At 56.8% G+C, this 53113-nt stretch carries 36 protein-coding genes and 1 pseudogene; 17 read left to right on the top strand and 20 right to left on the bottom strand.

Annotated features, from left to right (window positions below; translation table 11 throughout):
• A partial coding sequence (locus RIFP1SYM_RS02305) for an efflux RND transporter periplasmic adaptor subunit (protein WP_139042038.1) occupies positions 1–1114 on the top strand: 1114 nt, incomplete at its 5' end.
• A 237-nt stretch (positions 1115–1351) separates the two neighbouring features.
• On the top strand, positions 1352–4468 hold the full coding sequence (locus RIFP1SYM_RS02300; RefSeq protein ID WP_005959031.1) for an efflux RND transporter permease subunit: 3117 nt from the start codon (positions 1352–1354) through the stop codon (positions 4466–4468).
• A gap of 26 nt (positions 4469–4494) precedes the next feature.
• Here RIFP1SYM_RS02300 and RIFP1SYM_RS02295 read toward each other — a convergent pair whose 3' ends face one another.
• The 12 genes from RIFP1SYM_RS02295 to htpG all read right to left on the bottom strand — a co-directional run bounded on the left by RIFP1SYM_RS02295 (position 4495) and on the right by htpG (position 17726).
• Positions 4495–5046, bottom strand: coding sequence for a hypothetical protein (locus tag RIFP1SYM_RS02295; protein ID WP_006475372.1), 552 nt, complete (start codon positions 5044–5046; stop codon positions 4495–4497).
• A 2-nt stretch (positions 5047–5048) separates the two neighbouring features.
• Positions 5049–5639, bottom strand: a complete 591-nt coding sequence (gene gspM, locus RIFP1SYM_RS02290) for a type II secretion system protein GspM (RefSeq protein WP_005959029.1) — start codon at positions 5637–5639, stop codon at positions 5049–5051.
• The gene (locus tag RIFP1SYM_RS02285; protein WP_005959028.1) at positions 5636–6727 is read right to left on the bottom strand and encodes a PilN domain-containing protein; all 1092 of its coding nucleotides are present in this window, start codon (positions 6725–6727) and stop codon (positions 5636–5638) included. The genes gspM and RIFP1SYM_RS02285 overlap by 4 nt, the downstream gene beginning before the upstream one ends.
• On the bottom strand, positions 6720–7499 hold the full coding sequence (locus tag RIFP1SYM_RS02280; RefSeq protein ID WP_139042037.1) for a type II secretion system minor pseudopilin: 780 nt from the start codon (positions 7497–7499) through the stop codon (positions 6720–6722). Before RIFP1SYM_RS02280 ends, RIFP1SYM_RS02285 begins: the two co-directional genes overlap by 8 nt.
• 139 nt (positions 7500–7638) lie before the next feature.
• The gene (locus RIFP1SYM_RS02275; protein WP_240991994.1) at positions 7639–8307 is read right to left on the bottom strand and encodes a prepilin-type N-terminal cleavage/methylation domain-containing protein; all 669 of its coding nucleotides are present in this window, start codon (positions 8305–8307) and stop codon (positions 7639–7641) included.
• Positions 8308–8321: 14 nt separating this feature from the next.
• Positions 8322–8741, bottom strand: a complete 420-nt coding sequence (locus RIFP1SYM_RS02270; RefSeq protein ID WP_240991696.1) for a prepilin-type N-terminal cleavage/methylation domain-containing protein — start codon at positions 8739–8741, stop codon at positions 8322–8324.
• Positions 8725–9180 carry a prepilin-type N-terminal cleavage/methylation domain-containing protein gene (locus RIFP1SYM_RS02265; RefSeq protein ID WP_005959024.1) on the bottom strand — a complete coding sequence of 152 codons (456 nt, stop codon included), beginning with the start codon at positions 9178–9180 and terminating at the stop codon, positions 8725–8727. The genes RIFP1SYM_RS02270 and RIFP1SYM_RS02265 overlap by 17 nt, the downstream gene beginning before the upstream one ends.
• Before the next feature lie 10 nt (positions 9181–9190).
• Positions 9191–9628, bottom strand: coding sequence for a type II secretion system major pseudopilin GspG (gene gspG, locus RIFP1SYM_RS02260; protein WP_039959595.1), 438 nt, complete (start codon positions 9626–9628; stop codon positions 9191–9193).
• A 12-nt stretch (positions 9629–9640) separates the two neighbouring features.
• Positions 9641–10858, bottom strand: a complete 1218-nt coding sequence (locus RIFP1SYM_RS02255; protein ID WP_005959022.1) for a type II secretion system F family protein — start codon at positions 10856–10858, stop codon at positions 9641–9643.
• Position 10859: 1 nt separating this feature from the next.
• Positions 10860–12614 carry a GspE/PulE family protein gene (locus RIFP1SYM_RS02250; protein ID WP_005959021.1) on the bottom strand — a complete coding sequence of 585 codons (1755 nt, stop codon included), beginning with the start codon at positions 12612–12614 and terminating at the stop codon, positions 10860–10862.
• 83 nt (positions 12615–12697) lie between these two features.
• Positions 12698–14746, bottom strand: a complete 2049-nt coding sequence (gspD, locus tag RIFP1SYM_RS02245; protein WP_240991695.1) for a type II secretion system secretin GspD — start codon at positions 14744–14746, stop codon at positions 12698–12700.
• 1063 nt (positions 14747–15809) lie between these two features.
• Entirely contained in the window at positions 15810–17726 is a 1917-nt protein-coding gene (gene htpG, locus RIFP1SYM_RS02240; protein ID WP_006475363.1) for a molecular chaperone HtpG, read from the bottom strand.
• Positions 17727–17897: 171 nt separating this feature from the next.
• Here htpG and RIFP1SYM_RS02235 point away from each other — a divergent pair, with 171 nt between their 5' ends.
• The 10 genes from RIFP1SYM_RS02235 to ppsA all read left to right on the top strand — a co-directional run bounded on the left by RIFP1SYM_RS02235 (position 17898) and on the right by ppsA (position 36615).
• Positions 17898–19532 carry an alpha-D-glucose phosphate-specific phosphoglucomutase gene (locus RIFP1SYM_RS02235; protein WP_005959018.1) on the top strand — a complete coding sequence of 545 codons (1635 nt, stop codon included), beginning with the start codon at positions 17898–17900 and terminating at the stop codon, positions 19530–19532.
• A 116-nt stretch (positions 19533–19648) separates the two neighbouring features.
• Positions 19649–21391: a GTPase domain-containing protein gene (locus RIFP1SYM_RS02230; protein WP_039959594.1), complete on the top strand. Its 1743-nt coding sequence runs from the start codon at positions 19649–19651 to the stop codon at positions 21389–21391.
• Entirely contained in the window at positions 21388–23007 is a 1620-nt protein-coding gene (locus tag RIFP1SYM_RS02225) for a GTPase (protein ID WP_005959016.1), read from the top strand. Before RIFP1SYM_RS02230 ends, RIFP1SYM_RS02225 begins: the two co-directional genes overlap by 4 nt.
• Before the next feature lie 106 nt (positions 23008–23113).
• Positions 23114–24199, top strand: coding sequence for an HD-GYP domain-containing protein (locus RIFP1SYM_RS02220; RefSeq protein ID WP_005959015.1), 1086 nt, complete (start codon positions 23114–23116; stop codon positions 24197–24199).
• Between the two features lie 290 nt (positions 24200–24489).
• Positions 24490–27378, top strand: a complete 2889-nt coding sequence (locus RIFP1SYM_RS02210; protein ID WP_005959014.1) for a sensor histidine kinase — start codon at positions 24490–24492, stop codon at positions 27376–27378.
• A gap of 4 nt (positions 27379–27382) precedes the next feature.
• Entirely contained in the window at positions 27383–27778 is a 396-nt protein-coding gene (locus RIFP1SYM_RS02205; protein WP_005959013.1) for a response regulator, read from the top strand.
• Complete coding sequence (locus RIFP1SYM_RS02200) at positions 27775–29376, top strand: GAF domain-containing protein (protein ID WP_005959012.1); 1602 nt, start codon at positions 27775–27777, stop codon at positions 29374–29376. The genes RIFP1SYM_RS02205 and RIFP1SYM_RS02200 overlap by 4 nt, the downstream gene beginning before the upstream one ends.
• A 52-nt stretch (positions 29377–29428) precedes the next feature.
• Positions 29429–29881 (top strand): PhnD/SsuA/transferrin family substrate-binding protein, encoded by a 453-nt coding sequence (locus RIFP1SYM_RS18550; protein ID WP_039959591.1) that lies wholly within the window; start codon positions 29429–29431, stop codon positions 29879–29881.
• The gene (locus tag RIFP1SYM_RS02190) at positions 29845–34125 is read left to right on the top strand and encodes a PAS domain S-box protein (RefSeq protein WP_005959010.1); all 4281 of its coding nucleotides are present in this window, start codon (positions 29845–29847) and stop codon (positions 34123–34125) included. Before RIFP1SYM_RS18550 ends, RIFP1SYM_RS02190 begins: the two co-directional genes overlap by 37 nt.
• A 117-nt stretch (positions 34126–34242) precedes the next feature.
• Positions 34243–36615, top strand: a complete 2373-nt coding sequence (gene ppsA, locus RIFP1SYM_RS02185; RefSeq protein WP_006475352.1) for a phosphoenolpyruvate synthase — start codon at positions 34243–34245, stop codon at positions 36613–36615.
• Here ppsA and ydiJ read toward each other — a convergent pair.
• The 3 genes from ydiJ to RIFP1SYM_RS02170 form a co-directional block, all read right to left on the bottom strand.
• The gene (gene ydiJ / locus RIFP1SYM_RS02180) at positions 36607–39657 is read right to left on the bottom strand and encodes a D-2-hydroxyglutarate dehydrogenase YdiJ (RefSeq protein ID WP_005959008.1); all 3051 of its coding nucleotides are present in this window, start codon (positions 39655–39657) and stop codon (positions 36607–36609) included. The two genes, ppsA and ydiJ, sit on opposite strands and share 9 nt — an antisense overlap.
• Positions 39658–39773: 116 nt before the next feature.
• Complete coding sequence (locus RIFP1SYM_RS02175; RefSeq protein ID WP_005959007.1) at positions 39774–40394, bottom strand: SIS domain-containing protein; 621 nt, start codon at positions 40392–40394, stop codon at positions 39774–39776.
• A gap of 376 nt (positions 40395–40770) precedes the next feature.
• Positions 40771–41562: an HpcH/HpaI aldolase family protein gene (locus RIFP1SYM_RS02170; protein WP_005959006.1), complete on the bottom strand. Its 792-nt coding sequence runs from the start codon at positions 41560–41562 to the stop codon at positions 40771–40773.
• A gap of 476 nt (positions 41563–42038) precedes the next feature.
• On the opposite strand from RIFP1SYM_RS02170, the gene RIFP1SYM_RS02165 reads away from it, so the two are divergent.
• From RIFP1SYM_RS02165 to RIFP1SYM_RS02145, 5 genes are all read left to right on the top strand, one after another.
• Entirely contained in the window at positions 42039–43079 is a 1041-nt protein-coding gene (locus tag RIFP1SYM_RS02165; protein ID WP_039959590.1) for a Gfo/Idh/MocA family protein, read from the top strand.
• A 100-nt stretch (positions 43080–43179) separates the two neighbouring features.
• The gene (locus tag RIFP1SYM_RS02160) at positions 43180–44136 is read left to right on the top strand and encodes a phosphoglycerate dehydrogenase (protein WP_005959004.1); all 957 of its coding nucleotides are present in this window, start codon (positions 43180–43182) and stop codon (positions 44134–44136) included.
• On the top strand, positions 44093–44836 hold the full coding sequence (gene pgl / locus RIFP1SYM_RS02155; protein WP_138921893.1) for a 6-phosphogluconolactonase: 744 nt from the start codon (positions 44093–44095) through the stop codon (positions 44834–44836). The genes RIFP1SYM_RS02160 and pgl overlap by 44 nt, the downstream gene beginning before the upstream one ends.
• A gap of 691 nt (positions 44837–45527) precedes the next feature.
• On the top strand, positions 45528–46721 hold the full coding sequence (locus RIFP1SYM_RS02150) for a carboxylate--amine ligase (protein WP_005959002.1): 1194 nt from the start codon (positions 45528–45530) through the stop codon (positions 46719–46721).
• Between the two features lie 303 nt (positions 46722–47024).
• Positions 47025–47981, top strand: a complete 957-nt coding sequence (locus RIFP1SYM_RS02145; protein ID WP_240991993.1) for a cyanophycin synthetase — start codon at positions 47025–47027, stop codon at positions 47979–47981.
• Positions 47982–48441: 460 nt separating this feature from the next.
• On the opposite strand, the gene RIFP1SYM_RS02140 is transcribed toward RIFP1SYM_RS02145, so the two are convergent.
• The 5 genes and pseudogenes from RIFP1SYM_RS02140 to RIFP1SYM_RS17775 form a co-directional block, all read right to left on the bottom strand.
• Positions 48442–49473 (bottom strand): Ldh family oxidoreductase, encoded by a 1032-nt coding sequence (locus RIFP1SYM_RS02140; RefSeq protein WP_005959000.1) that lies wholly within the window; start codon positions 49471–49473, stop codon positions 48442–48444.
• Between the two features lie 420 nt (positions 49474–49893).
• Complete coding sequence (locus RIFP1SYM_RS18705) at positions 49894–52320, bottom strand: immunoglobulin-like domain-containing protein (RefSeq protein ID WP_338063163.1); 2427 nt, start codon at positions 52318–52320, stop codon at positions 49894–49896.
• 39 nt (positions 52321–52359) lie between these two features.
• Positions 52360–52659: pseudogene (locus RIFP1SYM_RS18700) on the bottom strand (immunoglobulin-like domain-containing protein); the annotation flags it as partial.
• Positions 52602–52916 carry an immunoglobulin-like domain-containing protein gene (locus tag RIFP1SYM_RS17780; protein ID WP_005958998.1) on the bottom strand — a complete coding sequence of 105 codons (315 nt, stop codon included), beginning with the start codon at positions 52914–52916 and terminating at the stop codon, positions 52602–52604. The gene RIFP1SYM_RS17780 and the pseudogene RIFP1SYM_RS18700, both read right to left, overlap by 58 nt.
• The gene (locus RIFP1SYM_RS17775; RefSeq protein WP_476756432.1) at positions 52883–53110 is read right to left on the bottom strand and encodes an immunoglobulin-like domain-containing protein; all 228 of its coding nucleotides are present in this window, start codon (positions 53108–53110) and stop codon (positions 52883–52885) included. The genes RIFP1SYM_RS17780 and RIFP1SYM_RS17775 overlap by 34 nt, the downstream gene beginning before the upstream one ends.
• Between the last annotated feature and the right edge of the window lie 3 nt (positions 53111–53113).

Genomic DNA, 53113 nt, shown 5'->3' with positions numbered 1-53113 from the left:
CGCCCAGAAGATGGCCATGGACCCCGCCATGGGACAGGACCACAGCGGCCATCAGCATAATCCGGCAGAGATGCCGATGGCCATGGGCACACCGAAGCCCGATATGGCCGAGGCCAGCGTTCCACAGCTACGCCAGCAGGGAGCTGGCGGCGATCAAACCGACTATGTCTGCCCCATGCACCCGCAGATTGTGACCAAAGATCCTGGCAATTGCCCGATCTGCGGCATGAACCTGGAACCCGTTAAACAAGAGGATGGGGCGGAGGGTGGAGCTCACGCCAAGGTCTCCGTCAGCCCGGAGATCGTACAGAGCCTCGGCATCCGTGTCGCCCAGCTACAACGCATGACCTTCAGCCGCACGGCGGAGACGATGGGGTACATCGAGTATGACAAGACGCGCCTGCGCCATGTCTACGCCCCGGCAAACGGTAATGTGGAGGGTCTGACTGTTCGTTCTGAAGGCGAACGGGTAGAGAAAGGGCAGTTTCTGTTCAAACTCTTCACCGCTGCCCTCTCCGACTACTACGACGACACCTTTGCCCAACTCGATGGCATCGTCGTCGACCTACCCGTGATCGAGGGGCAGTATGTCATGCCCACCACTAAGGTGATGACGCTGGCCGACCTTTCCAGCATCTGGGTGTTGGCGGATGTGTTCGAATCCCAGGCCGGCTGGATCCGCCGCGGTCAACAGGCCGAGGTGCGCACCCCCAACCATCCGGGACGCGTCTGGAAAGGCCAGGTTGAATATATCTATCCCAGTCTGGACCCTGAGACCCGGACGCTGAAGGTACGCATGCGCTTCGACAACCCTGACGAGGCGCTGCTCCCCAATATGCTGGCCGAGATCACTATCCACGGCCCTCCACAACCCGATATCCTGGCCCTGCCCAAGGAGGCGTTGATCCAGACCGGGCACCAGCAGCGCGTTATCCTGGCGCTGGAGGATGGCCATTTTCTACCGCATCCTGTCAAGACAGGCCAGGAGTTTGGGGATTGGATCGAGGTCACCAACGGGCTCACGGTTAACGATGAGGTGGTCGTATCAGGGCAGTTTCTGATCGACTCCGAAGCCAGCCTCAAGGGCAGCCTCGCCCGCCTGCACAGCCATTAATCAAACTAAAAATCGAGGGCCGTCACGGATATCTGCTGTTTCTTTCGGAAGGACCATGAAGCGCTTCCTGTGGAGCTGGCCGCAGCCTATTAGGCAGGAAGCTATCGATGCCGCGATGTGGAGGCTAAGGATAACCCCACCAGCGGCGGTTTCTCTAGAAACAGTCCATACCGGTGACTCAGTAGCCAATCTGACATTGGGCCATATAACCACCTTAAAAACCAAACTGGGGCTAGCATGATTGCTGCAGTTATTCGTTGGTCCTTAGCGAACCGACCGCTCGTTCTTTTACTCACACTACTGTTGACTGGCTGGGGGCTGGTATCACTCCAAAAGACTCCGATCGATGCCCTGCCCGATCTCTCCGACGCCCAGGTCATCATCAAGACCAGCTACCCTGGCCAGGCCCCCGGGGTGGTGGAGGCGCAGGTCACCTACCCGCTGACCACCGCCATGCTGTCGGTGCCTGGCACCGTAGCGGTACGGGGCTACTCCTACTTCGGCGACTCTTTCGTTTACGTGGTATTCGAAGACGGCACCGATCTCTACTGGGCCCGCTCGCGGGTGCTGGAGTATCTCTCTCAGGTCAGTGCCAGATTACCCGATGGTGCAACACCTGCACTCGGACCCGACGCCTCCGGTGTCGGCTGGATCTATCAGTATGCCCTGGTGGACCGACAGCAGAAACATGACCTGAGCCAACTCCGCTCGATCCAGGACTGGTTCCTCAAGTATGAGTTGCAAACGGTGCCCGGGGTAGCAGAGGTGGCTACCGTGGGTGGCATGGTGCGCCAGTATCAGGTAGTCCTGGAACCCAATCTGCTTCGCCTCTACAACATCCCCCTCTCCAAGGTAAAACAGGCGATCCAGGACGCCAACCGCGAGGTAGGCGGTTCAGTCATTGAACAGGCAGAGGCTGAACACATAGTCTACGCCACCGGCTATCTGCAGGGGGTGAAAGATCTGGCCCAAGTGCCACTGGGACTCAGCTCCAAAGGCACCCCGATCTTGCTGAAAGATGTGGCAAAGATCCGTCTCGGCCCACAGATGCGACGCGGCATCGCCGAACTGGACGGTCAGGGCGAGGTGGTTGGTGGCATCGTGGTGATGCGCTGGCAAGAGAATGCCCGCGCCACCATCGAAGCCGTGAAACACAAGCTGGAGTCGCTCAAGGCGGGGCTGCCGGAAGGCGTGGAGATCGTCGAGACCTACGACCGTTCACGGCTGATCAACCAGTCTGTGGACAACCTGCAACAGCGGTTGGTCGAGGAGTTTATCGTCGTCTCCCTGATCTGCATCCTGTTTCTGTTCCACCTGCGCACCTCACTGATCATCATCACCAGCCTGCCGGTCGGCATACTGGCCGCCTTCGGCATCATGCAGTGGCAGGGGATCAACGCCAATATCATGTCCCTCGGCGGCATCGCCATCGCCATCGGCACGATGGTGGACGCCGCCATCGTGATGCTGGAGAACGCCCATAAACATGCCGAACGTAACCACGGGGAGTGCCGTTGGAAACAGATCGAGGCGGCCGCAATCGAGGTCGGACCTCCGCTCTTCTTCTCACTGGTGATCATTACCCTCAGCTTTCTGCCGGTGTTTGTGTTGCAGGGCCAGGAGGGGCGGCTCTTCTCTCCCCTGGCCTACACCAAGACCTATGCCATGGCCGCCGCGGCTATCCTCTCGATCACCCTGGTGCCTGTGCTGATGGGCTACTTCATCCGCGGCAAACTGCCGCAGGAGGAGAGCAATCCGATCAACCGCTGGACCATCCGCGGCTATCTGCCGGTCATCCGCTTTACCTTGCGCCACCCCATTGCCGTCCTCTTTGTCAGCCTGCTGCTGACCCTCACCGCCGTCTGGCCGATCAGTCAGATCGGCTCGGAGTTCATGCCGGAGTTGGATGAAGGGGATCTGATGTATATGCCCACCACCTTCCCTGGGCTATCGATCGGTAAGGCGCAAGAGCTGTTGCAACAGACCGACCGGTTGATCCGCACCGTACCAGAGGTGGAGCGGGTATTCGGCAAGATCGGGCGCGCCGAGACCGCTACTGATCCAGCCCCCCTGACCATGATCGAGACCACCATCACCCTCAAGCCAAAGTCAGAGTGGCGGGAGGGTATGACCCTGGATAAACTCAAGCAGGAGCTGGACCGGCGGGTCGATATCCCCGGCGTAACCAACGCCTGGGTGATGCCGATCAAGACCCGCATCGACATGCTCTCTACCGGTATCAAGACCCCCGTTGGAATCAAGATCGCCGGCCCTGATCTTGAGGTGATCGAGGATATCGGGGAGGTGATCGAGGAGGCGCTGCGCGGGGTGGAGGGCACCGCCTCGGTATTTTCCGAGCGGGTCGATGGCGGACGCTATCTGAAGATCAAGATCGATCGGCTACGGGCGGCGCGCCTTGGCCTCAATATCAAGGATGTCCAGGAGATCATCAGCACCGCCATCGGCGGCGTGAACGTGACCGAGACCGTTGAAGGCCTCGAACGCTATCCGGTGAATATCCGCTATCCACGCGCCATTCGCGATAGTGAGGAGAAGTTGCGCCATCTTCCCATCGTCACGCCAAACGGCCGCCACATCACCCTCGGCCAGATCACCCAGATCGAGGTGGAGGATGGGCCACCGATGATCAAGAGTGAAAACGCCCGTCCCAACGGCTGGGTCTTTGTCGACATCCGTGGACGGGATCTCGGCTCCTATGTCGCTGAGGCACGGCAGCGGGTTGACGCGGCGATCACCCTACCGCCAAATTACTCAATCACCTGGTCGGGGCAGTATGAACATTACCAACGCGCCAATGCACGACTGATTCAGGTCATCCCGCTGACCTTTATCATCATCCTGGTGCTGCTCTACCTGGCATTCCGCAACCTGACCGAGGTGGGGATCATCATCGCCACCCTGCCGTTCGCCCTGACCGGCGGCGCCTGGATGCTCTATCTACTCGACTTCAATCTCTCGATTGCCGTCGGGATCGGTTTCATCGCCCTGGCCGGCATCGCCGTAGAGACCGCAGTGGTCATGATTGTTTACCTCAATCAGTCCTACCGGGCCGCACTACAGGCGATAGAGCTGCACGATCGCCGGCTGACCAGGGAGGAGTTGAGCGAGTCGGTGATCGAGGGCGCGGTGATGCGGGTCCGCCCCAAGATCATGACCGTGGCCAGCGTTATCTTTGGTCTGCTACCGGTGCTGCTGGCGAGTGGCAGTGGATCAGATGTGATGCGTCCGATCGCAGCGCCGATGGTGGGGGGGATGTTGAGCGCCGCCCTACTCACCCTGGTGGTGGTTCCGGCGGTCTTCTATCTATGGAAGCAGCGCGAGAGTGAGAGGTAATCAAGGCATGTTGTGAGAGGCAGCCTCTACTTCTGATCTGCAGATGGCGGCTCAACACGTCGGATCGCGCTCCTGCCACCTTGATCAGCATCGAGCGCCAATTCGATATGGCTAGCATTCTGTCTCATCACCACCCGATCCCTGGCGACCTCGGCAACCAACCAACCACTATAATTATCCCCCACCTGTAGACGGATCACCGAATTACCCCGCACCTCTCTTACCACTGCGATGCGCCGCTGATTGACGATCACTACCCCCTCCAGCTGTAGACTGGGGCGCGCCTGTACCACCGGCTGAACCTGTCGGATCTCCGGCTGAGGCGCCACACGCCCTTCAATAAACAGAGGGCGTTCAAGCACCTCACGAAAGGCACTGCGGGGAGGGATGGTATAGGCGCCACTGTCTGGCAATTTCAGCGTGTTAGCCACCCCATTCGCCTGGGTGGATACTGGCCGCGAGTCGTCCTGCTTCCGCTCCATATCTTCCCATTGCAGAAGCAGTAGCTTGCCAAGCCCCGCGAGGGCCAACAGCAACAACAGACTGAGGATATTAATACGGCCACTGATGCTATTCACCCTCAGCCCCTGATGTAACCCGACAGAACAAAAGTACAAGCAAGCTCAGTCCCGGCCTTAGCCCACTGATTTCTGCCCGCTGCCCCATGGCGGCGGGATGTGCGTTTTCCTTGCAGCTGCAGATCAGAGATAAGCAGATAGGGCTCTCCCGATTCCAGCGCATAGAGAACACCAAATATCGACTCCATCGCCCCCTTCATGCTAACCCGGATAGAGACCCTGCCGAAACTGCCATCTTGTTCGATCGGTAGCACCCGTGTACTCAAGAGCTTGCCCCGGCTCGAGCGAACTACGCGGGTCAATATACCTTGGAGCTCAGCACCGCCAAGAGACTCACTCTGTGCCCTCAGATAACGCTTGTCCCTCCGGTTAGCCATCTCTAGTTGCTGATACTGTTGTTGTAATGCTTCCGCTACAGCCACCGAACGTTGATAGATCTCAATGCGTTTGCGGACGCTGGCAATCTCATCATCGTAGGATTGCTTGATCGTCAAATACGGGATCAGCAGAGCCGCCGCGCCCCCGACAACAAGCAACAGCAGCAATAGCTGTGCTGCCAGCTTGCGCAGGCTGGGAGATACACCAAGCCTCATCGAGTCGCCTCCGTGACAAATTGCGCGGAGAGATGGAACCGCTCCATATCATTGATTGCGTTCTTGGTAATGGAGGAGCGAAAGCGTGCATCGCTAAAGCTATTCGATGACTCCAGCAGCGAGATTAGCGTCGACGCCGACGCAGAAAAACCATGCACCTGCACATCTCCCGCATCAATCTCGAGTTGATCGAGCCAGGTATTATCCGGCAACAGATGTGTCAGTTCATTGATCACTTCCAACACAGGGGCGTGTTCCATTCTCTTTTCGAGGATAAATCCAGCCTCATTTTTAGCTGTATCGACCCGCTCCCGTAACTCACGCGCCTTCACCACCTGCTGCTTGAGCTGAGCTGCCTTGAGCTGTAAACGCTCCAACTCAACGCTTTTCTCCCAAAGCGGAAAGAGCAGATTGCTCAAACCAAGCAGCAGCACCAGACCTGCGAGCAGATAGTTGAGGCGCCTGGCAAAGGAGTAGCCCCTTCTCCGCTGCTCCCCCGGCATAAGATTCAGCTCGAGCGATTCGCCGGCAATCTCGCCATCCACCGTGACCGCATCTAATCGGATCGCGTGTTTGCTGAGCTGCTCCAAAAGCAGATCGACACGCCCCCTGGGGGCGACATAGAGATCAATCGTCAGGGTCTGACTGCCCCGATTGCGGGCAACGCACAGGGAATCGAAGTAGACTTGCGACAACCTGAACGGCGTCTCCTGCTCCAGCTGAAAGGTGAGCACCTCCCGCAGATTGGATTCCGCAACTCTAGGTAGGATTAGCCGCTTTTTCAGGTAGCCCTCTGGGGGCAGAATCAGCTCCACTCTTCTCGCATCCTGCAACAGGAGTCGCTCTCTACCCAGCCCTGACGGATCGATCAAGCCAACCATCACGGGCTCGACCCCCTTCGCCCCTTTGACCACTCGCCTGATAGCGAGCTCATCACCCTCTACGACAATCTGGTAGACCTGCCCTCCAAACAGAATTCGCTTAACAAACTCTGGCATCATTCCGGTCAGTTCAGCAATCCACCAGTGCCAAAATTGAGCGGCTAGATCCTGCATCCGGGCGAACGACATAGCACTCTGTTCAGCCATCCTTCACCTCTTGGTCTCCCGCCAGCTCCCGCCAGGCAAGGATGCGGTAACGCCGTTGCAGATTGCCGCTGATATCAACGACCGCCCTGATATGAGAGCGGCCACCCTGCCCCGTCACTGCCCGCACATCAAGATGGTAGATCGGGTATGCCGGCAACTGCCGGGGGAGCGAGCCTGGCACCTGTGGCCTGTCTATCTGCCGGCCAGCCGAACCCCGCATCACAGCCGCCTCTTGCTGCTCCAGCTGGCGCAACAACGCAGCCGGGGCTTGTGCGCTGTCGAGGGCCCCACCTTTTGAATGCACGGTGATGAAGGGTACGATTGCACGGTAGGTCTCTGCCGTCATCCCCAGTACCATCTTCAGTTCCTGCACACTCTTGAAGCGGGCGTTGGCAGGACGATAGGCCAGCCCGGCTGTTGCATACTGCCTGGCCTCCGCCCCCTGTAACCGAATCAGGTCGTCAGCATCTCGCCAATCGAGGATGGCATCAACGAGAGAACGGGCCTGCTCCTCCTTCATACCAGTCGAGACAATCAGCGCTTCCAGGGTCGATGGCGTGGCCTGGTTGATATCGATAAGTCCAGTCGCATTGATGATCGAAACGGTGAGCTGTGTTCCCTCAAACTCAACCTGATTCTCCACACCCCGCAACCGGAAACCGCCCTCTCTGGATGACACAAGCAGATCATCGATCGCCATATACAGACCTGCCTCTGCATGTAATCGGGCCTGCAGTGCCTCTCGTTGATTGGCGGCCAGATTTAGCTCCATTCTACCGTTTCTGGCGTGGCTGCCCCCAATCACACTGAGCAGGACAATCAGCCACAACACCAAGAGCAACGCAATACCCCGTTCACCCTTGCCAGCCCTGTGCATTTTTACTTCATACCTCTCTTCCCACACAACGCGACTATCGGCCCCTGCGCCTCGAACGCGATCTCGGCTTGATACTCACTGTGGCCTGCAGATCTGATCTGACCCGAATAATCTTCTCTCGCACTGGCGCCCCATCCTCAATGCTAAAGCTAAAACTGATTAGCTGGGGATAAGCTGGCTCCTCCTGACGCCACTGCTCAACCCAGCCTAGATCTGTTGTCCGATGTTGCCCGTAATAAGCGATACGAAACTCGCTCAGTCCGTGCAACAACACTTGACTGGGGGCCTCCTCATCAATCCTTAAAGGATGATCACCCGGCAGCCGCGGAAGGTAGAAGAGCACCAGTTCCCCCCCACCATCCACGGAGGTGAATCTCAACAGGTACTCATAGTCTGCGAATCGCTCATCATACTCAGGCGCCGGCGCGATAAAGGCGAGCTGATTTGCCTCACCGTCAAACAAGAGATGCTCTTTTCCCCCGTCGCTATAACGCCCCATCCGCAGCTGCCGAATCATCTTTGCCAGCAGGCGCTCCGCAGCACGACCGGCATCACCTGACCCCACGCGCCGGATCCCTGCTTCCCAGCTCCTGCTTGCGTAGTGGACCGAACTGAAGGCTGCGGTCATCAGCAGCGACAGCAGAGCCACGGCAACCAAGATCTCCAGCAGGGTAAACCCCTGTTGTCTATGGCGGTCATTCACCAGCGCCATCCATCTCACTTCACCGATGGTGGCTTTAGCGGATCAAGCCTGAGGCTGCTCATATTCAACTCACGCTGGCGACCCAGCAACGACCAAGAAACCCGGACCTTAATTTGATAGAGCCCGCCCTCCTGAGTTCTGCCACTGGCATCGCTCCTTTCATAGGGCGTCACCGAGCGATTCCAGCGATAGCCACCAACGCTCTCGCCTCTCTCTACCCCCTCCAGCTCCCGCCAGTTCAGGTCCGTCCCTTCCAGCAAGTCCTGCACCAGCATCAGCGCTCCCATATGGCGCTGCGCAATCGAAATATTACTTAAACCACCGGAGAAGATGCGGTAGAGCACCGTCAGCGACATGGCAAGGATTGCGAAAGCAACCAGCACCTCAATCAGGGTAAATCCCCTCTGAGTCCCCCGCTTAATTGGGGATCTCACCCGAACGCTCCTCCACCTCCAGAACCCCACTGATCCAGTTCACCCGCAACAGGAAACGATGCTGTTCACTCCAGATCACTATCTGCCCCCCGCTAACCGTGCCATCTGGATAGGCGCTGAAGAGCACCACCTTATCCAACCCATCTCCTTTATCGAACTCGAGCCTCAGCCCATCCGGGATATCCAAGCTATTACGCCCGGCTTCGCTCAACAGGGCTCGCCTCTGCCGGTCGAAATAGATCTGCTGCTTCCGGTTGGAGACGATAGCCCGGCTGCGTGATTCTCTAACCATCAGCACCACATCGTTCACCAGACTCCTGGCGGAAACACCTGGCAAGGCTCGACTCAACAGCGGTGGAACCAACGCCACCATCATCGCCATCAGAGTCAGAACCAGCAGCAGCTCCAACAGCGTGAAACCGCCCGCGGTACGAGACATCCCCCCAGCCTCACCAACTCACCACATCCTGGTCCTCTCCAGCACCACCTTCCGTGTTGTCCTGACCCAGCGAATAGAGGTCGTAGAGGCCATTCTCTCCAGGAAATTGGTAGTGGTAGTCCCTACCCCAGGGGTCTTTGGGGATGCGCTTCTTTTTCAGGTAGGGGCCATGCCAGCCATCGACACCACCGGGCGCCTCCACCAGCGCCTGTAACCCCTCTGCCGTACTTGGATAACGCCCCACCTCTAAATGATAAAGGTCAAGACCTGCGCCAAACTCCTCAATCTGTAACTTCGCCGTGTCGGATTTGGCCCCGCCAAGATAACGCATCATCTGTGGCCCAACCAACCCCGCCAGCAACCCCAGAATCACCAACACCACCAGCAGCTCAATGAGTGTAAACCCCGTGAAATCAATCGAACGAGCCCCGCTAAAACGTCTTTTCATCACCTCTATCCTTCAGATAACCAGTTGATTAATACCCATGATCGCCACCAGAATGGACATGATCACCCCAGCAACGATCACACCCAGGAACAGAATCAGCATTGGCTCCAGGATCGCCAACGACTGCTTAATCGAACGGTTCACCTCTTTATCGTATATCTCCGCTATATGCAGCAGCATCTGCTCCAGCTCTCCGGATTCTTCACCCACACCGATCATCTGCACCGAAAACTCTGGAAAGCACCCCGCCTTCTTCAGCTGCGTGGTCAATCGCGCCCCCTCTTTGAGCCCGTTGATCACCCCATCCATGCTGTCGGCGATCACCCGATTCTGTAACGTCTCACGCACAATCCCCATTGCCTTCACCATCGGGATACCATTCTGCAGCAAAGTGCCCAAGGTACGGGAGAAGACAGCGACCTCCATCTTGGTAATCAGTTCCCCCAGTAACGGCAGTGAGAGGACGCGCCGATGCCAGCGGTACTGTCCCTTTGGACGCTGCAGCTGATAGCGAATCCACAACACAAACAGGACAATCAGCGAGACAAAGATCCAACCATAGGCCTTTAGCAGATCCCCTGCCTGCAACACGATGGCAGTGGAGAGCGGCAGTGCGGCCCCCATCCCCTCAAACAGCTCCTTGAACTGTGGAATGACATAGGTAAGAAGGATGATGATCGACACGATAGCGACTATCACCAGGATGATCGGGTAGATCATGGCGGACTTCAACGAGCCCTTCAGTTCGCTACTGCGTTCCAGATGATCCGCCAAACGGGCCATGACCGATTCGAGGGTACCACCCAGCTCACCCGCCCTCGCCAGGCTGATGTAGATATCTGGGAAGATCCCCTGTTGCGCTGCCAGGGCATCGGCAAAGGAGTCCCCCCCCTTGATCTTTTCCTGCAGTGCCGACAGCACCTGAGAAAATGCCGGATCACTATTTACCGAGATCAGTAACGCGAGCGAGCGATCGAGCGACAAGCCCGCCTTGAGCAGCGTCGATAGTTCACGGGTAAACAGCAGCAGTTGGTCTTTGTTGCGCCTAAACAGCCCAACAGGCTTCAAAGCCTTGGAGCTGGCACTCAAGGCATGGCTCAGTTCGACCTGAATTGGCACCCGCCCCTGCGCCTGGATCATCTTGACCACAGCCTCTCGGCTCGCACCCTCCGTCGTCCCCTCCGTAACCTCCCCGTCCAGTGATGCGGCCTTGAAAAAGTAGTTCGGCATATCAGTCCAGCCGCGTTACCCGCAATATCTCTTCGATCGTGGTCACACCCTTTGCCGCCTTTGCCATACCATCCTCATACAGTGTGAGCATGTTAGCCGAGCGTGCCTGACGTGCGATGCTGAGTGAATCGGCGCGCGCCATGATCAGATCCCTGATCTTATCGTCGAGCAGGATGATCTCCACGATCGCCGCCCGCCCGATATAACCTGTACCACGGCACTGCTCACAACCGTGGGCGGTGTAGAACTGCGCCGTCTCCATCTCGACGCTCGCCGACAAGCGCAAGCGCTGGGCCAGCTCCTCGCCAACCCGATAGGGCTGCTTGCACGCATCACACAGGCGACGCACCAACCGCTGGGCCAATACCGCCGTCAGCGTCGATTTCAGCAAAAAGTCATCCACCCCCATATCGAGCAAACGCGTGATGCTGCCAGCCGCATCATTGGTGTGCAGTGTAGAAAGCACCAGATGGCCAGTCAGGGCCGACTGTATAGCGATGGCTGCGGTCTCCTGATCACGCATCTCACCGATCATGATGACATCGGGATCCTGCCGCACGATCGAACGCAGGGCGTTGGAGAAGGTCAAGCCGATCTGTGGCTTAACCTGGATCTGGTTGATGCCGTCGATGTTATATTCGACCGGATCCTCCACGGAAAGGATCTTCCGTTCCGGGGTGTTCAGGTGATTCAGCGCCGCATAGAGGGTGGTGGTCTTACCGCTCCCAGTGGGGCCAGTCACCAGGATGATGCCATGCGGGATCGACAGGGCAGCACGCAGCTTCTCCTCCTGCTCACGGGTAAAGCCCAAGCACTTAAAGTCCCCCCCTGCGCCCTCACTGTGCAGCAACCGCAACACCACGCTCTCACCATACACTGTCGGTACGGTCGATACCCGCAGATCGAGCCAGACGCCCTTGACCTTTATCTTAAAGCGACCGTCCTGTGGCAACCGCCGCTCGGCGATATTCAGATTCGCCAATATCTTGACCCGCGAAACAACCGCCGCAGCAACCCCGGCTGGGGCGTCCTCAATCTCACGCATGATGCCATCGATGCGGTATCGAACCTTCAAGCTCTGCTCGAAAGGTTCGATATGGATATCTGACGCCTGTTGGTTTACTGCCTGCTGGATCAGTTGGTTCACCAGCTTGATGACCGGCGCCTCACTGGCCAACTCTTTGAGGTGCTCGATATCATCATCGCCAACCGCGCCAAGACGCCCCACCTCCCCCCTGGCAGCCGCCTCCTCATCGGTTTCGGTGTAGCGCTGCCGGAAGGCGGCCTCGATCTCCGACACCACCCCGACCCGCGGCACCACCTCACAACCCGAGACCATCTTCAGGGCCTCAAGCAGGTAGGGGTTATCCGGATCGGCCATCGCCACCATCAGGCCCGCCTCGTCCTCCTGCACCGGCACGCACAGATTGCGATTCAGAAACGCCAACGAGATACGCGAGCCATAGGGCAATCTCTCCGGGAACTCGCTCTCGTCGATCAGCGGGATCCCATGAAACGCCGATTGAGCCTGTGCCAGTTCCTGGTCGGAGAGCATTCCCATCCGCACCAGCAGCACGGCAAAAGAGCTCTCGCTCTGCTGCTCGGAGAAGATTCTAAGGGCATTTTCTGCCTCCTCCCTGCGCAGCCTGCCGGTCTGCACCAAATAACCACCAATCCCGCTATCGAGCAGACTGGCCTTCTGTTGTGGGCTGGCAGAGGGGGAATGCTGCCCCTTGATACTCACATCGGTGGTCATTCAGGATTTCTCGAAGAGGAGTGAAGAACAGCCAATGCGCCCCATCACTAGCCATCCTGTGCATCTAAGATTCCGCATGGGCGTTAATGTCTGATCGAGCGCTCCAGCGCACTCGCCTCTTTGAGACTCTTGCGCAGCTCGTCGGTCAGCACTTTGGCCTGCATTGGATTGGCCACCACCCGTGGCGTGATGGTGATAATCAGCTCGGTACGCGCAACATCTTTCGTCGTGTTGCTGAACATTTTTCCCACCCCGGGGAGATCCATCAAGATCGGGATCCCGTCCTTGGTGTCGTTACTGGTTTCACTGATAAGCCCACCCAGGATGATCGTCTGACCGCTGTTCACCACCACCGTGCTGTCCACGGTACGCTGCGCAATGGGGACATTCCCACCGCCCCCAACCGCTGGCGCCGAACCCGGTTTGCTCACCTCCTGGCTGATCTCTAAGGTCACCATTCCACCGACATTGACCCGGGGCGTGACGGTAAGCAGCGTACCGGTGTCACGGAACTGGACTTCGGTAACGATCGGGGCGTCGGGATTGGTGGTGCTCTGGGAGGAGCGTGTGATGATCGGGATCTGATCGCCGACCCTAAAGCTGGCCGACTGATTATCGACCACCATGATCTGCGGCGCGGAGAGGAATTTGACCGAGGATTGGGCGTTCAACAGATTAAAGAAGAGCTTCAACTCATCCATACTGTTCAAAATCCCCAGCGAGAACCCGGAGCCCGAGACCCCACTCGGCAGCGGCAGGTTCAGCCCACCCTGCCACTTATCGCTCCCCCCCATATTTCCCTGCAGGAACCAGCGCACGCCATAACTCAGGTTATTGGTCAGAGAGACCTCAGCGATGGTCGCCTCTATCAACACCTGCATCGGCGGCACATCGAGCTTGCGGATGGTCGCCTCCACCGACTTGTAATCCCGCGCCGAAGCCAAAACTAGGATCGCGTTACGATCTTGATCGGCGATGATCTTTACCTCACCTTGGCCAGCAATGCCCGGCGCCGGCTCGCCCGCCGGATCCATCGCCGCCGCCCCCATCTGAACCGCCGGATCGAGTGGCTTATCGGTCAGCTGTGGCGGTGGTGTGATCGCACTCTGGGTCGGCGAACGCACATTGGAACGCTCCGCCGGGGGGGAGGCCTGATCCGAACTGGGGGCGCTTTTCCCTCCCCCGCCACCAAAGATCTCCTGCAGCAACCCAGCGATGCTATCCGCCTTACCATACTTCAGGCGATAGACGTAGAGCCGTTGACCCGGCGATGTTGTACCACCCTGGTCGAACCGCTCCACCAGCTCCTTGATGGTATCGAGATAACCCGGCTGAGGGGTAATCACCATCACCGAATTGAGCCGCGCCACTGGCACCAGGCGAACCATGCCAGACAAGGGCCCCTCATCGGTAGCGACCAGCAGCTTGTTCAACTCATCGACCAAGGTGGCGGCATCCGCATACTCCAATGCGAACAGGCCGAAGGACATCCCCTTCAACCAATCCACGTCGAACAACTTTACCGTCTCAAGGGCCTGATTGATCTGAAAACGCGAGCCACGTATCAGCAGCAGGTTACGCGCATCGTTAGTCGTGAAGGTCAGCTCAGCCGAGGATACCGAGCCGAGGATCTTCTTCATCTCCCTCGCTGCGATGTAGCGCAACGGCACAATCTGGGTACCAAAGCCCGCGATGCCTGCCGCCCCCACCTTGCCGACAACCGGAACACTGGACTGTTTAGCGGCATCCGCAAGGGGGATGATCCGATAGAGCCCTGCGTCGTAGATCATCGCGGCACCATAGCTCTGCAGGAGCGACTCAAGAATCCCCATCACGCTGTCGATCGGTACAGGGTTATAGGTGCGCATGGTAACCACACCCTGCACCCGTGGATCGATGAGGTAGTTTTGTTTCAGGATCTCCTCGAATACGATCCGCACAACCTCATGCAGTTCGATGCCGTCGAAGTGGAGCGTAATCTCACCCGCCGAACCGCTCTCTTCACCCTGACCTGAGAGATTCAGAAACTTTCCACTGCCAACTTTGTAAAAAGGAGCTTTGGCTGATTGAACGGGCTCACTCCCCCGTCCTGAAGGGAGCGTGGTTGGAGCAACCGCGGCAGATTCCGGCATGCTCTCTTCCTGCATCCACTCTTGAGTCGATCCGTGCGCTACAACTGGCTCCTGCCGCGCTGGATCACTTTTTACGCCAGCCGCAGGCGTACACGCCGCCAGCACAGGCAGTAACAGGGACCACATAAATAGGTGGACAACTTTATTGGTCATGATGCTCTTCAAACCGCCGATTCAGGCCCGGCTTTCTCTTATTCTCTCTTTCACCGCTGGCTGCCGCCCCTGAAGCAGATGAAAACTGCGTCAGCATGGCGCAACATCCGACCGACCACCTGCCGGCTCCCTAAGCCGGGAAGGTTCGACTCAAGTCGACTCGAGTGTCTGCGATCCGAATGCAGCTGTTCAGACTAGCTGGCTTGGGCAGGCAATCGCGCATTTAGCCCGGCAGATGCAATTGATGCAAGTCCACCAGACTCCTACTCCCCCTTGATTGGCTTCGCGACGGATGTTCTTAGCCCTCACCATTCGAAGCGCGGCAAAACCTCCCCGTCATGCCCGAAAGGCCAGCAAACACCGACTTCATGGCCAATCCCGCCAAAAAAACATGGTGCCATCAACGCCGACCAATGGGACGATACTGCTTTCGCAGGAGACGGAGGGCGCCGAATAACGTGATATTTCGTCAAGGACTTACGAGTCTTCTTGGTCTCGGATCTCCAAACAATCTGCCAACCGAGGCGATCCTACCACACTTTTATTTCTTGCAGAGCGCAGCCTGCCTGGAGGCAGGCTGCGTAAACGCTACCCGAATAAGCTCCCCGCTCTTAAAACCGGACTAGAGGCAGCGGGGCTAAGGAGCCTCTGATCAGGTCATGAACTCGTATCTTGTGCCCAGAATATTCAGCTTCTGCGTTGCAAATCTCGGCAACGGCTCCATGCGTGACTCTACCTCCTGCATCCATGCAGTCGTTCGCAATCCCCTACAGGGATGTAGGGGAGGAGCGTGAGCAGGGAACGGTAGCTTTACATGCGATTTGCGCCTTGAATCTGAATATTCTGAGTCACAATCAACTTCGTCCAGACTTAATCAGAGGTTCCCTAAACGTCTCGCGCCGGCAGGCGCTCACTCTCCCGAAAGATTCAACATCAATGTATTGAGCCGCCGCACAAAGGCCGCCGGGTCATCCAGCTGACCACCCTCCGCCAGTTGGGCCTGGTCGAACAAAACCCGGGTCAGGTCGGCGAAGCGATCTTCGTCGGGTTCCTGATCGAGACGTTCCAGCAGGGGGTGTTGCATGTTGAGCTCCATGATCGGTGAGGTGCCGGGCGCGTCCTGGCCAACCGACTTCAGCACCCGCGCCAGATTGGCACTCATGTCGTGCTCCTCCACCACCAGGCAGGCGGGGGAGTCGGTGAGCCGGTGGCTGACGCGCACCTCTTTGACCGTCTCGCCGAGCACCTTTTTGACCCGCTCCAGCAGCCCCTGGTGCTCCTCCGCCGACTTCTCCTGGGCCTCTTTCTCCTCCTTGTCTTCCAGCTCACCCAGATCGAGGGCGCCCTTGGCCACCGACTGCAGCGGCTTGCCGTCGAATTCGGTGAGGCTGGAGACCAGCCACTCGTCGACCCGGTCGGAGAGCAGCAGCACCTCGATGCCCTTCTTCTTCAGCAGCTCTAGATGCGGGCTGAAGCGAGCGGCAGCGGCACTGTCGGCGGTGATGTAGTAGATCTTCTCCTGCCCCTCTTTCATACGCCCGATGTAGTCGGCCAGAGAGACATTCTGGGTGTCGTCATCGTTATGGGTGGAGGCGAAGCGCAGCAGCCCGGCGATCCGCTCCTTGTTACCGAACTCCTCCGCCGGCCCCTCTTTCATCACCTTGCCGAACTGGTCCCAGAAGGTTTGGTACTTCTCGGGCTCATTCTTCGCCATCTTCTCCAGCATGCCGAGTACGCGCTTGACGTTGGCCTGGCGGATGGTGTCGATCTTGCGATTGTGCTGCAGGATCTCACGGGAGACATTGAGCGGCAGGTCATCAGAATCGACCACACCTTTGATGAAACGCAGGTAGCGCGGCATCAGCTTTTCCGCCTCGTCCATGATGAAGACGCGGCGCACGAAGAGTTTTACGCCATGTTTCTGATCCCGGTCCCACATATCGAACGGGGCGCGGCTGGGGATGTAGAGCAGCGCGGAGTATTCGTTGTTGCCCTCGACCCGATTGTGGGCCCAGGCGAGCGGCTCTTCAAAGTCATGGGAGACGTGTTTGTAGAACTCTTTATACTCCTCGTCGCTGATCTCCGACTTGGGCCGCATCCACAGCGCAGTGCCCTTGTTGACCCGCTCAAACTCTGGCTGCTCCGGTTGCTCTTCCCCCGCCTCTGGTTCGCCGAACCGCTGCTTCTCCATCTCCACCGGCATCGCGATATGGTCGGAGAACTTAGAGATAATGGAACGCAGCCGGTAGTCCTCCAGGAACTCCTTCTCATCCTCACGCAGGTGCAGGATCACGTCGGTACCGCGGCTGGGCTTATCCACGTTCTCGATACTGTAGTCACCCTCGCCGGTGGACTCCCAGCGCACCCCATGCTCTTCGGCGAGGCCGGCACGGCGGGTGATCAGGGTCACCTTGTCGGCAACGATAAAGGCAGAGTAGAAGCCGACACCAAACTGACCGATCAGCTCGCTATCCTTGGTCTGATCACCGCTCAACGCCTCAAAAAACTTCTTGGTGCCGGAGCTGGCGATAGTGCCGATGGTCTCGGTCACCTCCTGACGACTCATACCGATACCGTTGTCGGAGATGGTCAGGGTGCCCGCCTCCTTGTCCATCGTCACGCGGATCCGTAGTTCAGGGTCATCCTCAAACAGCGCCTCGTCGGTCAGCGCCTCAAAACGCAGCTTCTCTGCCGCATCAGATGCGTTGGAGACCAGCTCCCGCAGGAAGATCTCCTTATTGCTGTAAAGGGAACGGATCACCAGGTTCAACACCTGACTCACCTCGGCCTGGAACGCCAGGGTCTCCTTCTGGGCTTCAACACTCATGGGGAATATCAACCTCCATCAAATACATACACTTAAAAAATCGCGCGATTTCAGCGAATCGGCCAACAGATGGGGGCGATGTCCCATCTTTTCAAGCAGGGGTTCGATTCCCATCACTCCTGTGCTTGAATAGGCCCGTTCTGCAGTCACCCAACGCACAGAAGAGGTCAAATGGAAATCTCCAGCATCACCAGCCATCCGTTCGACGACCAAAAACCAGGCACCTCGGGCTTGCGCAAGAAGGTCAAAGTATTTCAGGGCCCCAACTACCTGGAAAACTTTGTGCAGTCGATCTTCGACACCCAGGCCGACCTGAAGGGTGGCGTGATGGCGCTGGGTGGTGACGGCCGCTTCTACAACCGCCAGGCGATCCAGATTATCATTCGTCTCGCCGCCGCCAACGGTGTCGCCCGGGTGATTGTCGGCCAGGGCGGCATCCTCTCCACCCCCGCTGCCTCCTGCGTGATCCGCAAATACAAAACCAACGGTGGCATCATCCTCTCCGCCAGCCACAACCCCGGCGGCCCGGATGAGGACTTCGGCATCAAATTCAACACCGCCAACGGCGGCCCTGCTCCCGAGGGGGTCACCGAAGCGATCTTCGAGCGCACCAAGACGATCAGCGAATACCGCATCGTCGAGGCAACAGACATCGACCTGGACCAGCTCGGCATCCAGCAGCTCGGCGACACCAGCATCGAGGTGATCGACCCGGTGGCCGACTACGCCGAACTGATGAAGCAGCTGTTCGACTTCGAACGCATCCACCAGCTGTTCAACTCCGGCTTGTTCCAGATGCGCTTTGACGCCATGCACGCGGTTACCGGTCCCTATGCCAAACGCATCATCGAGGGCATCCTCGGTGCCGAGCCTGGCACCGTGATCAACGGCGAGCCCAAGGAGGACTTCGGTGGCGGTCACCCCGATCCAAACCTGGCCCATGCCAAAGAGATCGTGAAGCTCACCAGCGGCATCAACGCCATCGACTTTGCCGCCGCCTCCGACGGTGACGGCGACCGCAACATGATCCTCGGCCGCAACTTCTTCGTCACCCCTAGCGACAGCCTGGCGGTGATGGCGGCCAACGCCCACCTGATCAAGGGTTACAAAAGCGGCATCAGCGGCGTCGCCCGCTCAATGCCCACCAGCCAGGCCGCCGACCGGGTCGCCGACGCCCTCGGCCTGGAGTGCTACGAGACCCCCACCGGCTGGAAGTTCTTCGGCAACCTGCTCGACGCCCGTAAGATCACCCTGTGCGGCGAGGAGAGCTTCGGCACCGGCTCCGACCATGTGCGCGAGAAAGATGGCTTGTGGGCAGTGCTGTTTTGGCTCAACCTGCTGGCGGTGCGCCAGGAGTCAGTAGAGCAGATCGTGCGCGACCACTGGCGTAAGTTCGGCCGTAATTTCTACACCCGCTACGACTACGAGGCGGTGGACAAGGCCGCCGCCGAGGGGCTGATGGAGCACCTGCGCAGCCGCCTCAGCGCACTGCCCGGCAGCCAGTTCGGCAACTACACAGTCGACTACGCCGACGACTTCGCCTACACCGATCCGGTAGATGGCAGCATCTCGAAAAACCAGGGCATCCGCATCGGCTTCAGCGGTGGCTCACGTATCGTCTACCGCCTCTCCGGCACCGGCACCGTCGGCGCCACCCTGCGCGTATACTTGGAGGCCTACGAGCCCGATCCTGACAAGCACACCCTGGAGACCGCCAAGGTGATGCAGCCGCTGGTACAGATCGCCACCGAACTAGCCGAGATCGAGGCCCGTACCGGCCGCAGCGAACCAACCGTTATCACCTGATCCGATTCGCACTACCCACCCTGTAGGAGCGCTGCTCGCGGCGCGCAAAGATTGGCTCATCACCAATTCGCGCCGCCAGCGGCGCTCCTACGCCGAGATCTAGACAGAGCCGATTGATGAGCGACGAAACGGACACCCTGCTGCACTTTTTAGAACGGCTGCAGCGCCGTGCGGAGGGGTTGGCCGACAGCAATCCAGAGAGCCCCTTCGCCGATCCGCTCAACTTCGCCATCAGCCTGCTGCGGCGCAGCGGCAACCGCCCCACAATTACCGGCCTGCCGCCCCAGCTGGCGGTGATCGGCCCCACCCAGTCGGGCAAGAGCAGTCTGGTGAATCTGCTGCTCGGTCAGAGCGCCGCTGAAGCGAGCCCGCTGGCGGGCTTCACCCAGCATCCGCAGGGCTTCAGCACTACCACGCTGAGCAGCGAGCAGCGCACCGCCATCACCGTCCAGTTCCCCGACTGGCGGCTGGCCAACAACCATCCCCCCGGCGAAGCAGACGACTACTCCCTGTGCCGGCTCGATTCCGGCTCCGGGCAACAAGCCGCCCCGCTGCTGATCTGGGACAGCCCCGACTTCGACTCGGTCAGCGCACGCCACTACCGCCACCGCATCCCCACCCTCTGCGCGATGGCGGATGCGATCCTGCTGGTGGTGAGCCGCGAGAAGTATGCTGATCAGTCAGTATGGCGGCTGCTGCGGCTGATCGCCCCGGTGGGCCTGCCGCTGGTGATCTGCCTCAACAAGACCAGCAACGAGGAGGCCAGGATCCTCACCCAGACCCTGGCAGAGCGGCTGCAGCAGGAGTCGATCACCTATCTCGGTATAGTCGCCCTCCCCTACCTCCCTGAGGGCGAGGCCACCCTCGCCGACACTCCCGAGGCGGAGGCGCTGCGCCGCACGGTGACGGCGGCCATCGAACAGCACACTGGCACCATCCCTCAGGCGCGGCTCGCCGAGCTGCTGCAGCACTACTGGCCGGCCTGGAGCAAACCGCTGCAGGAAGAGCACAGCGCCGCTCAACAATGGGCAACGGCCATCGACAACGGCATCGCCGAGGCGTTGGCGATCTACCAGCGCGACTACCTGGAGCACTCCAACTACGAAGAGACCTTCCAGCGCGCCATCGCCGAGCTGCTGCAGCTGCTGGAGATCCCCGGTCTGGCCCCGGTTTTAAGCCGCGCACGCCACTACCTGAGCTGGCCGGCACGCCAGTTGGGGAAGCTGATCCAGACAGACAAGGGCGACGGCAACGAAACTGGGCATGAGGCCCAGGTGCTGAACGACGCGGTCCGCCACCTGCTGCTCTCGCTACAGCAACAGCTGGGCGAACAGGCCAGCCAGTCCGGCACTCCCAGCAATCTCTGGTGGAGCCAGCTCGGCGTCGCACTGCTACAACAGCAGACAGCCCTCAGCCAACAGGCCGCTGACGCCATCCAGGCCCACCAGCACGCCTTCGAACCGGAGATCCGCCAGGCCGGTGAGCAGCTCTATCAGCATCTGCAACACCACCCCGGCAAGCTGCACAGCCTGCGCGCCACCCGCGCCACCCTGGATGCAGCGGGCATCGCCTTCGCGCTGAAGACCGGCGGTATCGGCATCAGTGACCTGCTATTCGCCCCGGCGATGCTCGCCTTCACCTCCAGCCTGGCGGAGAGCGCCGGCGGCCACTACATGCACACTATCCGTGAGCAGCTCAAGGCCCGCCAGCGGCTGGCAGTGGAGAGCCGGATTTTTGATCAGGCGCTGGGCAAGCAGCTACGGCAACTGGCCCAGCAGATGCCCTGTGAGGGCTTGTTTCAGATCAATGCCGGGGAGCTCGCCCAGGCAACCGACGCACTCAAAAAACTCACCTCATGAGCGACACATTTCAACAACAGTTTCAGGCCCTCAGAGAATGGACAGACAGCGCCAGGCAGAGCGGCTGGATCCCAGCCCAGGCGCAGCAACAACTAGCGCAGATCGAACAGCAGCAGGCAGATGATCTGTTCACCAATAGCCGCGAACGACCGCTGATCGTCGCTTTCTTCGGTGGCACCGGGGTCGGCAAAAGCAGCCTGCTAAACCGGCTGGCGCAGCAGCAGATCGCCCGGGTCGGGGTGCAGCGCCCCACTTCTCAGGAGGTCACCCTCTATCTGCATCAAGACTTCCCGCTGGCACAGCTGCCCGCTGAGCTGCCTCTCGAAGAGACCGTCACCGCCTATCATCAGAACGACCGGCGCAGGCTGGTGGCCTGGCTCGACCTGCCCGATATCGACAGCATCGAGCAGCGTCACCGGGCGCTGGTGGAAGCCTGGCTTCCCTACGTCGATTGGATGGTCTATGTGGTCAGCCCGGATCGCTACCACGACGACCTGGGCTGGCGTTTCCTGCAGCAACGCGGCCAACACCACGCCTGGCTGTTTGTGATCAACCATTGGGATCAGGGCGCACCGCAGCAGCTCGATGACTTCCGCCGGCGGCTGCAGCGCGAAGGCTTCAGCGATCCGGCCATCCTGCGCACCAGCTGCACTGTCACGGCAGGGGAGGATGACTTCCCGCAACTGGAAGCAACCATCAACCGTGCCATCGAAACCTACGGTCTAGAGCTGTTCAAACGCCTGGGCCTGCAGGCGCGGGAGGCGGAACTGCAGGCCTTCGCCGGGCAGATGCGCCAACAGCTCAGTCGCCACGACCTGGCGCAGATCCAGGCCGGCTTCCTTGCCATCAGCCAGCAGCGCCTTGAACAACTCACCCAGGAGATGGCGTTGAGTGCCGAGGCGCTGATCCGCCCGTTGCAGAGCGCCGAACAGCAAGAGCGCTTCTGGCGGCTCGACAGCGCGCCAGCCCCCATCCCCCCAGACCCTGCCGCCTGGCAGTCGGTAATCTGGTCACAACACAATGAGCAGCGCTTCGCCGATCTGCTGCTGGAACTGGAGAACCATGCTGTCCTCCATCAGCTGCCTGTCAGACCGCTCAAACGTCACCTCAAACGGCTGCATGCGGAGCATCAACCACTGCTGCTGGGGCCGATCGAGCGGGCCGCAACTGAGGCGCTGGCCCGCCCCGGCCGCGCCGGGCAACGGCTGCTCTACCGTGGTTTCCGCCTGCTCAGCGGGCTGCTGCCGCTGGCGGCAGCGGCCTGGGCCGGCTATCATGTAGTGGCTGATTTCTATGCCGGCACACGGGGAGAACAGGCCTTCCTCGGTCTCGATTTCGCCATTCATACCACACTGCTGGTGCTGCTCGCCTGGCTGATCCCACAGCTGCTACAGCAACGCACAAAGCCCTCCGCCGCCGCCAGCCTGCGCCGAGCAATTGGACAGACACTGCGGCAAGGCATTGTCGCAATTCAGGCACGCTTCACTACACTCTATGGGGAGCTGGATGAGGAGCAGCAGGCGTTGATTGCCGCTCTGGATGCAATCATCTCGGAGCGGGGGGAACAACCCGGCCAGGCGCCACCCTACATCCAAGCCGGGGAACCGCTGGATTAATCCAACCCTATTCACGGTGACGGCTCTGACTACCACCGCAAACAAGGTGAGTGCAGCAGAGTTGCTCTAGAATTCCCTTGCAGCCGTCTTAAGAAATGGGAAGCCCATGAGCGAAGCAACACTACTCATTGTTGACGATGATCCAACAATTCTGTCGGCAATGAGCAAGGTACTTGAATCCACTTACAGGGTGCGAGCCGCCAACTCCGGGTTGCGGGCGTTGCAGGTAGCCACTACGGACCCACGCCCTGACCTGATACTACTCGACGTACTGATGTCCGGAATGGATGGCTACTCTGTATTGTCACGACTAAAAGAAAATCAGGCCACCCACGATATACCGGTGATTTTTGTCACTGCCATGGAGACGGCGGCAGACGAAGAGAAGGGGCTGAGACTGGGCGCGGTGGATTACATCACCAAGCCCATCAGACCAGCGATCCTGCTGGCCCGAGTCAAAGCCCATCTGATACTGAAGCAGGCCCGTGATTTTCTCCACGATAAGAACGCCTATCTCGAAGCCGAGGTCGCCCGGCGTATGGAAGAAAACCAGGCCATCCAGAACGTGAGCATACGCGCCCTGGCGCATCTGGCGGAAACCCGTGACTCGGAGACCGGCGACCATATCCTCCGCACCCAATCCTATGTCCAGGTCCTGGCGACACAGCTTCAGGATCACCCCCGCTTCAGCGACACCATCACGGATCATTACATCCCACTGCTGAGCCGATCAGCGCCTTTGCACGACATCGGCAAGGTGGGTATTCCAGATAGCATCCTGCTCAAACCAGGTAAGCTCACAGACGATGAATGGGTGGTCATGAAGACGCACGCGGAGCTTGGCGCGCGGGCCATCGAGCAAGCCGAGAGGGATGTCGATCAGCCGGTGGATTTTTTCACCCTGGCCAAGCAGATCGCCCATTGGCACCACGAGCGCTGGGACGGGAACGGTTACCCGGACGGCCTGGCCGGGGACGCCATTCCCGTCTCGGCCCGGCTCATGGCCCTGGCCGACGTCTTCGACGCCCTTATCTCGAAACGGGTATACAAGCCGCCCATGCCATTCGAAAAAGCCCGAGAGGTCATCGCCGCGGATCGCGGTCGCCAGTTCGATCCAGACGTCACCGATGCCTTCCTGACCAGCTTCGACGAGTTTGTGCATATCGCCCATAAGTACCGGGCTAGGGACTGAGGCAGGGCTCCCGCTATCTGAGGAACAAACAAGGTGAACGCGTGGTTCATGAGCGGGAGCAAGAGGAGAGCATGAACGATAAAACACATGGCGAGAGCAACAGGCCCTCTCCGACCATGCCGACCTCTGAACGATTTTCGGGGGGTGTCTTCGGCAATACGTGGAGCATCATGGCACTGTCCCAGGGTATTGGCTTGCTCGCCTGGGAGGTCGATGCACTAATAGACCATTTCGCTATCAGATAAGCGGGGGTCATCAAGACAAGCATCCGGAGGCTAACGAGCAAAGCTATGGTTGAAAATTCGATAGTTTCCACCGAACTTGCCAAGGATGAATTCCGGCGCCGCTTTCGCGCCGGTCTCATTGCGGCCTGGTTGATCCCGCCAGCGACGGGTGAACTTGGCATGACCTTTTTAGGTTTCTGGGAGTTAGAGGAAGCGGGCTTGAGTCTGATCCGGTTTACCGGGGTTTATATCGCCGTTTTCACGCTCATCGCATTTTTCGTGTTCAAGTACCTGGTCATCGAACCGGTCGTAGCGCTCGGTGATCGTCAGCCTACACTTGTTCCCGCACATACTAGGAGACTGAAGGCGTTTCCCTGGATATTCTGGGGGTTGCTAGGCCTGTACAGCAGTTTTGGGCCCGCTACTGTCTTGTTATCCAATGCCGTCTTTCAAGGCACAGAGTACACCTTAGGACAGTACGTATTTTCGGCATTCGGTGTCATCCCATTCCTTCTAATCGCCGCCTTTCCGCTGTTTTTCTACCTTACCGATCTGCTGGGCCGCTTTCTGGCGCCACGGGGAGTCACGGTGATGGTCGCACCCTTGCGGTTGAAGGTCACAGTGCTCGGCCTGTTCACGCCGGTCATGATCGATACCATATTATTAACGTACTATTTCAACCGGACCGGATTCCTCGCGATCGAAACCATTGTACTCTGGTTTATGCTCGTACTGATCGCTGGAGCCGGCACATGGGTCGCTCTGCGTAGTTTTCATCAGGGAATGCATGCACTAAAGCAGCCCTTAGGCGACGTTTTCGGAGCAGGTATCCCTACTTATCCGGTACCCAGTTCCTTAGACGAATTCGGTTTACTGGCCCGTGGCTGGTCAGATCTATTGAAATCCCGCGACCACGCGGAACGTACCGTCAGAGAACGTGACAAACAACTCCGGGATATCATCGATAACACGGATGCGATCATTTATATCAAGAATAAAGCAGGACGCTATTTAATGACCAACCGGCGTTTTGAGCAGTTGTTCGGTATCGCGAATGACAACACGATCGGCAAGACCGACCATGACATCTTTCCAAAGGAGGTCGCCGATACAATTCATATGAATGACCTTAAAGTAATCCGCGATGAAAAGCCTATGGAAATTCAAGAGATCGCGCCTCATAAAGATGGACCGCATACGTACATCTCACAGAAGTTCCCTTTATATGATGCTGACCAGGCACTCTATGGGATTTGCGGCATCTCAAGCGACATCACCGAGCGCCTACAAGCTGATGAGAAGTTGCGACAGAGCGAGGCGCGGTTGTCAGGAATTATTCAGGTAGCCAATGACGCTATCATTACGGTGGATCACTCGCAGAAGATTATTCTGTTTAATCCCGCTGCCGAGCGGATTTTCGATTATTCTCCAGACGAGGTGCTGGGTCATCCCCTGGATGTGTTGCTGCCGGAAAGGTTTCGTCACAAGCATCAAGAAAACATTAAGCACTTTGAGGATGAAGAGGCACCGGCTCGCCAGATGAACGAGCGTTCCCTGCCATTACTCGGATGCAGAAAAAACGACGAGGAATTTCCAATTAAGGCTTCCATATCCAAGTTGGATCTAGGCGGTGAAATATTTTTTACCGTCGCCCTGCGCGATATCACTGAGCGTGTAGAGGTCGAAGAAACACGTCGCCGTCAAAATGAAGCCCTAATCATGCTCGACGAGTGGGTAAGTAAGTTGATCCAGCAGGAAGGCCCGGTCGAAGAATTTTATGACCTGGTCAACCAGGGCATCCTGGCACTCGTGAATGCAGACCTGGCCACCTTGCCGCTGCTCGATGAATCCGGAGAATCTTTCACCTACGTGGCTGCGGCAGGGGCCAAAGCGGAGCTATTAAAGGGCAAGACAATGCCGTTACAGGGGGGTGGGCTTTGCGGCTGGGTCGCTGAGCACGGTGAGCCGGTCCACGTACCTAATCTGGCGGACGATTCCCGCGTCATCCCGGAATTCGGCCGGACACTGAACGTCAACACGGGTGTGCTTGCGCCACTCCGACACGAGGACAAGGTCATTGGTGGATTGTCTGCTTTCCGTAACGGTGAGCCCTTTGATGAAGTAGACAAACAGAGCCTTAATCTTTTTGCCCAGCAGGTCTCGACCGCGCTGATTAATCTTCGCCTGAGACTTTCGCTGGAGCAGCGCGTAGCGACGCGTACCCGCGAGTTGGCAGAGGCCAACGAAACATTAATGGAGTTAGATCAACTAAAATCCATGTTCATCGCCTCCATGTCCCATGAACTGCGTACGCCGCTTAACTCGATCATCGGCTTCACGGGTATCATCCTGCAAGGCCTGGCCGGCCCCCTGTCCGAAGAACAGACCAAGCAACTCGGCATGGTGCAGGGCAGCGCCCGTCATCTGCTTGAACTTATCAATGATGTGCTGGATATCTCCAAGATCGAGGTGGGCGAGGTAGAGATCGTGCCGGAGGCTTTTAATATACGCGAAACGATTGAGAAAGCGGCACAAAAGGTGAGCTTGTTGGCCGAGAAGAAGGGACTGTCTCTGACCGTTGAGGTGGCGCCCGAAGCGGGTTGTATTACCAGTGACCGGCGGCGAGTCGAGCAGATTCTGATCAATCTGTTAAACAACGCGGTGAAATTCACCGAGCACGGGGAAGTGGGCATCAAATGTTGCCTCAGCGATGATCGGCTAGTGATCAGTGTGAAGGACACGGGTATCGGCATCAATGCCGAGGACGTGAGCAAAGTGTTCAAAGAGTTCCGCCAACTCGATACCGGGCTGAACCGCAAGCAGGAAGGTACCGGTCTCGGCCTGTCTATCTGCAAGAAACTGACTGCTCTTCTGGGCGGCGACATTCGAGTCGAGAGCAAACCCGACGAGGGGAGTGTGTTCACATTCACACTGCCAATGAAAACAGGGGAATGATCGGATGAAAGCCAGGATACTTGTTATTGAAGACAATGAGCAAAACCTCTACATGGAAACTTTCCTTCTGGAAAAGCATGGATACGAGGTTGTTGGGGCGCGGGATGGACGTGAGGGACTCGAGTTGGCGAGCCGGATTGAGCCGGCGCTGATTGTCCTGGATATCCAGTTGCCGGCCATGGATGGCCATGAGGTCGCCCGGCGGTTCAAACAGCAGCCCGAAACCAGCGATATCCCCATCGTGGCTGTGACCTCCTACGCCATGAACAAAGACCGGGAGCAAATTCTCGCCAGCGGCTGTGAGGGCTATATAGAAAAACCCATCAACCCAGCTTCATTCGCATCAGAATTGGAGCGGTATCTGCCAGCATCAGCAGCACCGAATGGACATGAACCATGAAAAGCGTGCTTATTGTTGATGACCGCGAGGATGACCTCTACATGCTGCGGGTGCTGCTGGAAGGTCATGGCCACGCCGTGGTCTCGGCGTCCAACGGAGAAGATGCCCTGAAGGCCGCCCGTAAGAGCCCGCCGGACATCATAATCTCCGACATCATGATGCCGGTTATGGATGGCTTCCGCCTTTGTTGTGAGTGGATGACAGACGAGCGCCTGCAGAACATTCCCTTCGTCTTCTATTCCGCCACCTATACGGAAACCAAAGATGAGGAATTCGCGTTGAGCCTTGGTGCGGCCCGCTTCATCATCAAGCCTACCGAGCCGGATAAGTTCATGAAGATCATTCAGAGCGTAGTCAGGGATCTGGATGCAGGCAAGATAGAGCTCAGAACGCCGACACTTAGAACTGGCGAGGAGGTGCTAAGGCTCTATGACGAGCGTCTGATCAATAAGCTTGAGAAGAAGACGCTGGCACTGGAAAAAGAGATCACCGAGCGTAAACGAGCGGAAGAAAAGCTACATAAAGCCAACCGACTATACGCCACGTTGAGTCAGGTCAACCAGGCCATTGTAAAGGAGCGGGATAAGCAAAAATTATTTCAGACCATCTGTAATATCGCCATCAAATTCGGCAAGTTCAGATTGGTATGGATAGGATTGCTTGATGAAGAAAACCAATTGGTCGACCCGGTTGCCTTTAGTGGTGAAGGCTCTGATTATCTGCAAAATATTAAAATTTCTCTCACCGACGATTTAACCGGAAAAGGACCTACCGGCAGGTCAATCCGTGAGGGAAAGAGTGTTGTCTTCAATGACCTGGAAACCAACCCCGAATTTGCACCCTGGCGCGAGCGAGCCCTTGAAAAAGGCTACCGCTCATCAGGTGCTTTTCCCATACGATTAGATAACACCGTTATTGGCGCTTTAAATGTTTATGCCGTTGAACCCCATTTCTTTGATGCAGAGGAGATAAATCTGCTCGAAGAGACAGCCCGGGATATCTCCTTCGCGCTGGATAAATTTGAGGAAGAGACAAATCGTAGGCAGGCGATGGAGGCATTGCGGCAAGCCGGTCTGATTATCGAGAACAGTCCGGTAGTGCTCTTTCGATGGAAGGCAGCCGACGGCTGGCCGGTGGAACTGGTCTCCGATAATGTAACCCAGTTTGGCTACACGCCTGAGGAATTGCGCTCTGGCGAGACGCCCTTCGCCTCGATCGTGCATCCCGACGACCGGGAGCGGGTCACGCACAAGATGCAGGACTATTCCGCCAGCGGTATGACCCACTTTCAACAGGAATATCGGATCGTCACACCAGATGGAGATGTTCACTGGATCGACGACCGCACCACGGCAGAGCAGGACGCCGATGGAAACATCACACACTATCAGGGCATTGTCATCGACATCACCGAGCGCAAACTGACCGAGGCCGAACTCGCCGCCCAGCTCGACGAGTTGCGCCGCTGGCACGACGCCACTCTGGGACGCGAGGGGCGTTCGCTGGAGCTGAAGCACGAGGTCAACGCCCTGCTTACCGAACTGGGTCTGCCGCCACGCTATTCCAGCGTGGAGGAAGAAGGGAAGAGCCGTGACTGAGCACGCGTCCGCACCTCCTCCGCATTGTTTGCGCCGGCCNGCGCCTTGGCTGATGCGCACGCTGTTCCTGCCCGCCGTGCTGGTACTAGTGCTGGTGCAGCAAACAGCGCCCGCCTGGGCGGCCGAGTTCCACATCGGCATACTGGCCCATCGCGGCCCGGAGAAGGCCCTAGCCGAGTGGCAGCCCACCGCCGACTACCTGGCCGAACGCCTGCCCCAGCACCGTTTCGTCATCCTGCCCCTGAGCCTGGAGGAGATGCGCCAAGCGGTGATGGACCAACGACTGGACTTCGTGGTCACCAACGGCGCCAACTATGTAGAGCTGGAAGCGCACCACGGCGCGATCCGCACCGCCACCCTGGTCAACTCCGCCGGTGGCGATGCTGGCGCCCACTTCGGCGCGGTGATCTTCACCCGCGCCGACCGATCCGACATCACCCTCTGGCCGATCTCAAGGGCAAGACTTTCATGGCCGTCAGCCCCCAGGCCTGGGGTGGCTGGTTGATGCCCCGGCATGAACTTGAACGCCAGGGTGTGCGGCCTGAGGACTTCGAGGCGCTGCGCTACAGCGGCTACCCCTTCGACCGCCTGGTGCAGTCGGTGCTGAGCGGCGAGGTAGACGCCGGTGCGGTGCGTACCGACACACTGGAGGTCTTGGCCGCCGAAGGCCGGCTGCGTCTTGCCGATGTGCGCGTACTCAACCCGCGCCAGGAGCCAGATTTTCCCTATCTGCTCAGCACACCGCTCTATCCCGAGCACAGCTTCGCCCGCCTGCCCCACGTGGACAATGAGGTGGCGCGTCAGGTTACGGCGCAACTTTTGCTTATGCCAGCCGACAGTCCGGCCGCGCAAACCGCCCGCGTCACCGGCTGGACCACCCCGCTGGACTACCAGCCCATCCACCGCGTGCTGCGAGACCTCAAGGCAGTGCCCTACGAACATTACGGAGAAGTGAGACTGCTGGAGGCCGTACGCCAGCACCGGTGGGTCAGCCTGACTATTGCCCTGTTGCTGCTGGTTTTGGCCGGCTCCACCTACGCCAACAGGCGCCTGGCGCGGCGACTGAGCGATCAGGCCGGAGGCTTGGAGCGGCAGGTACAGGCACGTACCCAGGAACTGGCGGCCAACGAGGAGCGCCTCCGCCTGGTGGTCAATAAGGCACCGGCGGCGGTCTGGGATTGGGATATCGCTGACGATATCACCGAGTGGAGTGGCGCCTTCACCCAGATGTTTGGCTGGCCCAGCGGACGGATCGATGAAAACTCTGAACAGTGGTGGACCAACCGCATCCACCCGGACGACTGTGAGCAGGTGCTTGCCACGATCCGCAATGCCATCGAGCGGGGAGACAGCGGTTTCCACGCCGAGTACCGCTTTCGGACAAAGGATGGTCGCTGGGCCCATACCATCGATTGGGGGGAGATACTACGCGGCGCCAATGGCCAGGCGTACCGGGTAATCGGCGCCATGCTGGATACCAGCGAGCGCAAGCGAGCCGAGGCAGCGCTATACGAGACCCATCGCCGCCTGGAAACGCTGATGGCCAACCTGCCGGGCATGGTCTATCGCTGCCACAACGACCTGGAATGGAGCATGGATTTCGTCAGTGAGGGCTGCCTGGCCCTGACCGGCCACCCGGCGGCCGATCTGCTCGGGAACAAGCGGGTCAGTTACGCCCAACTGATCCACCCAGACGACCGGCAGCGGGTCTGGGATGAGGTACAAGCCGGGTTGGCGGCAGACGGCCGCTTCGAACTTGAATACCGCCTACTTACCGCGGAGGGGAAGGAAAAATGGGCCTGGGAGAGCGGGACGGGAATCTACGGGAAGGGAGGAGAACTGCTGGCCCTGGAGGGCCTGGTCATCGACAACGACGCGCGAAAACGCGCTGAGGAGACCAGCCGGGCCGCCCAGGCGGAAACCGAGCGCCTGCTGATCAAGGCCGACCAGGCGCGGCGCACCTTGCTGAGCGTGCTCGAGGACGAGCGGGAGGCTCAAGCAGCCTTGCGCGAGAGTGAGTTTCTGTTCCGCTCCCAGTTCGACCTGGGTAACTTAGGTATTGCCATCACTTCGCCCGAGAAAGGATGGCTGCGGGTCAACCCCTACCTGTACGATCTGCTGGGCTACAGCGAGGACGAACTGAAGGGGATGACATGGGCTGAGATGACACACCCGGACGACCTGGCTGCCGACAAGGCCCAGTTCAATCGCATGCTGGCTGGCGAGATCGACGACTACGAGCTGGACAAGCGCCTCTATAACAAGGCCGGCAACAGCATTTACACACATCTCACGATGGCCTGCTACCGCGACCACGGCGAAGTGAAGTTCGTCATCGCCACCTTGTTGGACATCACCGAGCGCAAGCAGATAGAGGAACGGCTGTGCAAGCTGGCCCTGGCGGTGGAGCAGAGCCCGGAGAACATCGTCATCACCAATCTTGATGCCGAGATCGAATACGTCAACGAGGCCTTTTTGCGTGTGACCGGTTACAGCCGGGAGGAGGTAATGGGCAAAAATCCGCGCATTCTGCAATCGGGCAAGACCCCGCCCGAGACCTACGCAGCCTTGTGGGATGCGTTGCACAACGGCCGACCCTGGAAGGGCGTGTTACACAACAGACGCAAGGGCGGCGGCGAATACATCGAATTCGCCCACATCGCACCGCTGCGCCAGCCCGACGGCACGATCACCCACTACGTCGCGGTCAAGGAAGACATCACCGAGAAGAAACGTCTGGGCCAAGAACTGGACAAGCACCGCCATCACCTCGAGGAACTGGTAGTGGAACGCACCACGCAGCTAGCCGAGGCACGGCAACGGGCGGAAGCCGCTAACCAGGCCAAAAGCGCCTTCATTGCCAACATGAGCCATGAGATCCGCACCCCGATGAATGCCATCCTTGGGCTCACCCATCTGCTGCAGCGCGCTGTTCCGACGCCTGAGCAATCGGAACGGCTCAACAAGATCGATGCCGCCGCCCGGCATCTGCTCTCCATCATCAATGACATCCTGGACATCTCCAAGATCGAGGCCGGAAAGCTGACCCTGGATCAGTCGGATTTCCACCTGGATGCGATCTTCGATCATATCCAGTCGCTGTTGAGAGAGCAGGCCATAGAGAAGGGATTGACCATCGAAGTGGATCGAAACACAGTGCCGCACTGGCTCCGGGGCGACCCAACCCGCCTTCGCCAAGCCTTACTCAATTACGCCGGCAACGCTGTCAAATTCACCGAGCGGGGAACGATCTTTATGCGTGCAAAGAAGCTGGAAGAACGAGGTGATGAGATCCTGGTGCGGTTCGAGGTGCAGGACACGGGCATCGGCATCGAGCCTGACAAGCTGTCCGGCCTGTTCGAAGCCTTTGAACAGGTCGATGCCTCCACCACGCGTAGATACGGCGGCACCGGCCTAGGTTTGGCCATCACCCGGCACCTGGCACGGCTGATGGGCGGCGAGGTGGGGGCACAGAGTGAACCGGGCCGGGGCAGTACCTTCTGGTTCACCGCCAGGCTTAGCCGTGGCCACGGCATCCAGCCGACTGCACCTTGCACCGAGGTGGTGGCGGACGCCGAGACGGCACTACGCACCTATCATGCTGGTTCGCGCATCTTGCTGGTCGAGGACAATGCCATTAACCGCGAAGTGGCGATGGAGTTGCTGAGTGGCGCGGGGTTGGCCGTGGATACGGCGGAAAATGGCCGGGAAGCAGTGACAATGGTTCGCGCCACCGCTTATGACCTGGTTCTGATGGACATCCAGATGCCGGAGATGGATGGCCGAGAGGCGACACGCGTAATCCGCTCCATGGCCAGCAAAGCGGCGCTCCCTATCCTGGCGATGACCGCCAATGTCTTCGAAGAAGATCGCCAGGCCTGCCTGGAGGCCGGCATGAACGATTTCATCGCCAAACCGGTCGATCCAGAAAGCCTCTTCTCGACCATCGCCAAATGGCTGCCAAAGCGTGTAATGACGGGGTCGGAGTCAAATTATGCCGGGAAATCGAATGCAAACATTCAAGCTTTAAATAATTTGACTCCGCCCCCTTATGAAACAGCCCCATCCACTCCCGTCACGGCAGAGGATACTGTCTTGCGCGCGCAGCTTGCGGCTATCGAAGGGCTGGACGCGCAGACAGGACTGCGCAACCTACGTGGCGACGCAACGGCTTATCTGCGCCTGCTACGCCAGCTTGACACTACCCATGGTGAAGACATGCGCAAGCTGAGCGGACACTTCGCGGACGGGAAGATCGACGAAGCACGGCATCTGGCTCATACCCTCAAAGGTGCAGCAGGCACCTTGAGCCTGACACATCTGCAGGAAACCGCCAGGGCGCTGGAAGAGTATTTGCACAGCCTTAAAGGTAAGGGAGGCGGTGAAGAGGCTACCCGGCTCATGAATGCCGTCATGATTGACCAAACTAATCTCCACGATGCACTGGCCCACATAGCGGAGCAGATGGATCAAGAGCCATCGGCCGAGGCGAATCCTGTGGAGGCACAGAAAATACTGGAGCGACTCAGCTCGTTATTGTCGATTGACGATACGACTGCCAACAGATTGTTCTCAGAATCCGAAGCACTATTGAAGAACACGTTCGGATCGGGAGTAGAGCAGTTCGGGCAGCAGATAGCGGCTTTCGATTATCCGGCAGCTCTGGCGATCCTCAAATCCATCTCCAACTCCCCTGCCCTCATCCAAAAGCGACAGCCAGCAAAAGGCACGGACCAAGATGCCCGGTAAAGCTCAGGCTGCAGCTTGGGATGGAGATCCGCACATCCCCACACTAGCACGTCCCAAAAGGTGCGCGCTTGGCCTCGCTCAAACCTGCCCGAAACCACCACAACACAGGAGAGGTCGATGAGCGACTACCTGCTCAGACTCAAGGATCTCGGCATCCACCAGGTCGAAGAGGTGGGCGGCAAAAACGCCTCCCTCGGCGAGATGATCCAGCACCTCTCGAAAGCTGGCATCAAGGTTCCCGGCGGCTTCGCCACCACCGCCCAGGCCTATCGCGACTTTCTCGCCCAGGATGGGCTGGACCGGCGCATCCAGCAACAACTGGAGCGGCTCGACATCGACGATATCGACCAGCTCAGCCAGACCGGCGCGCAGATCCGCCAGTGGATGATGCAGCAGCCCTTCCAGCCGGCACTGGAACGGGCTATCGATACCGCCTGGGCCGATCTGGAGGCGGAGTATGGCAGCGAGGTCAGTTGGGCTGTGCGCTCCTCGGCCACCGCCGAGGACCTGCCCAACGCCTCCTTTGCCGGTCAGCAGGAGACCTTCCTCAACGTCAGCGGCCGCGATAACATCAAACAGCAGATCAAGGCGGTGTTCGCCTCACTGTTCAACGACCGCGCCATCGCCTATCGGGTGCATCAGGGCTTTGAACACCGCCAGGTGGCCCTCTCCGCCGCCATTCAGCGCATGGTACGCAGCGATCTGGCCGCCAGCGGCGTGATGTTCACCCTGGATACCGAATCGGGCTTCCGCGACGTGGTCTTTATCACCTCCAGCTATGGCCTCGGCGAGATGGTGGTACAGGGGGCGGTCAACCCGGATGAGTTCTATGTGCACAAACCAACCCTGGCGGCGGGATGCCCCGCGATCCTGCGCCGCACCTTGGGCGAAAAGGCGATCGAGATGCGCTACGCCAACGACGCTGAGGCACTGGTGCAGAGCGTCGAAGTGGAACTTGCGCGCCGCCAGCGCTTCTCCATCAACGACCAGCAGATCGAGCAACTAGCGCGCCACGCAGTCGCCATCGAGGCCCACTATGGCCAGCCGATGGATATCGAGTGGGCCCTCGACGGCAACGATGGCGAGCTCTATATCGTGCAGGCACGGCCCGAGACTGTGCAGAGCCGCAGCGCCGGGGTGGTGGAACGCTACAGCCTGCCCGAGCGCGGCGAGCTGCTGTGCGAGGGGCGCAGCATTGGCGCACGCATCGGCAGCGGCACCGCACGTCTGATCACCGATCTGCAGCAGATGGGGCGCATCATTCCCGGCGAGGTGCTGGTCACCGATATGACCGATCCAGACTGGGAGCCGATCATGAAACGCGCCGCTGCCATCGTCACCAACCGCGGTGGGCGCACCTGCCATGCGGCGATCATCGCTCGCGAGCTGGGGGTACCGGCGGTAGTGGGCTGCGGCAATGCCACCGAGACGATCCCGGACGGCGAGCCGATCACCGTCTCCTGCGCCGAGGGCGACACCGGCTTCATCTACAGGGGCGAGCTGCCATTCAACTATCAGCGGGTCGAGCTAGAGCAGATGCCGGAGGTACCGCTGAAGGTGATGATGAACGTTGGCAACCCGGACCGAGCCTTCGATTTCGCCATGATCCCCAACCAGGGGGTGGGGCTGGCGCGACTGGAGTTCATCATCAACAACATGATCGGCATCCACCCCCGGGCGCTACTGGAGTATGAGCAACTGCCGGATGAGCTGAAGGCGCAGATTGCACCACGCATCACCGCCTATGGTGATCCGGTCGAGTACTATGTGGCGCGGCTCAGCGAAGGCATCGCCACCCTGGCGGCGGCGTTCCAACCAGAGCCGGTGATCGTGCGCATGTCGGACTTCAAATCCAACGAGTATGCCAACCTAATCGGCGGCGAACGCTACGAGCCGCGGGAAGAGAATCCGATGCTCGGCTTCCGCGGCGCCTCCCGCTACACCTCGGAGGCCTTCCGTGACTGCTTTGCGCTGGAGTGCCGTGCCTTCAGGCGAGTGCGCGACGAGATGGGGCTGACCAATGTGGAGATCATGATCCCGTTTGTGCGCACCGTCGAAGAGGCCCAAGGGGTGGTGGATGCGCTGGCGGCCAACGGCCTGCGCCGTGGCGACAATGGCCTGCGCCTGATCATGATGTGCGAGATCCCCTCCAACGCACTGCTGGCCGAGCAGTTCCTCGAGCTGTTCGACGGCTTCTCCATCGGTTCCAACGACCTCACCCAGTTGACCCTCGGCCTCGACCGGGACTCGGCGCTGGTCGCCGCCAGCTTCGACGAGCGCAACCCGGCAGTGAAGGCGCTGATCCGCATGGCGATCGACGCCTGCCACAAACGCGGCCGCTATATCGGCATCTGCGGACAGGGGCCCTCGGACCACCCGGACCTGGCTGAGTGGCTGCTGCAACAGGGCATCAGCAGCATCTCGCTCAACCCCGATACGGTGGTCGATACCTGGCTTTTACTGGCAGGGAAAAAGTCCGTTTCACAGTAGATTGTTGAGCACTTGAACCGGATGGGGTATCCGCTGATTGTCCAACCGTTTGACCTGACTGCGGCAGGAATAGCCAGTCGCAACCAATATACCCCGGTTGTCGGGGTCGTTGATCACCTCCGACCAGCTCAGCTGATATATTTTCTTTGAGGTTTCCAGATTGTCTGCTTCGTGACCAAAGGTGCCAGCCATACCACAACACCCAGTTGCCAGCGTTTCGAGCTGTTGCCCAAGCGCCTGGAATATCTGTTGCCAGTCACGAATCGTCTGCACCGCTGATGTCCGTTCGGAACAGTGGGCGAGCAGTTTGAAGTGGTGCGGCAGCAGTTTTTTTCCATGTGTCGTCAGAATCTCACGCTGCTGAGCCAGCCACTCCTGGATGAGCATGACGTTTACCACTTCTGCATCCTTGATCTTCCGGTACTCTTCACGGTACGTCAGCGTTATCGAGGGGTCTATTCCCACCAGAGGCACACCGGTGGTCGCCAACTCCGCTAGCATCTGGGCGTTCTGTCTGGCGGTATTTTCGAATGCTTGTAGAAAACCGTGGATGTGCAGCGGTTTACCGTTAGGGCGATACGGCGCCACCAAGACAGTAAAATCCAGCTTTCTCAGCAGATCCACCAGATCCAGGACCAACTGGGATTCAAAGTAGCTGGTGAAGGCATCCTGGACGATGATGACTGCTGCATCTCTCTCGTTCTGTGTCAGCGATTCGATCGCATCAATGGACGCGAGGGGTAAAGTACGCTGCTCCAGCCCCCCCTTGAGAGTATGGGTAGAGATGGCTGGACTATTGACCATTCCCAGATAGCGGCGCATGAGTTTAGCAATGATTCTGTTGCCTACCGCCCAGTTATAGGGCGCAGGGAATCTCGCCAGCCAGGGGATCATGAACTCCAGACCACCGACAATATAGTCCTTTACCGGGCGCAGATAACGCCCATAATACAGCTCAAGAAAGCGGGCACGAAAATCGGGCACATTGACCTTGATTGGGCACTGACCGGCGCAGGATTTACAGGCCAGGCAACCCATCATCGCTACATGAACCTCGTGGGAAAAGTCGTAACTGCCATTGCGTCTGGAGAGGGAGTTTCTGATCCGGCCAGGCAGGGTCGCAATAAACGAGTTTTTTTTGACCAAACGGCTCTCAGCGACAACATCCACACCTTTGCAAGACAGCAGCCTTAACCACTCACGAACCAAAGATGAGCGTCCTTTTGGAGAGTGGATACGTTGCCGAGTCGCCTTCCAGGAGGGACACATGACATCCCTGGGATCATAATTGTAGCAAGCTCCGTTACCGTTGCAGAACATCGCTTCTGTGTATTCATCCCGAACGGCCGGAGCGATCTGGCGATCATGCTGACCACGGGTGGGAACCTTGTCGATCTTGAGCAGTGATCCCTCCCAACCAAGCGGGGTGGCGATCTTGCCAGGATTCAACTGGTTGTGGGGATCAAATAGGGCCTTGATCTTCTGCAACTCAGGATAGAGTTCGCCAAAAAACTCCGGCGTATATTCAGAACGCACCCCTTTGCCGTGCTCGCCCCACAGCAGGCCACGGTATTTCTGGGTCAGTTTGACGACCTGATCGGTGATGGTGCGGATCTGTCGTGCCTGCTGTTCGTCCTTCATGTCGATCGCGGGGCGAACATGCAGCACCCCTACATCTACGTGGCCGAACATTCCATACTGCAGATTGGCCTCATCCAGCAGTTGTCGAAACTCCATGATGTAGTCGGCCAGGCTCTCCGGTGGTACGGCGGTGTCCTCAACGAATGGAATTGGTCGCTTCTCGCCCTGTGTGTTACCCAGCAACCCAACCGCCTTCTTGCGCATCGCCCAAATCTTATCAATCTCTCCAGCACCGTAGACGGTGCTGTACCCAAAGCACTTTCCAGTTTTACCACTGACCTGCTTGAGATAGTTGGTAAGTTTGTCAACTCGCCTGCGTAACTGCTGTTCATCATCGCCGGTGTATTCCACTAGGTTGATGCCGCAAATCGCCACTTCCTGCTGATTTTGTGGGAAGTAGTCACGAACGCTTTCCCAGACGATATCTTGCATCGCCAGATTGAGAACCTTGGAATCAATGGTCTCGATCGACGTTGGCCCCCACTCCATCAGCGCCTTAGCATCCCTGAGCGATGACTCAAAACTATCGTATTTAATATTGATTAGCGCTGAAAACTTTGGGATTGGTAGCAGATTGAGTTTTGCCTCCGCAACAAACCCCAGTGATCCTTCGGCCCCACACAGTATGGAGTTGAGATTGAATCGGCCCTGCTCATCCCGAATGTGGGCCAGGTCATAGCCTGTCAGGCATCGGTTCAGTACGGGGAAACGGTTATCAATTTGCTCTCTATTGTCGCAGTAGATCTGATCCAGCATTCGATGAATGGTGCCAATCTGGTCATTGCGACAGCATATTTCCGTAAACTGATCATCACTCAGTGGGGCAGAATGCCATACCCCGCCACCCAGCAGAATGCTCTTCAACTCCAGCACATGATCACGGGTCTTGCCATAGAGTATTGACCCTTGACCACTGGCGTCTGTACTGATCATTCCACCTATGGTGGCGCGATTGCTGGTAGAGAGTTCTGGTGCAAAAAACAGACCATAGGGTTTGAGGGCATTGTTTAACTGATCCTTGACCACCCCCGCCTGTACTCGGACCCATCGCTCATTGGCATTAATCTCCAATATGGCATTCATGTGCTTGGAGATATCGACGACCAATCCATCGGTGAGAGATTGGCCATTGGTACCAGTGCCACCACCTCGGGCGGTGATCCGGACCTGATTGAACCTTTCTTGACCGGCTAGCCGTGCAATGAGGACGAGATCATCGGCGTTTTGAGGATAGATTACCCCTTGCGGCAGCACCTGATAGATACTGTTGTCAGTGGAGAGTACGACACGGTTGCCGTAATCCGGATTGAGGTCCCCTGCAAAGCCACCATCTTCAAGCGCATCGAGAAAGTCTAAATAATGCTTTTGAATGCTATCTATTTCGGAGAGGCAGGGGATCATTATTATGCGTAACGATTACGATGGAGTACGAATGCCTCTATCAAATCGGCCTCCTGTAAAGCGGCGATGTTTACAGGAGGCGATATCGGAAAAGCGTTTGTATAGTGGAATCCAACCTAGAATTTTCGCTGTTGGATTACTTCCTCATCCATGTGGGCCTGGCGCACATACTGCGCCAGGATGTGCATCAATGATTGGTGAACATCCTCGATAACACCGTAGTTCTCTGCATCGACATGCAGATTCACGTCTGTAATGCTGGCGGAGCGTCCTCCCGAGAAGCCGGTCATCGAGATCACAGGAATACCGTTATCCTTACCCCACTGAACTGCACGAACGATGTTCTCAGAATCTCCAGATGAGCTTATAGTGATCAATGCATCGCCAGCCTTGGCCAGACTCTTCAGTTGGTACACAAAGACATCATCGTAAGAGATATCATTGCCGATGGCAGTAATCATCTCCACCGTGGCACTGAGGGAGTAGATCCTGGGCTTCAGATCAGTGTCAGTCTGTACCAGTTTGCAATGGTCGCAGACCAAATGATTGGCAATGGCTGCTGAGCCACCATTACCACAAGAGTAGACCATTCCACCTGCAGAATAGACTTTCGTCAGAATATCTGCAGCCTGACGCAGCTTGTCGCCATCAACTGTCGCAGCAGCGGCAGAATAGTTGCTGAAGTAGTCTGTCGCGTAATCAGCGACATCAGTGAATTTTCTATCTGGGAAAGTCATTACAGCCCTCCTAAATGTAGTCAGAATGCGGACAAGGCGTAGTGTTAGATATGGTACGCTGAAATATTAGCTAGCCGTATCACTCAGATACATCACATGCAATACGCGCCCTTAGCAATGGCATTACTAAAGGGTAAAGTGGAACCGAGTGTAGGAATACAAATAGCAAATTACAACCCGTGACCTTAATACCTTTGCACATTCCTTTCCCCTGCGGATTTTTCTGACTGGGTAATCATTATCTTGGTTGAGATTCAAAGGTCAGTCAGACTGACTGCATCAATCAAACTCATATGCCCCCGGCATAAGCCGGGGTTTCCTAATTATTAACTACAATCCATCGAGGCTACTTGCGGTTAAAGTAGTAACGGTGAATCTAACCTTGTTCAATACCACTTCTTACCGCGTTTACCGTATCTTTTGCCGCCTGCATCAGAAATCGGTCATCACTGGCGAGCGATGTCAACTGGAATCCATCCTTGATCATTTGCACTGCAACCTCCGGCGAGTTGGTATGAATGCCAGCGGGTATACCATGACGTTTGCACGTTTCAATGATTTTTTGCCTTGCCTCGATCACTTTCGGATCATTTTGCCCACCACGTGGTTGGCAGCCCAGTGCCATGGCTAGGTCCGATGGACCAACGTAGATGGCACTGATGCCAGGCACGTCCAGGATCTCGTCAAGGTTTTCGATTGCTTCCCGAGTCTCAATCTGCGGTATAACGAGAGTTTCATCGTTAGCGTATACGTGATAATCCCCGCCACCGTGTGTGGCGCCGCCCGCATAGTATTTTGCCCGGATCGGTCCGAAACTGCGCATACCCATTGGCGGATATTTACATGCAGCAACCAGTGACTCCGCTTGGTCTGGATTATTGATCATGGGACAGATTACACCATACGAACCCGCATCCAATATCTTCATCAATCGGGCGGGATCGTTCCACGGCACCCGGGTGAGCGGGATGACTGATGTAGTTGATATGGCCTGCAGCATGGTTATTGCCATCTGGTAATCGACAACACCATGCTGCATATCGATTGTGATGGAGTCGAACCCTTGGTGCGCCATCACTTCGGCAGAAAATGAGCTGGGGATAGAGCACCAACCATTGACGACCGCTCCACCATTGGCCCAGATCTCTTTAATTGTATTTTTTCTCACCAGAAACTCCTCAATGTAGCAATTCGGGCCCTCGCACGGCCGAATATCAGGATTGAAAAACGGGATTGGGAAGTCAGGTAGGATTATGGATGCTCATCTGTCTGATCGCTTCCTACCACCCGACAGACTGCCGACGGCGATACTACCGACTTTGGCATGGTCTCACCACGACTGCCGTCACAACATACACGCCAAAATTGGACTTGGTCAAACTGTCGGCCAGATTGATCTGCTTCACACCTTTGCCGGAATGGGCTTGCAAACAGCATAGCCAGCCCATAGAGTTCCATCACAAATATAAAGAAATATCATGTGGAGCCGACAACCAAAGGCACGGTTACCATTACATTGCAAACCTGGCAAGACATCATCTCCTCACACGCTACTTTAGTATATTAACCAATCCTTCTGAACGCGCCTGGTTGATCGACTGGACTTAGGGACATCTTTTTACAACACCTGTGAGCTTGAAGCATATGAGTGCACCACTGAAGATAGGAATTGTCGGCCTTGGAAAGATGGGAGGCATCCGCGCCAAGACCGTGCGGGATTGCGATGACACAGTCTTAGTATCCGGTACGGATCCCAACCCACCAGCGCAAGGATTCCAAGACATTAAGATCCTCCCCGACTATCGGGCTGTCATCGATTCCGATGTTGACGCTGTCATCGTCTGCGCCCCCAACCGATTCATTCCAGAGGTCGTAGAATCAGCCCTGGATGCAGGGAAACATGTCTTTTGTGAAAAGCCACCGGGTCGCAACCTGGCAGATATCGAGCGCATTATGGAGGCCGAAAAGCGTAACCCGGGTCTGGCGCTAAAGGTAGGATTCAACCACCGCTACCATTACGGCATCATGGAAGCCAAGAAAATCGTTGAGAGTGGCAAATACGGCGAGATTCTCTGGATGAGAGGGGTCTATGGCAAGGCGGAGGGGTCAGGTAATCCCAATGAGTGGCGCGACGACCCAGAGGTTGCTGGTGGAGGCATACTGTTCGATCAGGGCATTCACATGCTAGACCTCTTTCGCTATTTTTGTGGTGATTTTGTCGAAATCAAGAGCATGTGCACCACTGCATTCTGGGATATCGCCCTTGAAGACAACGCCTTTGCCCTACTGCGGGACAAAAAAGGCCGTATCGCACAGCTGCACAGCTCATTCACCCAGTGGAAACACCGTTTTACGCTGGAGATATTCATGCAGGACGGCTATGTCATAGTGGATGGCATGCCCTCAGGAACGCGCAGTTATCGCGACGAATGGATCATCCAAGGCCGCAAACATGTCGGTTTCGCGATTGGCAATCCCCCTGAGGAAAAGACTTTCTGCAACACCGACCCGTCTTGGGACTTGGAGTTGGCCGAATTTGTTGACTGCATCCGCACCGGCAAGCCGATTCACAACGGCACAACAAAAGATACCTACGAGGTGATGAAGATGGTGTTTGGCATCTACGATGCCGACCCACAATTCAAGCAAGAACAAGCAAAAAAGCTGCAGAGCAGGAATCGGTAGCACTGCTGCTTGCCATCAGCATGACTGCCTTTGGGCAAACGGGCACACACGCCAGCGCCTCATATCATTATAGTTACGAAGAGATCTCCACGGAGCTTGCATGAGAGAAAACACCCCTATTGCCGTCACATCACGTTCATTTTCCCGCCACCCTGTGTTGCGGGCAGAACTATTGGAACGTTATTCCGATGTCAAGTTCAACGACGACGGGGTGTCGCTGGCCGGCGAGGATCTGATCGAATATTGTCGTGGGCGCCGCAAAATAATTTCCGCTTTGGAGACGATTGACGAACCTTTTCTAAAGGCCCTACCTGAGCTTGAAATTATCAGCAAATACGGCGTGGGCACCGATATGCTGGACAAGGAGGCGCTGATTCGACACGGAATCAAACTGGGTTGGACCGGCGGCGTTAACCGACGCTCAGTGACCGAACTGGTAATCTCCTGCGCCATATCGCTGTTGCGTCATGTGCCGGCAGGATCGCGTGAAGCACGCGAAGGGGTTTGGAAAAACAGGATGGGCAAGGAGATCTCAGGCCGCACCGTTGGCATCATTGGTTGCGGGTATATCGGCAAAGATCTTACGCCGATTCTGAATGCCTTTGGCTGCAAAGTACTGGCACACGATATTCTCGACTTCCCCGAGTTTTACGCCCAGCATAATGTTGAAGCGGTGAGCCTAGAAGAGTTGCTACAGCGGTCGGATATCGTGACACTGCATCTTCCGTTAGACGACAGCACGCGCAACATTCTCAATGCTGAACGGTTGGCACTGATGAAGCCGGATGCAATGCTGATCAATGCTGCACGGGGCGGCCTGGTCGACGATGCGGCCCTCAAGAAGATACTGCAAGAAGGCAAGATCGCTGCGGCCGCACTAGACGTATTTGCTGTCGAACCGCCGGATGATCTGGAGATGCTGCAACTGCCCAATCTGCTGGTCACACCGCATATAGGTGGCAGTTCTGAAGAGGCCATTCTTGCTATGGGCAGAGCTGCGATTGCGGGCCTGGATGAGAACAAAATACCAACAGCAGATTACCCTCCCGCAGGTTAACCGGATTAAATTATTGATGACCATTGAAGAACGCGGGTTTGAATCGATGGAAGCTGCCGCGCATGCATTGGCGGATGAACTAGCCTGCACCATGCGGGATGCAATCACCGAGCGTGGTCGTGCGCTACTCGCAGTATCCGGTGGGCGTACCCCACAAACTGTCTTCAACTATTTGTGCAAGCAAAATATCGACTGGGCCAGTGTAACCATCACACTGACTGACGAACGCTGGGTTCCGGTGGGCCATACCGATAGCAACGAAAGCCTAGTGCGAAACTACCTACTGCAGGGAGATGCTGCCGATGCAACCTTTATCCCGTTCTATGGTGGTGAAGCAACACCGGAGTTGGGCCAAGCAGCTTGTGAAGCCCGACTGGCTACCATCGATAGGCCATTCGACGCCGTTTATATTGGCATGGGTGAAGATGGCCATTTTCTCTCACTGTTTCCCGGTGATGCCGCTGTTGAGGTGCGTGAAGGCCGCTGCGTTGCAGTACCGGAGACCAAAACCCGGCTGCCACGTATGTCCTTGACAGCATCGTTTGCCCTGAATACAAAAAATCTGTTCCTCCTTTTCTCCGGTGCAGCAAAGCACGCAAAATACGCTGAGGCAAAAAAAGAGGGGTTGTACAGCGAGGTACCATTGCGTTTGGCTCTGTTACAAAAGCATGCGCCTGTGCACGTCCTAACTGCGCCATAGAGACTCAAAATGCATGCCTTGCATCGATATATATAGTGAGATCAATCCTCCACTATCTCCTTGGGCGGTGCCGTCAAGTGTGTCTGACCAACGAGTAAGATTCCGCTCAATAGTCTATCGGCGGACTGGCAAAGGACGTTCATACCAAGCAAGGTGATTTTTATTGTTGCTGGCGTCACCCCAAAAAGGATGGCACCCTGTTGATCCGCCGGTTAAGCATCCGATAGCAGATCAGGCCAGCTTGATAACGTGAGTCCGAAATTTGGTGACATGCTAACGTCTTTCTTGGTTGACACTGAGTGCTGGGGGTGGGAAAAATGGCTTGGCGATTTTGGTGGAAGCCGCGAAACAGAAGGAGTGATCAGGGTTTCAAGCACATATAGTAGGCGGTGTTAGCAAACTTGCTTTGTGTCGCAAAACAAAGTTCTCTCTCTTGCCCGCCCCCAGTGATTAGCATAACTTTGGGCGAACAAATTACGGTCAGCTTCAAGGAAAATTTGTGACTGAACATCAGGGACAGATCAAGCCCGGCCTGATCCAGATAATTAGAATTTCCACCCCGGTTTGCGTGATCTAGTAGATAATTTTGGATCGTTTGCTAACTACCGGTAAACAAGCGTCATGTGAAAGTTTTTCAAATAACTCCGATTGACGATTCAGCCCACTCAAACATATTTAAGCGACGTTAACCATGGTTGATAAGGATAGTTCAAATATACCTGTATTGATTCTCGGCGGCCATGAAAATGCCCTTTCGATTCTTCGTAGCCTGAGTCGCCATGGTATACCTGTTAGCTTTTCAGCAACAGAAGGCCGTCCCATCACATTCTCCAGATATGGAAATAAGCAATATATTATTCCTTTAGGCGCCGATGTATTTGACTACTGGTCAGAGCTTCTACTTGGAAGACCTCATCCAGAACTGAATGGTCATTTGATATTCGGCTGCGGAGATGATGCTGTTCAGTTTCTCGCGGAGAACCGCGAAGAGCTGGAGAAGTACTATCTTTTAGATGAATTTATACCTGAAATTCATCTCGCTATGCTCGACAAAAAAGAGACCCTTCGGCTCGCCAAAAAGATTGGAATAGGAACACCGAGAACCTGGAAAGTGGACGCTGGATCCTCAATCGAAGAATTAACGAGCCAAAATATTGAATATCCTGTCATCGCAAAGCCAGTCAATTCCCTTGTTTTTAGGACTAGGTTTAACGGCAAAAAATATCTCCGAGCCGACAATCAAGCCGAGTTAATAGCCAACCTGAAGGCCGCCAGCGAGAAGGAATGTGACGTAATAATCTCAGAATTCATCCCAGGCCCCGACACTCTGCTAAGCAGTTTCTATACTTACATCAAATCAGATGGAACCCCACTTTTTCAATTCACCAAGAGAGTATTGCGCCGCTTTCCGCCTAATCATGGAGGTGCTTGCTATCACATCACCGACTGGGACCAGGAAACCGCAGAATTAGGGATGAAGTTTTTTCAAGGCATCGGCCTTCGCGGGATGGCCAACATAGAATTCAAAAAAGACCCCCGTGACAACCAACTAAAGGTAATTGAATGCAACCCAAGATTCACTGCTGCTCATGAGCTGCTTGTAAGATCCGGGATGGATATTGCCTACTTAATCCACCAACACATGAGCGGTAAATTTGTTCCCTATACCGACAGTTTTCGTTCCAACATGAGACTGCTCTACCCTGTAAATGATTACCTCGCATTTCGCACCATGAGGCAAAAAGGCGAGATAACTTTTCCCCAGTGGATTGCTAGCTTAGCCCATCCTCAGGTCTTCCCCTTTTTTAGACTACTGGATCCGTATCCGTCGATACATCACTTCCTCAAGCACTTCCGGACTCAAGAAAAGAAGACAAAAGGTTGAGAGGCTGACTCAGAGTTTCTCCTAGCAACATAAGAATTTAACATGCCGTGCATGTTAAATTGTGTAGCACTGGAGATGATTAGACGAACTTTTAGCAGAAATTAGATTTTCTGCCCGGCTTGATTGGAATAACTAACCAAGAAATATTCACACTTGGATGCATCACATTTGTACTATGAATTACGTTACTTTGACTGTACTGGAGAACTACTCAAGAATCAGCAAATTCTTGACGCTTACCTCCCCAGAAAAACGGGCTATTGAGCAGCGCTTTTGGGATCTTCGAAACGATTCTATCGCGATTTGTGGCGTGAATCCGCATCCAGGATAGGTGCGAAGATTGAAGAAATCGGCTCTGATTTTCAATGCATCACTCGAAATGACCTGCATACCTTTGTACAGATGGACAAAGTCATGCTGGACAGCAATCTAACGTTAAGACTTGCGGGCAACAAACCTCTTACACACCAACTTTTAGAAACCATCGAAGGTTACCGAGCACCCAGGTATCTAGAGTTCCGATTTTCCCAATTGGACGATGCCTTAAAATTTCTTAGCGACTCAACACAAGCTTGCGTAGTGAAACCCGCATCCGGCACCGGTGGAGGAAGTGGAGTTACTACAGGCATTGACAGCAAACAAAAGTTGATCAACGCCACCATACTTGCCAGAAAATTTTGCTCGAATATTGTAATCGAAGAGGAAGTCAAAGGGCATTCTTACCGTTTGTTATTCCTAAATTCAGATCTGATACATGCGGTAAGACGTGATCCACCAGAAGTTAGAGGTGATGGGCGCTCCAGCATCAAGCAATTGATGGAAATAGAGACATCAAATCGACTGACAGGGAACACGCCGCGCGCACTCAGCCCTTTACTGATCGATATGGAGTGTAAAAATACCCTAAATGCACAAAACCTGTCTCCCAACTATGTTCCAAAAAAAGATGAGTCGATCAAAGTCAAACAGGTAGTCAATCAGAATTGTTCAAGGGAGAGTCATTCCGTCACGGACCAGGTTCACCCGGAAACCATTACTCTGGCGCAAAATATTATTCGCATCATGGGCTGTGAACTCGCCGGCATCGATATAATCACCACCGACATAGGCCAACCGTTGCATGCAACCGGTGGGATAATTGGCGAGGTAAATACCACCCCTGGCCTCCATCATCACTATCTTCTTGCAGACAAGAGTCCCCACGAGCAAGGAGTGTGCGAAACCATATTGGAGTATATATTCAAGAAAAAGCGCTCGTAACCTGACGATTGGTACCGTGGTATTAATAAACCCACGCCGCCATCGTTCCGATGGGAGGTAGCTTTTCCATAGTTTGGGTGGCAACGGATCTAGCAAGGATTTTCCGGACACAAAATCAAGCAATCTCTTGATACTGGGCATCGTACTTAGCCAGTGTCAGGTGCCAGGCATCCGATCGATGAATGCCGGCGCTGGCGATTATAGAAGCCCTCAATATACTCGAAGATCTCTCGCTTAGGGAATAGGTGGAATCGCCCGATGCCGGGAGGGCTGCTGGAATCGATTATTTTATCAGCGCTTCCTTAGGAAAGCTCTTACATGGACGCCGCTCTATCTTTCGTACTCTAGCGAAGAAAATCAATTATTTATAGCAGTTCAACCAAAGCCTCGATCTTGTCCTGCGGTATCACCAAAAAACAAGTGATACCGCAGGGTGCCTTACCCCCTCACAAAAACCATCCTACCAGGGCGTAATAACACTCAGACTATTTGCCAACTCAGTCAAGGCCTTGATAGTCTTTTCGTCCAACGTTATACCACCTGCCGCTTCGGTTTTATCCAGCGCGCCCCACCGCCCTTCGCCAGGCAACATGACTTCTTCTCCACTCTCGCGTAGAACATCAACCAACATCTCCATCCGCTCATAATATGTGTTCATCGGCATCAGAGTATTAATGTCAACGGCCATGAAAAAGTGCCCACTATTACCCGGGTTCTCAAAATCACCATACATCGAATGTACGCCATGTGAAATGCCGGCGCCGGTCACAACACCGGCCATGATCTCCACCATCAAGCCCAATGCGTAACCTTTAGCGCCACCAAATGGCAACAAGGCGCCATCCTTTACCTTGGCTGGATCGGTAATCGGAGTACCATCACGGGCGATGGCAATACCTTCCGGGATAGGCTGTCCAAGTTCCGCAGCCTTGGTGATTGTCGAGCCCGCACTGGCACCGGTGGAGAGATCGGCAATGACATTTCTTCCATTACGGCGCGGCGCAGCAAATGCGAGCGGGTTGGTTCCAAGAACTGCTTTTACGCCACCGTAGGGAGCCACTTTTGGAAAGGAATTATTCCACAAAACAGCCAGCATTCCATTTTTTGCAATTTTATCGACATAGTAGCCCAACGATCCCAAAAAATTACTGTCAGATACGGTAACCACGCCCACACCATTTTTGGACGCCAGATCAATGGCTGTATCTGCAGCCACCTGCCCCACATAATGCCCTATGCCATTATCACCATCGATAACTGCAACAGAAGGTGTACGTTTGTCGATCTTTAGATTACACGGGGAATTGAATAAGTCCTTCGAAAGGCGCTTGCACAGGATCGGAAGACGCCAAACACCCTGGTTGGGTCGTCCGGCAGAGTTGCCCCAAATAAGGACTTCGGCAACGCTCATCGCCTGCTCTCTATCTGCGCCTGCTGCGGTCAAGATATCCACCGCAAAGGCGGTTAACTGATCAGTTGTGATTGTGGACATTGAATCGTTCCTCGATTGCTATTTTTTCGTAGAGTTAATTAGTAAACAAATCGCATTCGACTAAAAGCATTGCCAATTCTGGCCAAACCTAAGAAAGGTATCACCTTAGACCAAGACGCTTGTGCGACACCCTTATCAGTTTTGCGATCGACAGTTGGGCTGAGTTTTCACTTGGGGGTCTCTGAATAAGTCTGGGCGAAGCGAATTGTGAGTCAGAATCTTTCGTATCAAGGCGCAAATCTTAGTGTTCAGAGGCTCCTTTGTAGGTTACCCGATCATACACACATTGAGGCAATACCCATTCCAAAAGCCGTCGGGGTAACGGGAGGCTGTGGAGAATGTAGCGGGACGGGCTGAGCCAACCCGGAAGCAGAGACAGCCTCCGAGGAGGCCATCTTGTCACTGTAAGGCCAATGAAGGTTAGTAGAGATAGACCGCACCGACATTCTCGTCGGCAGTGGCATCAGTCCCTGGTGTGGGGTTGATGCCCGTTGCGCTGCTGTCCTCTCTGTACGCACCAACAGCCAGGGTTCCACCGTCACCGCTGATCGCCATCCCCCAGCCGAAGCTATCCTTACTGTCGGTGTTGGAGGATTTGACGAAGGTCTTGCTGGCCCAACTGGCCCCACTGCGTTCATAGACAAAGACGGCACCGGCATTAGATGCCGTGCTATTTGTGCTGGCGTAGACTCCTCGGGTGCTACTGTTCTCACCATGGCTCCCCACCGCCAGCAGATTTCCGTCACTGCTCAGTGCCAGGGCGAAACCAAAGTAATCATAATTGCTAGTCCGCGTCGAGGCTTTGATATAGGCCTGCTGGCTCCAAGTTGTTCCGCTACGACCAAAGACGTAGGCGGCACCAACACCGGCCAGAATGCCTGGATTCGGGGTTGAGTCAACCCCGGTGGTGTTGCTGTCTTCCTCCTTGGCACCCACCGCCAGAGTGTTGCCATCGCTACTAAAGGCCAGTGCAGAACCAAATCGATGGAATCGGCCAGCATTTGCGGCCTTGAGCATCGTCTGCTGGGACCAACTCCCCGAGTTACGAGTGTATACAAACACCGCACCGGAGCCTTTGCCTGCATCTGCAGGCCAGTTACCCAAGGCATCGGAATCCTCGCCGATAGCACCGACCGCCAGAGTGTTGCCATCGCCACTCAGTGCAACCGAGATGCCAACATGGTCGTACCACACCGAGTGATCTGACTTGATATAGGCCTGTTCGCTCCAGCTAGTGCCGGTGCGATTAAAGACATAGGCGGCACCGGCCTCGGTCTCGGTATTATTGGTCGGGGTATTGATACCATCGTTGCCACCATCCTCAAGATCGGCACCCACCGCCAGGGTGTTGCCATCCGCGCTAAGGGCCACGGCATAGCCGAAGTCATCTCCAGCCTCGGTGGTAGCTGCCTTAAGGCGGGTCTGCTCATTCCATGTGGCGCCGGAGCGAGTGAAGATGTAGACCGCACCGGAGTCGGGTGCCGCCCCATTGGAGGAGAAGTGGCTACCGGTATCGTCACTATCCTCGGCGTTTGCACCAACCGCCAGAGTGGTGCCATCCGAGTTCAGGGCGACGGATGCACCGAATTGATCGCCCGAGCCGGCATTGGATGCAGTAAGCACCTGTTGCAGGTTCCAGCTTCCAGCGGCGAAGTAGAAGATATGGACCGCACCTGCTCCTCCGTTGGCGATCTGCGGCGCACCGACCGCCAGGGTGGTACCATCAGCGCTCATGGCGACCGAGTAGCCGAAGTTGTCATCGTTGCTTGCTGTGCCCGGCTTGAAATAGCCGATGGCAGCAACCGAGTCAATCGCCACAGTGGTCTGCTCTGCAGAGCCAGCGCAGGCGCTCTCGGCGGCGTCACAAGCCTCCACCATATAGCGGGCGGCGGGCCAATTGTGCAGGTGCACCGGGATGTCGATGGTATGGCTGGTGAGAGTGATCGAGTCGGCCCCTGCTACCACGCTGTATCCAGAAACGCCGTCAGGGTTCACCATCAAACGGTAGTGGTCTGCCCCCAGTGACGCATCCCAGCTGAACTGGAACCGCTTGAAGCCGATGCTCATGGTCACATTGGTAGGTGCGTTCGGGGCGCTTGACACCACCTGAACCGTTCGGGTCAGTTGAGTCGCGGCATTGCCGCTAGCATCGGTGACATCGTAGGTCACGCTGTAGCTGCCGATGGTAGCGGTGTCGACGGCACTGCTGTCGATAGCCAGGCTAGCGGAGATATCGCCATCCAGATTGTCCGTGGCCGTGGCGCCAGGCTCAGTGTAGCTGTTATCCACAATGACAACCAACGGGTTGTCTCCTGTGAGGGAGATCACCGGAGCGGTGGTGTCCACCACATTCACCGTGCGGGTGACTGCGATGGCGGCATTGCCAGCCGCGTCTGAAACGTCATAGGTCAGGGTATAACCGCCTAGGGCTGCGGTATTCACGCTGCCGCTCACCACCACGCTGGCACTGAGATCGCCGTCCAGGGTGTCGCTGGCGCTTGCCCCTGGCTCAGTGAAGGTAGAGCCGGCCTCCACGCTCATCGGGTTGGCACCGTTCAGGGTGATGACCGGGGCTGTCTGATCGGAGACGACTACACTGCGGGTCACCGTGGTGGCCGCATTGCCAGCGGCGTCGGTGACATCGTAGCTGAGGGTGTAGCTGGCGGGTACCGCGGTGTCCACACTGCCGCTGACGCTAATGCTCGCACTAAGGTCACCGTCGACATTGTCGCTGGCGCTGGCACCGGGATCGCCATAGGTCGAACCCGCCTCCACCGCCTGCGGATTGGCGCCGATCAGGGTGATGACCGGGGCGATCTGATCGGTGACCAAGACGCTACGCTGCACTGGCGTGGCAGCGTTGCCCTCCGCATCGGAAACACTGTAGGTGAGGGTGTAGCTGCCCAGGGTGTTGGTATCCACCGTACCCGCCACAGTGATGCTGGTCGAGAGATCACCATCCACCGCGTCACTGGCACTGGCACCCGGGTCGGTGAAGCTACTGCCCAGTGCCACCTCCAACGGGTTGGCACCAATCAGGGTGATGACGGGTGCGGTCTGATCCACCACGTTGACCCTGCGGGTCACTGCAGTGGCGGCATTGCCGGTGCTGTCGGAGACGTTGTAGGTCAGGGTATAGCTGCCCAGCACGGCGCTATCGACACTGCCACTGATGACGATGCCGGCACTGAGATCGCCTTCAAAGCTGTCACTAGCGGTGGCGCCTGGATCGCTGAAGGTAGCCCCCCCTCCACACTCATCGGATCGCTGCCCAGCAGGGTGATGACGGGTGCGGTCTGATCCACCACGTTGACCGCGCGGGTCACCGCGGTGGCGGCATTGCCGGCCGCATCCGAGACGTTGTAGGTAAGGGTATAGCTACCCAGCACGCTAGCGTTGACACTGCCGCTCACCGCCACGCTGGAGGAGAGATCTCCGTCCACGTTGTCGCTGGCGACGGCCCCAGGATCGCTGTAGCTAGAGCCTGCCTCAACGCTCTGGNATTGTCGCCATTAAGGGTGATCTGTGGCGCGGTCTGATCGGTGACCGAAACGGTGCGGCTTTGGGTGGCGCTGTTGCCGGCGGCATCGCTGACCGTATAGGTCAGGGTGTAGTCGCCTGGAGTATTGCTGTCCACCGC

The organism is endosymbiont of Riftia pachyptila (vent Ph05) (assembly GCF_000224455.1).
GTDB lineage: Bacteria > Pseudomonadota > Gammaproteobacteria > Chromatiales > Chromatiaceae > Endoriftia > Endoriftia persephonae.
The sequence above is the reverse complement of the archived record's forward strand: the minus strand, read 5'-3'. Positions and strand labels throughout refer to the sequence as shown.

Excerpts from the sequence above, each read along its gene's own strand:
- RIFP1SYM_RS02165 (WP_039959590.1), top strand. The coding sequence starts at position 42,039 with ATGAGTGCACCACTGAAGATAGGAATTGTCGGCCTTGGAAAGATGGGA.
- htpG (WP_006475363.1), bottom strand. The coding sequence starts at position 17,726 with ATGAGTGTTGAAGCCCAGAAGGAGACCCTGGCGTTCCAGGCCGAGGTG.
- RIFP1SYM_RS02285 (WP_005959028.1), bottom strand. The coding sequence starts at position 6,727 with ATGGCTGAACAGAGTGCTATGTCGTTCGCCCGGATGCAGGATCTAGCC.
- RIFP1SYM_RS02210 (WP_005959014.1), top strand. The coding sequence starts at position 24,490 with ATGGTTGAAAATTCGATAGTTTCCACCGAACTTGCCAAGGATGAATTC.
- RIFP1SYM_RS02300 (WP_005959031.1), top strand. The coding sequence starts at position 1,352 with ATGATTGCTGCAGTTATTCGTTGGTCCTTAGCGAACCGACCGCTCGTT.
- RIFP1SYM_RS02235 (WP_005959018.1), top strand. The coding sequence starts at position 17,898 with ATGGAAATCTCCAGCATCACCAGCCATCCGTTCGACGACCAAAAACCA.
- RIFP1SYM_RS02175 (WP_005959007.1), bottom strand. The coding sequence starts at position 40,394 with ATGACTTTCCCAGATAGAAAATTCACTGATGTCGCTGATTACGCGACA.
- ppsA (WP_006475352.1), top strand. The coding sequence starts at position 34,243 with ATGAGCGACTACCTGCTCAGACTCAAGGATCTCGGCATCCACCAGGTC.
- RIFP1SYM_RS02150 (WP_005959002.1), top strand. The coding sequence starts at position 45,528 with ATGGTTGATAAGGATAGTTCAAATATACCTGTATTGATTCTCGGCGGC.
- ydiJ (WP_005959008.1), bottom strand. The coding sequence starts at position 39,657 with ATGATCCCCTGCCTCTCCGAAATAGATAGCATTCAAAAGCATTATTTA.
- pgl (WP_138921893.1), top strand. The coding sequence starts at position 44,093 with ATGAGAACAAAATACCAACAGCAGATTACCCTCCCGCAGGTTAACCGG.
- gspG (WP_039959595.1), bottom strand. The coding sequence starts at position 9,628 with ATGAAAAGACGTTTTAGCGGGGCTCGTTCGATTGATTTCACGGGGTTT.
- RIFP1SYM_RS02140 (WP_005959000.1), bottom strand. The coding sequence starts at position 49,473 with ATGTCCACAATCACAACTGATCAGTTAACCGCCTTTGCGGTGGATATC.
- RIFP1SYM_RS02225 (WP_005959016.1), top strand. The coding sequence starts at position 21,388 with ATGAGCGACACATTTCAACAACAGTTTCAGGCCCTCAGAGAATGGACA.
- RIFP1SYM_RS02220 (WP_005959015.1), top strand. The coding sequence starts at position 23,114 with ATGAGCGAAGCAACACTACTCATTGTTGACGATGATCCAACAATTCTG.
- RIFP1SYM_RS02250 (WP_005959021.1), bottom strand. The coding sequence starts at position 12,614 with ATGACCACCGATGTGAGTATCAAGGGGCAGCATTCCCCCTCTGCCAGC.
- gspD (WP_240991695.1), bottom strand. The coding sequence starts at position 14,746 with ATGCCGGAATCTGCCGCGGTTGCTCCAACCACGCTCCCTTCAGGACGG.
- RIFP1SYM_RS02280 (WP_139042037.1), bottom strand. The coding sequence starts at position 7,499 with ATGGAGCTAAATCTGGCCGCCAATCAACGAGAGGCACTGCAGGCCCGA.
- RIFP1SYM_RS02200 (WP_005959012.1), top strand. The coding sequence starts at position 27,775 with ATGAAAAGCGTGCTTATTGTTGATGACCGCGAGGATGACCTCTACATG.
- RIFP1SYM_RS02160 (WP_005959004.1), top strand. The coding sequence starts at position 43,180 with ATGAGAGAAAACACCCCTATTGCCGTCACATCACGTTCATTTTCCCGC.
- gspM (WP_005959029.1), bottom strand. The coding sequence starts at position 5,639 with ATGAGGCTTGGTGTATCTCCCAGCCTGCGCAAGCTGGCAGCACAGCTA.
- RIFP1SYM_RS18550 (WP_039959591.1), top strand. The coding sequence starts at position 29,429 with ATGCGCACGCTGTTCCTGCCCGCCGTGCTGGTACTAGTGCTGGTGCAG.
- RIFP1SYM_RS02265 (WP_005959024.1), bottom strand. The coding sequence starts at position 9,180 with ATGTCTCGTACCGCGGGCGGTTTCACGCTGTTGGAGCTGCTGCTGGTT.
- RIFP1SYM_RS02255 (WP_005959022.1), bottom strand. The coding sequence starts at position 10,858 with ATGCCGAACTACTTTTTCAAGGCCGCATCACTGGACGGGGAGGTTACG.
- RIFP1SYM_RS02190 (WP_005959010.1), top strand. The coding sequence starts at position 29,845 with ATGGCCGTCAGCCCCCAGGCCTGGGGTGGCTGGTTGATGCCCCGGCAT.
- RIFP1SYM_RS02205 (WP_005959013.1), top strand. The coding sequence starts at position 27,383 with ATGAAAGCCAGGATACTTGTTATTGAAGACAATGAGCAAAACCTCTAC.
- RIFP1SYM_RS02230 (WP_039959594.1), top strand. The coding sequence starts at position 19,649 with ATGAGCGACGAAACGGACACCCTGCTGCACTTTTTAGAACGGCTGCAG.